Origin of the sequence: Enterobacter sp. A103 (assembly GCF_034427535.1) — a bacterium.
GTDB classification, from domain to species: Bacteria; Pseudomonadota; Gammaproteobacteria; order Enterobacterales; family Enterobacteriaceae; genus Enterobacter; species Enterobacter asburiae_B.
The window spans coordinates 966,115-1,021,254 of sequence record NZ_JAXQPQ010000001.1 but is presented as its reverse complement, the minus strand read 5'-3'; the positions used below and the strand labels follow the sequence as shown (position 1 = coordinate 1,021,254).

Annotated in this window: 59 protein-coding genes, 3 tRNA genes and 1 pseudogene (2 of these 63 cut by a window edge); 33 read left to right on the top strand and 30 right to left on the bottom strand. The window is 54.3% G+C overall.

Features of this window, described 5'->3' with window-relative positions; genetic code table 11:
* The 13 genes and pseudogenes from fliR to fliF all read right to left on the bottom strand — a co-directional run.
* A pseudogene (fliR, locus tag SPH27_RS04945) lies at positions 1 to 698 on the bottom strand (flagellar biosynthetic protein FliR) (its annotated part extends 95 nt beyond the left edge of the window); the annotation flags it as partial.
* A gap of 7 nt (positions 699 to 705) precedes the next feature.
* Entirely contained in the window at positions 706 to 975 is a 270-nt protein-coding gene (gene fliQ / locus SPH27_RS04940) for a flagellar biosynthesis protein FliQ (RefSeq protein WP_008500315.1), read from the bottom strand.
* A 9-nt stretch (positions 976 to 984) separates the two neighbouring features.
* Positions 985 to 1,722, bottom strand: coding sequence for a flagellar type III secretion system pore protein FliP (gene fliP, locus SPH27_RS04935; protein ID WP_033145903.1), 738 nt, complete (start codon positions 1,720 to 1,722; stop codon positions 985 to 987).
* Complete coding sequence (gene fliO / locus SPH27_RS04930) at positions 1,722 to 2,096, bottom strand: flagellar biosynthetic protein FliO (protein ID WP_182072146.1); 375 nt, start codon at positions 2,094 to 2,096, stop codon at positions 1,722 to 1,724. The genes fliP and fliO overlap by 1 nt, the downstream gene beginning before the upstream one ends.
* Before the next feature lie 2 nt (positions 2,097 to 2,098).
* Positions 2,099 to 2,512: a flagellar motor switch protein FliN gene (fliN, locus tag SPH27_RS04925; RefSeq protein ID WP_023312308.1), complete on the bottom strand. Its 414-nt coding sequence runs from the start codon at positions 2,510 to 2,512 to the stop codon at positions 2,099 to 2,101.
* Positions 2,509 to 3,513, bottom strand: coding sequence for a flagellar motor switch protein FliM (gene fliM, locus SPH27_RS04920; RefSeq protein WP_023336184.1), 1,005 nt, complete (start codon positions 3,511 to 3,513; stop codon positions 2,509 to 2,511). Before fliM ends, fliN begins: the two co-directional genes overlap by 4 nt.
* Before the next feature lie 4 nt (positions 3,514 to 3,517).
* Positions 3,518 to 3,988 carry a flagellar basal body-associated protein FliL gene (fliL, locus tag SPH27_RS04915; protein ID WP_023312306.1) on the bottom strand — a complete coding sequence of 157 codons (471 nt, stop codon included), beginning with the start codon at positions 3,986 to 3,988 and terminating at the stop codon, positions 3,518 to 3,520.
* A gap of 106 nt (positions 3,989 to 4,094) precedes the next feature.
* Complete coding sequence (fliK, locus tag SPH27_RS04910) at positions 4,095 to 5,327, bottom strand: flagellar hook length control protein FliK (RefSeq protein WP_048980994.1); 1,233 nt, start codon at positions 5,325 to 5,327, stop codon at positions 4,095 to 4,097.
* Entirely contained in the window at positions 5,324 to 5,767 is a 444-nt protein-coding gene (gene fliJ, locus SPH27_RS04905) for a flagellar export protein FliJ (RefSeq protein ID WP_023312304.1), read from the bottom strand. Before fliJ ends, fliK begins: the two co-directional genes overlap by 4 nt.
* Before the next feature lie 21 nt (positions 5,768 to 5,788).
* Positions 5,789 to 7,159, bottom strand: a complete 1,371-nt coding sequence (fliI, locus tag SPH27_RS04900; protein WP_023336182.1) for a flagellar protein export ATPase FliI — start codon at positions 7,157 to 7,159, stop codon at positions 5,789 to 5,791.
* Entirely contained in the window at positions 7,159 to 7,866 is a 708-nt protein-coding gene (gene fliH, locus SPH27_RS04895) for a flagellar assembly protein FliH (RefSeq protein ID WP_182072148.1), read from the bottom strand. Before fliH ends, fliI begins: the two co-directional genes overlap by 1 nt.
* Positions 7,859 to 8,857: a flagellar motor switch protein FliG gene (fliG, locus tag SPH27_RS04890; protein ID WP_023312301.1), complete on the bottom strand. Its 999-nt coding sequence runs from the start codon at positions 8,855 to 8,857 to the stop codon at positions 7,859 to 7,861. Before fliG ends, fliH begins: the two co-directional genes overlap by 8 nt.
* On the bottom strand, positions 8,850 to 10,529 hold the full coding sequence (gene fliF / locus SPH27_RS04885) for a flagellar basal-body MS-ring/collar protein FliF (RefSeq protein ID WP_047061123.1): 1,680 nt from the start codon (positions 10,527 to 10,529) through the stop codon (positions 8,850 to 8,852). Before fliF ends, fliG begins: the two co-directional genes overlap by 8 nt.
* A gap of 228 nt (positions 10,530 to 10,757) precedes the next feature.
* Between fliF and fliE the strand changes: the two genes are divergently transcribed.
* Both fliE and yedD read left to right on the top strand, forming a co-directional pair.
* On the top strand, positions 10,758 to 11,072 hold the full coding sequence (gene fliE / locus SPH27_RS04880; protein WP_008500329.1) for a flagellar hook-basal body complex protein FliE: 315 nt from the start codon (positions 10,758 to 10,760) through the stop codon (positions 11,070 to 11,072).
* Positions 11,073 to 11,146: 74 nt separating this feature from the next.
* Positions 11,147 to 11,560 carry a lipoprotein YedD gene (gene yedD / locus SPH27_RS04875; protein ID WP_023312299.1) on the top strand — a complete coding sequence of 138 codons (414 nt, stop codon included), beginning with the start codon at positions 11,147 to 11,149 and terminating at the stop codon, positions 11,558 to 11,560.
* 102 nt (positions 11,561 to 11,662) lie between these two features.
* On the opposite strand, the gene amyA is transcribed toward yedD, so the two are convergent.
* Genes amyA through fliD form a run of 4 tightly spaced genes read right to left on the bottom strand, consistent with a single transcriptional unit; the run spans position 11,663 to position 15,432 of the window.
* Positions 11,663 to 13,150 (bottom strand): alpha-amylase, encoded by a 1,488-nt coding sequence (gene amyA / locus SPH27_RS04870; RefSeq protein WP_039263834.1) that lies wholly within the window; start codon positions 13,148 to 13,150, stop codon positions 11,663 to 11,665.
* 51 nt (positions 13,151 to 13,201) lie between these two features.
* Positions 13,202 to 13,576, bottom strand: a complete 375-nt coding sequence (gene fliT / locus SPH27_RS04865) for a flagella biosynthesis regulatory protein FliT (RefSeq protein WP_023312297.1) — start codon at positions 13,574 to 13,576, stop codon at positions 13,202 to 13,204.
* Positions 13,577 to 13,581: 5 nt separating this feature from the next.
* Positions 13,582 to 13,986 carry a flagellar export chaperone FliS gene (fliS, locus tag SPH27_RS04860; protein WP_023312296.1) on the bottom strand — a complete coding sequence of 135 codons (405 nt, stop codon included), beginning with the start codon at positions 13,984 to 13,986 and terminating at the stop codon, positions 13,582 to 13,584.
* 21 nt (positions 13,987 to 14,007) lie between these two features.
* The gene (gene fliD / locus SPH27_RS04855) at positions 14,008 to 15,432 is read right to left on the bottom strand and encodes a flagellar filament capping protein FliD (protein WP_233476951.1); all 1,425 of its coding nucleotides are present in this window, start codon (positions 15,430 to 15,432) and stop codon (positions 14,008 to 14,010) included.
* 400 nt (positions 15,433 to 15,832) lie between these two features.
* Here fliD and SPH27_RS04850 point away from each other — a divergent pair, with 400 nt between their 5' ends.
* The 9 genes from SPH27_RS04850 to sdiA all read left to right on the top strand — a co-directional run bounded on the left by SPH27_RS04850 (position 15,833) and on the right by sdiA (position 23,743).
* Positions 15,833 to 16,657 carry a flagellin gene (locus SPH27_RS04850; protein ID WP_047061121.1) on the top strand — a complete coding sequence of 275 codons (825 nt, stop codon included), beginning with the start codon at positions 15,833 to 15,835 and terminating at the stop codon, positions 16,655 to 16,657.
* Positions 16,658 to 16,719: 62 nt separating this feature from the next.
* A complete protein-coding gene (fliB, locus tag SPH27_RS04845) occupies positions 16,720 to 17,925 on the top strand; it encodes a flagellin lysine-N-methylase (protein WP_182072150.1) in 1,206 nt (401 codons plus the stop codon).
* 129 nt (positions 17,926 to 18,054) lie between these two features.
* Positions 18,055 to 18,774 carry an RNA polymerase sigma factor FliA gene (locus tag SPH27_RS04840; RefSeq protein WP_039263779.1) on the top strand — a complete coding sequence of 240 codons (720 nt, stop codon included), beginning with the start codon at positions 18,055 to 18,057 and terminating at the stop codon, positions 18,772 to 18,774.
* A 54-nt stretch (positions 18,775 to 18,828) separates the two neighbouring features.
* Positions 18,829 to 19,380: a flagella biosynthesis regulatory protein FliZ gene (gene fliZ, locus SPH27_RS04835; protein WP_008500339.1), complete on the top strand. Its 552-nt coding sequence runs from the start codon at positions 18,829 to 18,831 to the stop codon at positions 19,378 to 19,380.
* 86 nt (positions 19,381 to 19,466) lie between these two features.
* Positions 19,467 to 20,267: a cystine ABC transporter substrate-binding protein gene (gene tcyJ, locus SPH27_RS04830; protein WP_023336163.1), complete on the top strand. Its 801-nt coding sequence runs from the start codon at positions 19,467 to 19,469 to the stop codon at positions 20,265 to 20,267.
* Between the two features lie 106 nt (positions 20,268 to 20,373).
* The gene (dcyD, locus tag SPH27_RS04825; protein ID WP_033145893.1) at positions 20,374 to 21,360 is read left to right on the top strand and encodes a D-cysteine desulfhydrase; all 987 of its coding nucleotides are present in this window, start codon (positions 20,374 to 20,376) and stop codon (positions 21,358 to 21,360) included.
* Positions 21,361 to 21,381: 21 nt separating this feature from the next.
* A complete protein-coding gene (gene tcyL, locus SPH27_RS04820; protein ID WP_014884380.1) occupies positions 21,382 to 22,050 on the top strand; it encodes a cystine ABC transporter permease in 669 nt (222 codons plus the stop codon).
* Complete coding sequence (gene tcyN / locus SPH27_RS04815) at positions 22,047 to 22,799, top strand: L-cystine ABC transporter ATP-binding protein TcyN (RefSeq protein ID WP_047061118.1); 753 nt, start codon at positions 22,047 to 22,049, stop codon at positions 22,797 to 22,799. The genes tcyL and tcyN overlap by 4 nt, the downstream gene beginning before the upstream one ends.
* Before the next feature lie 221 nt (positions 22,800 to 23,020).
* The gene (sdiA, locus tag SPH27_RS04810) at positions 23,021 to 23,743 is read left to right on the top strand and encodes a transcriptional regulator SdiA (RefSeq protein WP_033145891.1); all 723 of its coding nucleotides are present in this window, start codon (positions 23,021 to 23,023) and stop codon (positions 23,741 to 23,743) included.
* 66 nt (positions 23,744 to 23,809) lie between these two features.
* Here the strand turns inward: sdiA and SPH27_RS04805 are convergent, their stop codons facing one another.
* Positions 23,810 to 24,034: a DUF2594 family protein gene (locus SPH27_RS04805; protein WP_182072152.1), complete on the bottom strand. Its 225-nt coding sequence runs from the start codon at positions 24,032 to 24,034 to the stop codon at positions 23,810 to 23,812.
* 466 nt (positions 24,035 to 24,500) lie between these two features.
* Between SPH27_RS04805 and uvrY the strand changes: the two genes are divergently transcribed.
* From uvrY to SPH27_RS04770, 7 genes are all read left to right on the top strand, one after another.
* Positions 24,501 to 25,157, top strand: a complete 657-nt coding sequence (gene uvrY, locus SPH27_RS04800) for a UvrY/SirA/GacA family response regulator transcription factor (RefSeq protein WP_013096026.1) — start codon at positions 24,501 to 24,503, stop codon at positions 25,155 to 25,157.
* Positions 25,154 to 26,986 (top strand): excinuclease ABC subunit UvrC, encoded by a 1,833-nt coding sequence (gene uvrC / locus SPH27_RS04795; protein WP_032658637.1) that lies wholly within the window; start codon positions 25,154 to 25,156, stop codon positions 26,984 to 26,986. Before uvrY ends, uvrC begins: the two co-directional genes overlap by 4 nt.
* Positions 26,987 to 27,042: 56 nt before the next feature.
* Positions 27,043 to 27,591 (top strand): CDP-diacylglycerol--glycerol-3-phosphate 3-phosphatidyltransferase, encoded by a 549-nt coding sequence (gene pgsA, locus SPH27_RS04790; RefSeq protein ID WP_028019572.1) that lies wholly within the window; start codon positions 27,043 to 27,045, stop codon positions 27,589 to 27,591.
* Positions 27,592 to 27,743: 152 nt separating this feature from the next.
* A tRNA-Gly gene (locus tag SPH27_RS04785) sits at positions 27,744 to 27,819 on the top strand.
* A 46-nt stretch (positions 27,820 to 27,865) separates the two neighbouring features.
* Positions 27,866 to 27,939: transfer RNA gene (locus tag SPH27_RS04780), tRNA-Cys, on the top strand.
* A gap of 11 nt (positions 27,940 to 27,950) precedes the next feature.
* Positions 27,951 to 28,037: transfer RNA gene (locus SPH27_RS04775), tRNA-Leu, on the top strand.
* Positions 28,038 to 28,585: 548 nt separating this feature from the next.
* Positions 28,586 to 28,933 carry a hypothetical protein gene (locus SPH27_RS04770; RefSeq protein WP_139153138.1) on the top strand — a complete coding sequence of 116 codons (348 nt, stop codon included), beginning with the start codon at positions 28,586 to 28,588 and terminating at the stop codon, positions 28,931 to 28,933.
* Positions 28,934 to 29,101: 168 nt separating this feature from the next.
* On the opposite strand, the gene SPH27_RS04765 is transcribed toward SPH27_RS04770, so the two are convergent.
* From SPH27_RS04765 to SPH27_RS04745, 5 genes are all read right to left on the bottom strand, one after another.
* Positions 29,102 to 29,818: an ABC transporter ATP-binding protein gene (locus SPH27_RS04765; RefSeq protein WP_033145889.1), complete on the bottom strand. Its 717-nt coding sequence runs from the start codon at positions 29,816 to 29,818 to the stop codon at positions 29,102 to 29,104.
* Positions 29,815 to 30,690, bottom strand: a complete 876-nt coding sequence (locus SPH27_RS04760; protein ID WP_182072154.1) for an ATP-binding cassette domain-containing protein — start codon at positions 30,688 to 30,690, stop codon at positions 29,815 to 29,817. Before SPH27_RS04760 ends, SPH27_RS04765 begins: the two co-directional genes overlap by 4 nt.
* Entirely contained in the window at positions 30,687 to 31,961 is a 1,275-nt protein-coding gene (livM, locus tag SPH27_RS04755) for a high-affinity branched-chain amino acid ABC transporter permease LivM (protein WP_322435614.1), read from the bottom strand. The genes SPH27_RS04760 and livM overlap by 4 nt, the downstream gene beginning before the upstream one ends.
* A gap of 11 nt (positions 31,962 to 31,972) precedes the next feature.
* Positions 31,973 to 32,887 (bottom strand): ABC transporter permease subunit, encoded by a 915-nt coding sequence (locus SPH27_RS04750; RefSeq protein WP_039263771.1) that lies wholly within the window; start codon positions 32,885 to 32,887, stop codon positions 31,973 to 31,975.
* Positions 32,888 to 32,986: 99 nt separating this feature from the next.
* Complete coding sequence (locus tag SPH27_RS04745; protein ID WP_033145885.1) at positions 32,987 to 34,108, bottom strand: branched-chain amino acid ABC transporter substrate-binding protein; 1,122 nt, start codon at positions 34,106 to 34,108, stop codon at positions 32,987 to 32,989.
* Positions 34,109 to 34,531: 423 nt separating this feature from the next.
* Here SPH27_RS04745 and SPH27_RS04740 point away from each other — a divergent pair, with 423 nt between their 5' ends.
* Positions 34,532 to 35,200, top strand: coding sequence for a YecA family protein (locus SPH27_RS04740; RefSeq protein ID WP_029741940.1), 669 nt, complete (start codon positions 34,532 to 34,534; stop codon positions 35,198 to 35,200).
* Positions 35,201 to 35,234: 34 nt separating this feature from the next.
* Here the strand turns inward: SPH27_RS04740 and tyrP are convergent, their stop codons facing one another.
* Positions 35,235 to 36,446 carry a tyrosine transporter TyrP gene (tyrP, locus tag SPH27_RS04735; RefSeq protein WP_048979950.1) on the bottom strand — a complete coding sequence of 404 codons (1,212 nt, stop codon included), beginning with the start codon at positions 36,444 to 36,446 and terminating at the stop codon, positions 35,235 to 35,237.
* A 229-nt stretch (positions 36,447 to 36,675) separates the two neighbouring features.
* Here tyrP and SPH27_RS04730 point away from each other — a divergent pair, with 229 nt between their 5' ends.
* Positions 36,676 to 37,017, top strand: coding sequence for a hypothetical protein (locus SPH27_RS04730; RefSeq protein WP_045404419.1), 342 nt, complete (start codon positions 36,676 to 36,678; stop codon positions 37,015 to 37,017).
* A 36-nt stretch (positions 37,018 to 37,053) separates the two neighbouring features.
* Here SPH27_RS04730 and ftnA read toward each other — a convergent pair whose 3' ends face one another.
* Both ftnA and yecR read right to left on the bottom strand, forming a co-directional pair.
* Positions 37,054 to 37,551 (bottom strand): non-heme ferritin, encoded by a 498-nt coding sequence (gene ftnA, locus SPH27_RS04725; protein WP_023336146.1) that lies wholly within the window; start codon positions 37,549 to 37,551, stop codon positions 37,054 to 37,056.
* 204 nt (positions 37,552 to 37,755) lie between these two features.
* Complete coding sequence (gene yecR / locus SPH27_RS04720; RefSeq protein ID WP_023336145.1) at positions 37,756 to 38,094, bottom strand: YecR family lipoprotein; 339 nt, start codon at positions 38,092 to 38,094, stop codon at positions 37,756 to 37,758.
* Between the two features lie 234 nt (positions 38,095 to 38,328).
* On the opposite strand from yecR, the gene azuC reads away from it, so the two are divergent.
* Both azuC and SPH27_RS04710 read left to right on the top strand, forming a co-directional pair.
* Complete coding sequence (azuC, locus tag SPH27_RS04715) at positions 38,329 to 38,412, top strand: stress response protein AzuC (RefSeq protein WP_014884364.1); 84 nt, start codon at positions 38,329 to 38,331, stop codon at positions 38,410 to 38,412.
* 108 nt (positions 38,413 to 38,520) lie between these two features.
* The gene (locus SPH27_RS04710; protein ID WP_008500405.1) at positions 38,521 to 38,772 is read left to right on the top strand and encodes a DUF2766 family protein; all 252 of its coding nucleotides are present in this window, start codon (positions 38,521 to 38,523) and stop codon (positions 38,770 to 38,772) included.
* A 42-nt stretch (positions 38,773 to 38,814) separates the two neighbouring features.
* Here the strand turns inward: SPH27_RS04710 and SPH27_RS04705 are convergent, their stop codons facing one another.
* Together SPH27_RS04705 and SPH27_RS04700 are read right to left on the bottom strand one after the other, a co-directional pair.
* On the bottom strand, positions 38,815 to 40,158 hold the full coding sequence (locus SPH27_RS04705) for an anaerobic C4-dicarboxylate transporter (RefSeq protein ID WP_023312271.1): 1,344 nt from the start codon (positions 40,156 to 40,158) through the stop codon (positions 38,815 to 38,817).
* A gap of 155 nt (positions 40,159 to 40,313) precedes the next feature.
* Positions 40,314 to 40,817 (bottom strand): non-heme ferritin-like protein, encoded by a 504-nt coding sequence (locus SPH27_RS04700; RefSeq protein ID WP_023312270.1) that lies wholly within the window; start codon positions 40,815 to 40,817, stop codon positions 40,314 to 40,316.
* A 787-nt stretch (positions 40,818 to 41,604) separates the two neighbouring features.
* Between SPH27_RS04700 and araF the strand changes: the two genes are divergently transcribed.
* The 5 genes from araF (at position 41,605) to otsA (ending at position 47,560) form a co-directional block, all read left to right on the top strand.
* A complete protein-coding gene (gene araF, locus SPH27_RS04695; protein ID WP_003859687.1) occupies positions 41,605 to 42,594 on the top strand; it encodes an arabinose ABC transporter substrate-binding protein AraF in 990 nt (329 codons plus the stop codon).
* A gap of 71 nt (positions 42,595 to 42,665) precedes the next feature.
* Positions 42,666 to 44,180: an L-arabinose ABC transporter ATP-binding protein AraG gene (gene araG, locus SPH27_RS04690; protein WP_033145881.1), complete on the top strand. Its 1,515-nt coding sequence runs from the start codon at positions 42,666 to 42,668 to the stop codon at positions 44,178 to 44,180.
* Between the two features lie 14 nt (positions 44,181 to 44,194).
* Positions 44,195 to 45,181 carry an L-arabinose ABC transporter permease AraH gene (gene araH / locus SPH27_RS04685; RefSeq protein ID WP_029742191.1) on the top strand — a complete coding sequence of 329 codons (987 nt, stop codon included), beginning with the start codon at positions 44,195 to 44,197 and terminating at the stop codon, positions 45,179 to 45,181.
* A gap of 176 nt (positions 45,182 to 45,357) precedes the next feature.
* Positions 45,358 to 46,161, top strand: coding sequence for a trehalose-phosphatase (gene otsB / locus SPH27_RS04680; protein ID WP_033145880.1), 804 nt, complete (start codon positions 45,358 to 45,360; stop codon positions 46,159 to 46,161).
* Positions 46,136 to 47,560 (top strand): alpha,alpha-trehalose-phosphate synthase, encoded by a 1,425-nt coding sequence (gene otsA / locus SPH27_RS04675; protein ID WP_182072156.1) that lies wholly within the window; start codon positions 46,136 to 46,138, stop codon positions 47,558 to 47,560. Before otsB ends, otsA begins: the two co-directional genes overlap by 26 nt.
* A gap of 15 nt (positions 47,561 to 47,575) precedes the next feature.
* Here the strand turns inward: otsA and uspC are convergent, their stop codons facing one another.
* On the bottom strand, positions 47,576 to 48,004 hold the full coding sequence (uspC, locus tag SPH27_RS04670) for a universal stress protein UspC (protein ID WP_033145878.1): 429 nt from the start codon (positions 48,002 to 48,004) through the stop codon (positions 47,576 to 47,578).
* Positions 48,005 to 48,798: 794 nt separating this feature from the next.
* Here uspC and flhD point away from each other — a divergent pair.
* The 6 genes from flhD to cheW all read left to right on the top strand — a co-directional run bounded on the left by flhD (position 48,799) and on the right by cheW (position 54,231).
* The gene (gene flhD / locus SPH27_RS04665; protein WP_008500415.1) at positions 48,799 to 49,149 is read left to right on the top strand and encodes a flagellar transcriptional regulator FlhD; all 351 of its coding nucleotides are present in this window, start codon (positions 48,799 to 48,801) and stop codon (positions 49,147 to 49,149) included.
* A gap of 2 nt (positions 49,150 to 49,151) precedes the next feature.
* On the top strand, positions 49,152 to 49,730 hold the full coding sequence (gene flhC, locus SPH27_RS04660) for a flagellar transcriptional regulator FlhC (protein ID WP_013096051.1): 579 nt from the start codon (positions 49,152 to 49,154) through the stop codon (positions 49,728 to 49,730).
* Positions 49,731 to 49,853: 123 nt separating this feature from the next.
* A complete protein-coding gene (motA, locus tag SPH27_RS04655) occupies positions 49,854 to 50,741 on the top strand; it encodes a flagellar motor stator protein MotA (RefSeq protein WP_008500417.1) in 888 nt (295 codons plus the stop codon).
* Positions 50,738 to 51,667, top strand: a complete 930-nt coding sequence (gene motB, locus SPH27_RS04650; protein WP_032658606.1) for a flagellar motor protein MotB — start codon at positions 50,738 to 50,740, stop codon at positions 51,665 to 51,667. The genes motA and motB overlap by 4 nt, the downstream gene beginning before the upstream one ends.
* 4 nt (positions 51,668 to 51,671) lie before the next feature.
* The gene (cheA, locus tag SPH27_RS04645) at positions 51,672 to 53,708 is read left to right on the top strand and encodes a chemotaxis protein CheA (RefSeq protein ID WP_029741332.1); all 2,037 of its coding nucleotides are present in this window, start codon (positions 51,672 to 51,674) and stop codon (positions 53,706 to 53,708) included.
* A gap of 19 nt (positions 53,709 to 53,727) precedes the next feature.
* Positions 53,728 to 54,231, top strand: a complete 504-nt coding sequence (gene cheW / locus SPH27_RS04640) for a chemotaxis protein CheW (protein WP_023312262.1) — start codon at positions 53,728 to 53,730, stop codon at positions 54,229 to 54,231.
* Between the two features lie 104 nt (positions 54,232 to 54,335).
* On the opposite strand, the gene SPH27_RS04635 is transcribed toward cheW, so the two are convergent.
* Positions 54,336 to 55,140 carry the 3' portion of a dicarboxylate/amino acid:cation symporter gene (locus SPH27_RS04635; protein WP_033145875.1) on the bottom strand. 461 nt of this gene lie beyond the right edge of the window, so the window shows 805 of its 1,266 coding nt (coding positions 462-1,266); its start codon lies off the right edge, out of view; it ends in the stop codon at positions 54,336 to 54,338.

The following is a 55,140-nucleotide window of genomic DNA, read 5'->3' as shown; positions in this document are numbered from 1 at the left end:
ATCAGTAATGACATTAATAAAATCCCAACCGTTAGCGTCAGCGGAAAACCAATGACAAACACCGAAAGCTGCGGCGCCATTCGGTTGAGTAAACCTAACGCCAGGTTGACGGTCAGCAGCAGGGTGATGATCGGCAGCGCCAGCATCAGCCCGTTGAGGAAAATCAGCCCCGCAGCGCGGGTAAGCGCGAGGAAAGCGTTGCTGTTCACCGGATTTTCGCCAATCGGCAGCGTATGGAACGTATCCACCAGCATGGAGATAAGCCAGAGATGGCCGTTGAACGACAGGAACAGCAGCATGGCGAGCAGATCGATAATACGCGCCAGCACGGGCATGTTGAGATGACTGCCAGGGTCAACAAACGTGGCGAACGATAGCCCCATCTGCAGACCGATCAGTTCCCCTGCGGTACGCACCGCGGCAAAGGCGAGCTGCATGGTAAAGCCGACGGCGACGCCAATCATCACCTGCTGCAGGGCCACCCACACCGCGTTCGCCGAGAAGATCGGAATATCCACGGGGGGAAGAGAGGGCGCGACGATAATGGAGATGATAATGCCCAGCCCCACCTTGACGCGCTTGGGTATCGATTTCTCACTGAGAATCGGGGCGGTGGATATCAGCGCCATGATGCGCAGCATCGGCCAAAAATAGACGCCGAGCCACTGAACCCACTGGTCGCTGGTGAAGTGCAGCATCGTCAGGTCAGCCGATGATGTACGGCAGATTGGTAAACAGGTTGCGCATATAGTCCAGCAACAGGTTCAGCATCCACGGCCCGGCCACGATAATCGCCACGAACACGGCGATGATTTTCGGGATGAACGACAGCGTCATTTCGTTAATCTGCGTGGCGGCCTGCAGGATACTGATAATCAGACCGGTAACCAGCGCGACAAGCAGCAGCGGCGCGGCAACGGCAATCGCGATTTTCATCGCTTCCGTGCCCATCATCATGACCGATTCGGGTGTCATTGCCGTTCCTTAACTGTAGAAACTCTGCGCCAGCGAACTGACCAGCAGCTGCCAGCCGTCGACCAGTACAAAGAGCATGATCTTAAAGGGCAGGGCAATGGTCGCGGGCGGCACCATCATCATCCCGAGCGCCATCAGGACGCTGGCGATCACCAGGTCGATAATCAGGAACGGAATAAAGATGGTAAAGCCAATCTGGAACGCGGTTTTCAGCTCGCTGGTGACATAGGCAGGCAGAAGAATACGCATTGGCACCGCTTCCGGTCCCTGCATCTCGCCGGTGTTGGACAGGCGGGCAAAGAGGGCCAGGTCGGCTTCGCGCGTCTGGCGCAGCATAAATTCCCGCAGCGGCTGCGCGCCTTTATCCAGCGCCTCCTGCATGGAGATTTTGTCTTCGCTGAACGGCTGATAGGCGTCGGTATAAATCTTGTCGATAACCGGCGACATAATGAAAAAGGTCAAAAACAGCGCCAGCCCCAGCAGAACCTGGTTTGGCGGCGCGGAAGGGGTTCCCAGCGCGTTTCGCAGCAGACCAAAGACGATGATGATGCGGGTGAAGCTGGTCATCATCAGCAGGATGGCCGGAATAAACGTCAGCGAGGTGATGAACACCAGCGTCTGCACCGGAAGCGACCAGCTTTGTCCGCCGCCCGCGAGAGGGGTGGAGACCAGACCGGGCAGCTGTGCATAGACCGCGGGAGCAAACAGGCCAACGCCCGCAAGCGTCAGGGATAACAAACGGCGCATCAGGATCTCCCGGAACGCTTAAGCAAACTCTTCATGACGGACTGAAAATCCGCAGGGGCGTCTGCGCGCTCGTCCACCACAACAGGGGCGGGCGGCAGCTTATGTAATACGCTGATGTTTGAGGCCGTGACGCCCAGGACCAGGCGCGCATCGTCTACCTCGACGATGATCACGCGCTCGCGTGGACCCAGCGTGGTGCTGGCGCTGACCTTCAGGCCGCGGGCACCGGCGGTTTTACCCGCCAGGCCAAAGCGTTTCGCCAGCCAGGCGGCGATAAGAATAAAGGCAATAATACCGAACAATGCCCCGCTCACCTGGAGCAGAGGCGAGCCGGGAACGGCAGAAGGCTGTGATATTGTTGCCTGGGTTTTCATGCTTAACGGCTCAGACGACGCATACGTTCAGACGGGGTAATGATGTCGGTGATGCGTACGCCGTATTTATCGGCAACCACCACCACTTCACCCTGGGCAATCAGATAACCGTTGATCAGAATATCCAGCGGCTCGCCGGCCAGACCGTCAAGGGCCACCACGGAACCCTGCGTCAGGCGCAGCAGCTCTTTAATGGTCATGCGGGTGCGTCCCAGCTCAACGGTCAGCTTAACCGGGATATCCATAATCAGGTCGATGTCCTGCAGCGTGCCGCTGACGTCACCGCCGCCGAGCTGCTGGAATACGGCATCCGCTGCACTTTTGGCCGGGGGTGCTTTTTGCTCGTTTAACGCGTCAGCCCACAGATCGTCCAGTGCTCCGCTGTTCTCATCGGACGGATTGTTCATGTCACTCATTTGGGCTGTTCCTCATTCAGCGAATTCAAAATCGGGTTGATCAAGTGCTCAACGCGTAACGCATACTGACCGTTAATCGTGCCGTACTGGCTTGTCAGCACGGGGACACCATCCACATGGGCAATAATGCGGTCGGGTTTTTCTATCGGCAAAACATCACCGGGTTGTAATTTCAGGATCTGAGATAACCGCAGCGGGATATCGGCGAAGCTCGCCACCAGCTCAAGCTGCGAATGCTGGACCTGGCGGACCAGGTTTTCACGCCAGTTCTGGTCTTCGTTGCGGGAGTTCTCCAGCGGCGGGTTCACCAGCAGCTCGCGCAGCGGTTCGATCATGCTGAACGGCAGGCAGATGTTGAACTCGCCGGTCAGGTTACCGATCTCCACGTGGAACGGCGTGTTAACGACGATATCGTTCGGGGAGGTGGTGATATTGGTAAATTTCACCTGCATCTCAGAACGGACGTACTCCACTTCCAGCGGGTTAATCGCTTTCCACGCGTCGCTGTAAGATTCCAGCGCCAGCTTCAGCATGCGGTTAATGACGCGCTGTTCGGTATGGGTGAATTCACGACCTTCTACTTTGGTCGGGAAACGCCCGTCGCCGCCGAACAGGTTATCCACCGCGATGAACACCAGGCTTGGCGAAAACACCACCAGACCGGTGCCGCGCAGCGGCTTCAGATGAATCAGGTTAAGGTTGGTTGGCACCGGCAGGTTGCGGGCAAACTCATGATAAGGCTGAATGCGGATCGCACCCACCGTAATATCCGGGCTACGACGCAGCAGGTTAAACAGCCCCATACGGAACTGACGTGCAAAACGTTCGTTAATGATCTCCAGCGCCTGCAGACGTTCACGTACCACGCGACGCTGGGTATTCGGGTCATAGGGACGAATATCGCTATCGCCGCCAATACCCGGTTTAGGATCATCATTGTTATCGCTGTCGCCGTTGAGCAGCGCATCGATTTCTGCCTGAGAAAGAATACTGTCGCCCATGTCGTTACCGCAGAATGAATGCTGTATACAGAACGTCAGTGACTTCCTGCTTAGGTTGGCCGTTTACCAGCGGGGTCGCCAGCGTTTGTTTAATGGCGTCGACCAGCTTTTGCTTACCCACATCGGTAGCCAGCGCCGAAGCGTCCTGACGAGAGAACAGCAGCAGAAGGCGGCTACGCACTTCAGGAAGGTAATCGTTCAGACGTGAACGGGTGGCTTCATCTTTCAGGCGCAGCGTAATGCCAACATAAAGCACGCGATCCGCATCACCCAGGTTGACGGTGAAGGTATCCAGCGGGAAGAACACTGGAGCCGGCGGAGGCGGTGCTTCAGCTTTGGCTGCAGCGGTGGTCGGTTCCTGCTGCATACGCCAGTAACTATAGCCCGCGGTAGCGCAGGCGGCGAGCGTGATCAACACCAGCAGCGGGATCCAGATGGAACGCTTACTTTTTTTGGTGATAGCGGAGTCAGTCATCTGATACGAGCTTCCTGTTTCGGTACAGCTTAATAAGGTGATTATCCCGTGTCCTGCTGTCGTCAAAGCGTGGAAAAGACGGGGATAATCACGCTACCTCTGGCGTTTAGGCGAAGATGTCTACGGCACTATTACCGCGCGCTGCGGACTGCAGGGCGGCAGGAACAGGCAGTAACTCATCGCTCTCTTCATTAAAACCGCCGGTGTTGCCGGAACGCGAAGCCTGGTGCTGCTGCTGGGACGAGGACTGCTGCTGCCCGGCGAAGCTCTCGCTGCTGACGCTGCTCTGCGCAAGCTGAATGCCGTTTTCCGCCAGTGAGGTCCGCAGTACCGGCAGCGCGGCTTCCAGTGCCGCACGAACATGGCTGTGCGCAGAGACCATCTGCAGCTGGGCCTGGTTATCATCCAGCTTAAGCGAAATTTGCACCTGACCCAGATCTTCCGGGTGCAGGCGCAGCTCTGCCGTCTGCTGGCCCTGCTTAGTGAACAGGGTGATGTGCTGGCTCAGGGACTGCTGCCATTCGTGGGTCCCCAGAGGCTGGCTTAATACCGGCGCGCTGGCGACGGTGGCGGCCGTCTGACTGGTCGCATGGCTGGACATAATCGGTGCCAGAGTAGCTGTTGGTGATGATGATGAGGACGAACTGGCGAGCTCCTGCTTCTCTGCCGCTGCGGCCACGGCCGGTGTAGCAGGCGCGTTGCTCTGCAGGGCCGGCTCGTGATTTTTCACCTGGTTCTGATAAGGCGTAGCACTCTGCGCTTTATCGTGGCTTCCCGCAGACGCGTTCAGGGACGGTTGGCCCGCGCCGTTTGAAAGCGTCGCGGAATTCAGCGTTGAGGTGGCGGAAACGCCCTCGCTGCCTGCCGCGCGAGAGGCGGTAGTTTGCTGCTGGTGCGGCAGCATCGCCATCAGGGCGCTTAATCCGGCCAGCTCTTCTTCGCTCAGCTCGCTCTTACCGTCATCTTTGCTGTTTGCCACATTGAGCGTCTTCAGCGCGTCGCCTTTAGACAGCGGCACCAGCCCGGAAACCAGCGTATCAAGCGACGTGACGGGCGACGTTTCATCGCCGTTCAGCGCGGTCTGGCGCGAGAGCAGGTCGGCAATTTTGGCCTGCAGGGTGGTATCCCCTTTGGCGTCCTCAGCCACTTTTGACAGTTTACTGCCGGCGGCTTTCAGATCAGCCAGGGTTAGCGGCGCATCTTTGCCCTTGCCCGTTGCGTCCGACAGGGCGCCCGCCAGCAGAGAGAGAAAGTCCTGTGCACCGTCGGTGCCTTTCCCCGTTTGCGTGCCGCCTGACAGGTCGCTGTCGCTCATCAGCAGTTGTTGCAGTGTGATCATTCCGGTTTCCTCATTGATGCGCGCTGGGCAAACTCATCCATTTTCTTCTGATCCAGACGGTTTTCCGCCAGGGTCGTTGCCGCGATCTGTCTGTCCTGTAAAGTCTGCCAGGCCTGCAGTCGCTGCTTCTTCTCGCGCCAGAAATTCAGCGCGGTATCGACTTTCTGGGTCCACTGGTTAAGCTGCTGGCGATGCTGATCTATCGCCTTCTCCAGCGTCTGGATAAACTGCTGATAGTTAATCCAGCGCTGGCTGCCAATGCCCTGTGTCATGTCGGTATTGAGGTTGGTGCGATATTCATGCTGATAGTCGATCAACATCTTCAACTGTTCTTCAGCCTGCTGGCACCCGCGTCGCATTGCGCCTAGCTGCAATGCGGCATCATCAACTTCTTTTTCAGCCAGATCTTTCAGCGTTGATAACGCGCTGTTTTGCGCCATGACCTTCGCCCTCCACCTGTGTTACACCTGCGGGAAAATCAGCTCCAGTGCCTGAATTGAATCTTCCCAGTCGGCGCGTTCAAAAATGCCTTGTTGCAAAAATGCCTCCAGCTGCGGCCACAGGCTAATCGCCTTGTCGAGCATCGGGTCGCTGCCTTTGGCATACGCCCCAACGCTGACCAGATCGCGGTTGCGCTGGAAGCTGGAAAGCAGTTGTTTGAAGTTACGCACGCGGGCGTAGTGCTTCTCGGTTATCAGCGCCGTCATTGCGCGGCTGATAGAGGCTTCAATATCGATGGCCGGGTAGTGCCCGGCTTCGGCCAGACGGCGCGACAGCACAATATGACCGTCAAGGATCGCGCGCGCGGAGTCGGCAATCGGGTCCTGTTGGTCATCGCCTTCCGTCAGTACCGTATAGAACGCGGTAATGGAACCGCCGCCGCTGATGCCGTTCCCCGCGCGTTCCACCAGCGCAGGGAGTTTGGCGAATACCGAAGGCGGGTAGCCTTTGGTCGCCGGTGGCTCACCGATGGCCAACGCGATTTCACGCTGCGCCATCGCGTAACGGGTCAGGGAATCCATGATCAGCAGCACATGCTTGCCGCGGTCACGAAAATCTTCGGCGATACGGGTGGCATATGCGGCACCCTGCATGCGCAGCAGCGGCGACACGTCTGCCGGTGCGGCGATCACCACCGAGCGGGCGCGGCCTTCCGCACCCAGAATGTTTTCAATAAAGTCTTTTACTTCACGACCACGTTCGCCGATCAGCCCCACGACGATCACGTCGGCCTGGGTATAGCGCGCCATCATGCCGAGCAGGACGGATTTGCCTACGCCTGAGCCGGCGAACAGGCCCATACGCTGTCCACGTCCCACGGTCAGCAGGGCGTTAATCGGGCGCACGCCGGTGTCCAGCACATGCTCAATAGGGGTACGCTGCAGGGGGTTAAACGGTTGGGTGATCAGCGCGCCGGTTTCGGTGGTGTCCGGGGAGGGCAGTCCGTCGAGCGGTTTCCCGCTGCCGTCCAGCACGCGGCCCAGCAGGGCAGGGCCAAGCGGCAGCTGTTTCCCGCTTTGCAGCCCGTCGCCAGAAATGTTTTTGGCATACACGCGCGCGCCGGGCAGAATGCCTTCCACCTCTTCAAGCGGCATCAGGAACAGGCGCTGGCCGTTAAATCCGACCACTTCGCTTTCAACTTCACGCGTTTCCAGACCATCCTGACGCTCAATGACGCAGGTCGCGCCCAGCGGAAGCTGCAGGCCGGTGGCTTCGAGAACCAGGCCGGTGGCGCGCGTCAGTCGCCCATAACGACGAACGGATGGCAGTTGCGCCATCTTCGTCTCAAAGTTGTCGAGCGTGGTGAGCCAGCGGGTGAGGCGCGCGGTCATCAGACGACTCCCGGTGCCGCCAGGCGGCACAGTTCCTGCCAGCGGGTGGCGACGCTGGCATCCAGATCGCCTTCATCAGCAGAGACTTTGCAGCCGCCGTGATGTAGCGACGGGTCGCCGCGCAGGCGCCAGCCGTGCAGGTTAAGCGTCGCGCCCAGGCTCTCTTCAACGCGCTGCAGGTCGTCCGGATGGACGCGCAGCTGAGGTTTCCCGCTGAACAGCGGCTCCTGCTGAAGCAGACCCTGAATTTGTTTGATAAGCGCGGTGTTATCCACCACGGGCGTTTGGCCGATGACCTGACGCGCGGCTTCCAGCGCCATCTGCATCAGTCGCGAGGCAATCACGCTGTCCAGCGCGTCCAGGGTGTGTTGGAACTCGCTGACCAGCTGCTGCATGCGGGCATGGATCGGCGCCTGCTGCTGGCGCGCCTGATCGATACCGTGCTCTAACCCTTTCGCCAGACCTTCCTGATACCCATGCTCGTGGCCTTTCTGTCGGCCTTCGTTCAGACCGGCGTTATAGCCCTGCTCGTGCGCCTGCATTTGCAGCTGCGCCAGCATCTGGGCCTGCTGCTCCTCTTCGGTCAGCTCGGGCTGCTCGACGTCAGGGTCAAGCTCTTCGGTTGCGATGACGGCCGGCGTGAACTCGGAGAGGGGAGGCGCCAGATCGTCCGGCGTCCAGCGCTTCCAGGGCAGCTCATTAGACATAGGTGTCGTCTCCGCTGCCAATCACCATCTCGCCGGTTTCCGCCAGACGACGAACAATAAGCAGAATGGCTTTCTGTTCGTTTTCCACCTGAGACAGACGAACCGGGCCGCGGTTGGCAAGGTCGTCGCGCAGGATATCGGCCGCACGCTGAGACATGTTGCGCAGGAACTTCTCGCGCAGCGGCTGCTCGGCACCTTTGAGGGCGATAAGCAGCGACTCGGAATCCACTTCCTGAAGCAGGCGCTGGATGCTGCGGTCGTCCACTTCGACGAGGTTTTCGAACAGGAACATCTCGTCGATGATTTTCTGTGCCAGCTCGCCGTCGAATTCGCGAACCGCCGTAATGACGGCCTCTTCCTGCTGCGTTTTCATCAGGTTGATGATTTCCGCCGCCGTTCTCACGCCGCCCATTTTGCTGCGCTTGAGGTTCTGACCGTCGAGCAGGTTGTTCAGCACTTCGGTCAGCTCCGCCAGCGCGGCCGGCTGGACGCCGCCGAAGGTCGCGATACGCAGCATCACATCGTGACGCAGACGCTCTTCGAACAGGGCCAGAATATCGGCCGCCTGACCACGTTTGAGGTGGACAAGGATGGTGGCGATAATCTGCGGGTGCTCGTCGCGGATAAGGTCGGCGGCGCTCTGCGGCTCCATAAAGTTGAGCGTTTCGATACCGCTGGCGGTATCGCGCGTTTCCAGAATGTCTTCCAGCAGGCTGGAGGCACGCTCTTCGCCCAGCGCCTTGACCAGCACGGAGCGCAGGTAATCGTTGGCGTTGATGTTGAGCGCGGCAAACTGTTCGGCTTCCTGTTCAAACTCTGCCAGCACTTCGGTCAGCTGCTTGTTGGAGATCTGACGCACGTTGGCCATGGCCGCACTGAGAATTTGCACTTCTCGCTGGGAGAGGTGTTTAAACACCTCTGCCGCACGATCTTCGCCAATGGTCATCAGCAGGATGACGCTTTTATCGGTGCCCGTAAGCGTATTACTCATGTTCGTTACCCATCCACTGGCGGATGACCAGCGCCACGACGCGCGGATCGTTATCTGACATTTCGCGAATGCGCTGGCTCATGACCTCAGCGCCCATGCGCTGGTTAGCACGACGCTGCTGTATCTGTTCATCTTTGCTGAGGCGCACTTCAACCGCTTCTTCCGTTTCCTGACGCGTGTTCATCTGTTCGCGAGCCGCTTTCTCGGCTTCAGCACGGCGCTGGAGCTGCGGACGAACGCCCTTACGCCACAGCAGCCACGCGACAATCAGCACCAGCAGCCAGCGTCCTGCGGACATCAGCTGGTCGATAAACGCCTGCTGTTGCCAGAACGGCAGTTCACCGCCGGTCTCATCAACCGAGTTGAACGGTGAGTTCACCACGTTGAGGGTATCGCCGCGCTTCTCGGAGTAACCCATCGCTTCACGGGTCAGGTTTTCAATCTGCTTCATCTGCTCGGCAGTCAACGGCAGCGGTTTGCCGTCCGCCAGCGTTTTGTAGTTCACCACTACCGCAACGGAAAGACGCTGAATATCGCCCACGTTCAGTTTAGTGTGGCGAATCGTCCGATCCACTTCGTAGTTCGTGGTTTCGTTACGGCTGCTGGTGCGCGGACCGGTGTTACTGGTCGTTGAGGTGGTCTGCTGATTATTTTGCTGACCGTTCTGCTGATTGGCCGGCGGCGTAGAAATCGGTGCCGCGTTAGCCGGGGCAGGCTGGTTAGACAGCGCGCCCGGCACGCCGCCCGGGTAGGCACCGCCGACCTGCTCGTTCGAATTGATCTGGCGTGAACGCATCACCGCCTGAGCCGCATCGCCGTTCGGGCTGTACTGCTCTTCAGTTTGTTCTTTGTTCGCGAAGTCGATCTGTGCGGTTACCTGCGCGTGCACGTTGCTGTTACCCACCACCGGGCCGAGGATCGCTTCAATACGGCGCTGGAGACGGTTTTCGACATCGGCGGCATACTTCAGCTGCGCATCATTCAGATCGCGACCGGCGGTATTGGACTGCGTCAGCAGGTGACCGCTTTGGTCAACCAGCGTCACGTTACCCGGCGGCAGACCGGCGACGGCGCTGGAAACGAGGTGCGTCACCGCGCTGATTTGCCCTTCGTCCAGCGCGCGGCCGGGTTCAAGGTTCACGGTAACGGAAGCTGAAGGTGATTTCTGTTCGCGGACAAATAAAGAAGGTTTAGGCATCGCCAGGTGCACGCGGGCACTCTTCACCGGGCCTAATGTTTCAATGGTGCGGGCCAGTTCACCTTCCAGCGCACGCTGGTAGTTCACCTGCTCGCTGAACTGGCTGATACCGAATTTTTCCTGATCCAGCAGCTCAAAGCCAACCGCACCGCCCTTCGGCAGCCCCTGCTGAGCCAGACGCAGACGCAGTTCGTGCACCTTATCAGCCGGGACCTCAAGCGCACCGCCATTATCGGCAAAGCGATAAGGGATGTTCATCTGGGTCAGCTGGGTGACGATGGCACCGCCATCCTGATCGGAAAGATTGCTGTAGAGCGTCCGGTAATCAGGGCTTTTCGCCCACAGGACCATCGCTACAAGGATCGCAATTGCGGCAGCGCCTGCCACGATCAACGGGATTTTAGGATTCGCGCGAAGGCGGTTCATCCACTCGAGTGATTTATTCTGCGGCGCTGTCGATGCTGTTGCACTCATTGCGCACCTCTTAAATCCTGGTGGTTTACGTTATTCGTGTAGAGAAACAAAACTGACTCCCGGGTCGGCAAACACGACAAAAGTTCCATATTGATGGCCCTGCCATTATTTGATGATTCGTGATTTTCTATGCGTCAAATAACCTGGTTTTTTCATGCTATTTACCGCCATTATCTTATTGACAAGCTGTTAGTCTTGACCGCGTAAAAAACCATCCAGGGGAGAGTCATGGCTATACAGGGCATTGAAGGGGTAATCAGTCAGTTGCAGGCAACGGCGATGACGGCCCGTAATCAGAATGTGGCAGATCAGCAGCCGAGCATCAGCTTCGCGGGGCAACTGCATGCCGCTCTTGACCGTATCAGTGATACCCAGACCGCAGCACGCACTCAGGCAGAAAAGTTCACCCTCGGTGAGCCGGGCGTGGCGCTGAATGATGTGATGACCGATTTGCAAAAAGCCTCGGTTTCCCTGCAGATGGGGATCCAGGTGCGTAACAAGCTGGTGTCTGCGTATCAGGAAGTCATGGGGATGCAGGTTTAAGACCTCTCGATCTTCGCTGGCAGCCGCAGCGCTTTAATGCCACAATATTTTTTTCTTCGAATGCAGGAAAGATGATGAAAAAAATAGCAATTGCTGGCGCGCTGCTGGCACTGACCGGGTGCGTTCAGGTCGATAACTATAACGACGTGATCAAGCATCCTGTCCCGGCGCATCTGGCGGGATACTGGCAGTCGAAAGGGCCGCAAAGCAACATGGTCAGCCCGAAGGCGATTGCCACGCTGGTGGTGACGGAAGAGGGCGATACGCTGGACTGCCGTCAGTGGCAGCGCGTGATTGCCGTGCCGGGTAAAATCATGCTGCGTTCAGACAGTTATTACAACGTGACGCGTAAGCTGGATATCTATCCGCTGGAGCGCGATGGCTCTACGCTGGAGTATGACGGGCTGGAGCTGCAGAAGGTCGACCGTCCAACGGTTGAGTGTGCCGATTACCTGAGTAAAAATCCGCTAGAGAGTAAACTACCCTAAGGGTAAACGCAAAACGGCAACCTCGTTGCCGTTTTTGGTGTTTGCGCCCTCTCCCTGTGGGAGAGGGACGGGGTGAGGGCATCAGGCCGCACGTTTCCCGTTCTACAGCGCATCCTCTATCACCCAAACGCTGACGCTTCCCCCATTACAGGTAAACGTCCCTTCGCCATCCGCCGCCGTGGTGATGGTTTCTTCGCGATTGCCGAGAAAATCCCGCCACGTTTTGTTGCCGTAGTTTTCCCCAAGACAAATCACCTTCTCGCCGTCGTCCCCGTTCGACATCACCACCACGCAGCCGGGATCGTCTTCCGTACCGCTGCGGCTGAAGGCGATGCAGTTTGGATGGTCGAAAAACAGCGTTTGCACGCCGTGGGCAAAACGCTGGCGCGCGAGGATCAGCTCGTGAAGCTGCTCAATGACCGGCATATCAATATGGTACGTTTCACCGTCGCCTCCCGCGTCGTCATAGCTGGCGCCGAAGAGATCCGGATAAAAGACGCTCGGCACGCCATTTTCCCGCAGCAGGATCAGCGCGTAGGCTAGCGGTTTAAACCAGGCTTCGACCGGTGCTTCAAGCGCCTGCAAAGGCTGGGTGTCGTGGTTCGCGACGAGGGTGACCGCATGAAACGGATCGGCTTCTACCAGGGTGCCGGTGAAGATTTGGCTCATGTCGTAATCCCGGCCCTGACGTGACGCCTCGTGGAATTTCATCTGCAGAGGGGCATCAAACAGCATGGTTTTGCCTTCGACCTGGTCAATATAGGCCTGAAGTTTATCCACCTCATGGGACCAGTATTCCGCCACGATAAACAGCGGCTGGTCGGCGACTTCCTGGACGTGCTCAATCCACTCCTTGTAAAACCAGGCGGGAATATGCTTGACGGCGTCCAGACGAAAACCGTCGCAGCGCGTCTGTTCCATGACCCAGCGGGCCCAGTATTTGATCTCCTCGGTCACGGCGTGATTGCGAAAGTCGATATTTTCGCCCATCAGGTAGTCGAAGTTGCCCATCTCATCATCAACCTGATCGTTCCAGCCTTCGCCGGTGTAGTCGTTGACGATTTTAAAGATGCCATCTTCATCGGGGTTTTCAATATGGTCGACGCCGCTGAAGCATTTGTAGTCCCAGATAAACTGTGAGTACTGCCCGGCCCGGGCTGGGAAGGTGTAGCGAGTCCAGGCTTCGCATTCAATGACCTCGTCATCGATTTGCGTGCGGTCCTGTTCGTTCACGCGCTGAACGCGCACGGGCTCTTTTTCATCGGCGCCCATTTTGTGGTTGACCACCACGTCCAGCAGCACGGCAATGTCGTTGCTTTTAAGGGCATCAATAGCCTCCAGCAGCTGCGCCTTGTCGCCGTATTTCGTGGCGATACTGCCTTTCTGGTCAAACTCGCCAAGATCGAACAGGTCATAGGTGTCATAGCCGACAGAATACCCGCCGGATGCCCCTTTACAGGCGGGCGGCAGCCAGATCATGTTGATGCCGATTTCGTTAAGATTGGGAGCTAACGCCGTGACCTCTCGCCACAATTCACCGCCAGCAGGGTAGTACCAGTGAAAACATTGTAACAGGGTGGGGTTTTTCATCATCCTTGCTCCAGAAGCCATTGGCAGACTTCTGGAGTATGGATGAAGAAATCATAGTTGTGTGTCGCGGGTAAAACTTTCTGGATAAAGAATATTCCCTGACAGCTTTCCATAGGTAGACGTGATGGATTGCTGTTTACCGGTTTGATCAATCAGATTGCGCAGTTCGTCCATGCGGACCTTCAGCAGTGCCTTTAGCGCATTCTCATTTTCAAGGATCATTTCCAGCAGCGCACGCGCTTGCTCAACCTGAGCCGGAGGGCATGACATGATGGGCGTTTGAGATATCTTTTCCACCAGTTGAACGTAATGCATTTCCTGCTCGATAAGCGCATCCCATTGACCAGAATGTGCGAGATTTAGCATAGCAATGCTCTGAGCATGTAACGCCTGCCAGTGGCTAAGCGCTGCGCTGGGATTATTCATCAAAATTATCCTGAAATAGAGGACGCATTGGGGCCGATTTGCTTCCACGCATCCGCAATGTTGTTTAATAAACCCTCGACTTCAACAATTGCGTCTACGTCGTTACTGACATTCGCCAGCAACAAACGTCGAACCATATATTCGTACAAGGAGGCAAGATTACCGGACAATTCGCTCTCAACCTCCATGTTCAGTCCTGCTTTCAAACCGTTGTCGATGATGTTGATGGCCTTGGATAAGGCTTCGCCTTTCTCACGAATTTGTCCGGCTTCCATGAACAAACGCGCGCGAACAAGGGCGCTATGCGCCCCGTCGAACAACATGACAATCAGCTGGTGTGGACTGGCATTCATGACTGCGCTTTCGACTCCTATCTGCTGATAGGATTGAACACCAGAGGTCTTATACATATCCACTCCTGAAGGCTACGACTACTTTTGTGAGAACTGTTGGGTCAGGTAGTTGGCTGTACTGGTCATTTTGGTGACTAATACGTCCAGACTGGTGAACTGGGTTTTGTAACGCGCCATGGTGGCTTCAATTTGAGCATCCATGGCATCGTAACGTTCGCCCAGCGTTTTCAGCGTTTTGTTGATCCCGTCTTTCGCGTTCTGGATCACCCCGGCGCTGCCGGTACTGGTGCTGAGCATGGTGGTCAGCGTGTTGTTCATCTGGGTCGCCATACCGGTTTTCTTGCCGTCACCGACAAAATACTGCTGTACGGCGTTCGGGTTGTCGGTCAGCGCTTTTTTCAGCTTATCGGTGTCGACTTTCAGGTTACCGACGGTACCGTCCGAGCCTTTCACCGGATCCTGGGTGATCCCCAGCTGGGCCATGATCTGAATGGAGCCGGCCTGCACTTCGGTCAGCAGGCCGCGCAGCTGGGACTGAACCCCGCGCACGTTCGCATCACCGACCAGCGCACCGTTGCTGGTAGACTGGCTGCCGGCGCCTGCATCAACCGGAACATACTTCGTCAGGCTGTTAATGGTGGACTGCAGCGAGTTGTACGCCGTGACCCAGTCGGTGATCGCCTTCTGGTTAGCATCCGTTGCGCGTGAAACCTCAAGGGTTTCATCGGCTTTGCTTTCGGCTTTCACCGAGAATGTCACCCCAGGCAGCGCATCGGTAATGGTATTCGACTGGCGCTCGATGGAGATGTTGTTCACCACCACAATCGCGTTCTGCGCGTCGGTGTTGACCGACAGCGCGCCCGTTTTGGTGGTTGAATCATAACCAATGGCGCTTTGCAGCTTGGCGTCGCCGGTAACGTTGATGGTCATCGCACCATCCGTACCGGTGGTTTTAGATGACAGCATCAGGCGGTAATCACCGTCTTTCGCTTTAATGACGCTGGCGGTGACGTTGCCGTTCGCTTTATTAATGGCGCTCGCAATCCCGGCCAGCGACGTATCGCCATCCGCCAGGGTGACCTCTAAAGGCGTTTTCGTGCCCGGCTGGGTGATGGTGATTTTACGCGTTGTACCTGTCGTATCGCCCAGCAGATCCGTGTTGTTTGCATAAGAGCCGGTAGTGAGTGCCTGTGCCTTTGCAACCTGGTTAACGTTGACAACGAAGGAACCCACGGACGCGTCAGCCGTTGTCGTGGCGGTAAAGGCCGTGTTGGTGCTGCTAACGGACGTTGAGTTCCAGGTGGTTGCTTTACCCAGTGCAGCGGTGGCAGTCTGCAGCGATGTCATGGCGCTCTGCAGTTTGCCGTAAGCGCTTAACTGTGCGTTATACGTTGATTGCTGGGAAGTAATCGTCGTCAGCTTGGTTTTCTCTGCCGCTTCCAACTGATTATATAAATCCCCGAGTCCTGCAGAACCTATCCCGAGGTTACTGATAGTAGCCATGCATATTTTCCTTAAATACGAAAGTAGTTCAGGACTCTTATCGGCCTCTTAAAGTAAAAGTTTACGATCGTGAGAAAAAAATAATCCAAAGAATAGACGCGTCCTGGCGGGGTAAATGAAAGGATTGCACTTTAGTGTCATTATCAGCGCATTGAAAACATGAAAAAGTGTGTGCCTTTTTTGCCATCTCTTTGCGCGTTAAAAAAGCGCAAATAATAAACCTTTGACGGACCGCAATTGATTTTTTAAAAATAAAATCATTAATAATCAGTAATTTGTATTTTTTTAAAAATTGATTCTAAAGTCTTTTGGGGACCCGTCGATAACCTTGTTGACGGTGAGAGACGCTGTGAGTGTTAGGCACCGGACCTAAAACCCAATTTTTGAAGGAAACAAAATTATGGCAGTTATCAATACTAACCTGATGTCCCTGACCACTCAGAACAACCTGAACAAATCTCAGTCTTCTCTGGGTACTGCTATCGAGCGTCTGTCTTCAGGTCTGCGTATTAACAGCGCGAAAGACGATGCTGCTGGCCAGGCGATTGCAAACCGCATGACCTCCCAGATCAAAGGCATGACTCAGGCAGCACGTAACGCCAACGACGGTATCTCCATGGCGCAGACTGCTGAAGGTTCTCTGAACGAAATCAACAACAACCTGCAGCGCGTTCGTGAACTTGCTGTTCAGGCAAGCAACGGCACCAACAGCACCTCTGACCTGGCCTCTCTGCAGGATGAAGTTACCGCTCGTCTGGCTGAAATCAACCGTGTTGCGGGCAAAACTGACTTCAACGGCATCAAACTGCTGGACGGCACTGCTGGTACTGCTGGTAAAGTTAAAATTCAGGTTGGCGTAAACGACGGCGACACTATCGATCTGGACCTGAGCGGTGCTAAAGCAGACACCACCACTCTGGGCGTGAACGCAATCGATCTGAAAGCAATGACCGCTACCGACCTAGACACCATCGACAAAGCTATCGCTAAAGTTGATACCGCTCGTTCCGGTCTGGGTGCTGTGCAGAACCGTTTCACTTCTGCAATCAACAACCTGAACAACACCTCTAACAACCTGTCTGCTGCTCAGTCCCGTATCCAGGACGCTGACTACGCAACTGAAGTTTCCAACATGTCCCGCGCGCAGATCCTGCAGCAGGCTGGTACTTCTGTTCTGTCTCAGGCAAACCAGGTTCCACAGACCGTTCTGTCTCTGCTGCGTTAATTTTACGCGTGAAACCCCGCTTCGGCGGGGTTTTTTTATCTCTGCTATTTGAGAATCCGCCTGTGAAACAAATCAGTGTCACTCAACCAAAGCTGGTCGCAGATTTTTCATGTGTCGGTGGGGAATGCCGTGAACATTGTTGTCAGGGCTGGACCATCGCGTTTGATAAATCTTCCGTTAATCGCTATCTGAACAGTAAAAATGCCGCCATTCGTCATACGGCGAAAACGGCAATAAAAGTCACCAAAAAACAGTATGGCCACTGGGGCGAAGTGATTTTCCATACGGAAAGTAAAAACTGCCCGTTTATGGATACGGAAAAACTCTGTTCTATTCATAGCGCCATGGGTGCCCAGGCCTTAAGCCCAACCTGTTCGTCGTTCCCGCGGACAAACCGGGTCTATAAAAATGAAATCGAAAAATCGCTGAACCTCTCGTGTCCGGAAGTGACCCGACTTCTGTTGAACGATCGGGAGTCTATGTCGATAATGGAATCCATCAGCGTCCAGCAGGACGTCAATAATGCGCCGATGATTGATTTGAAGGTAAAGGTCATCAATCTCTTCTGCCAGAATATTTTCAGCGTTGAGGCGGTCAGCGTTGAAGAACAGGTTTACGCCGTGGTGAAATTCCTCATGGTGGCTGAAAAGCTCGATAATCTCGAAGAGAATATCAGCACGCTCGAAACGGTCTATTTCTCGCTGGTTAACGAACTGGTGAGTGGTAAAATCAAAACGGAATTAGGCGGATTTAATCAGAACTACAGACTGAAATTCGCATTAATTTCGCTCATCCAGAGTTTCTTTACGAAGAAAACAGCCAGCCGCGGCGGCGCCGTGTTGAACCGTTATTTTTCTCAGCTTTATCAACAGTTTGAGTCTGCGGGTGACACCGTGCCGGCAGAGAAGGTCATGGAGAACATCGAGTCCGTCTGGCGCGATGTGGCGGGCAGTTACCTGGCGACCCATGACCATTTATTCAAGAACTTTTTTAAATACAAACTCTGGGAGCAGGGCTTCCCGCAGAACAATGGCCGCAGCATGTTGAATAACCTTTATTTAATCGTCGCGGAGTTCTATTTCCTTAAAACGTTACTTGCCGGTCAGGCGATCGTGGCGGGGAAAATTGAACAAGATAATATTATTGATGTTATTTACAGCTTCCACTCCCTTAGCCAGCATAATCAGGAAGCGGGAAAGCTCTTTCATCAACATATAGATAGCGTCAAACTGGGCGACGATCTTTCATTGTTACAACTGTTAATTTAGGCAGAAAAGTTGCCCCTGTTGTGGGCAACCTCAGAATAACCTCACTTTATCCCCCTTTTTCATCCAATTGAACGCCCTGCAGAATCGGATAATCATGCCGATAACTCAACTAACGCAGGGCTGTTTATCGTGAATTCACTCTATACCGCTGAAGGTGTAATGGATAAACACTCGCTGTGGCAGCGTTATGTCCCGCTGGTGCGTCACGAAGCATTGCGCCTCCAGGTGCGCTTGCCGGCGAGCGTGGAACTCGACGATCTGCTACAGGCGGGCGGTATCGGGTTATTGAATGCAGTTGACCGATACGACGCTCTGCAAGGAACGGCATTTACGACTTACGCAGTTCAGCGTATTCGTGGTGCGATGCTGGACGAGCTGCGCAGCCGCGACTGGGTGCCGCGCAGTGTTCGCCGCAACGCGCGCGAAGTGGCGCATGCGATGGGGCAGCTGGAACAGGAACTGGGACGTAACGCAACGGAAACCGAAGTGGCGGAACGTCTTGGCATTGCTGTTGAAGAGTATCGTCAGATGTTGCTCGATACCAATAATAGCCAACTCTTCTCTTATGACGAGTGGCGCGAAGAGCATGGCGATAGCATCGAGCTGGTGACGGACGAGCACCAGCATGAAAACCCGTTACACCATTTAATGGAAGGGAATTTACGCCAGCGCGTCATGGAGGCTATTGAAGCTCTGCCTGAACGCGAACAGCTGGTATTGACCCTTTATTACCAGGAAGAGCTTAACCTCAAAGAGATTGGCGCTGTTCTGGAGGTGGGAGAGTCGCGGGTGAGCCAGCTGCACAGCCAGGCCATTAAACGCTTACGAACCAAGCTGGGTAAGTTATAGGTGATTGATTCACCTTAAAAATGCCGCACAACGTATTGACAACCAGGAGTTATCATGACGGTGCAGCAATCTAAAAGACGGCCTTTAAGCCGCTACCTGAAAGACTTTAAACACAGCCAGACGCATTGCGCCCACTGTAACAAGTTACTCGATCGTATCACGCTGGTTCGCCGGGGCGAAATCGTCAATAAGATTGCGATTTCGCGTCTCGACACGTTGATGGACGAAGCAGCATGGCTCGAAGAGCAAAAAGAGTGGGTGGCGCTTTGCCGTTTCTGTGGGGATCTCCACTGCAAAGAGCAAAGCGACTTCTTCGATATTATCGGCTTCAAGCAGTTCCTGTTTGAACAAACGGAGATGAGCCACGGTACCGTTCGCGAATATGTCGTTCGCCTGCGCCGCCTTGGGCAACATCTGACCGTAAACAATATTTCTCGCGATCTGCTGAAAACCGGTTATCTGGATGAAAATCTGGAGCCGTGGCTGCCTGCGACCAGCACCAACAACTACCGAATTGCGCTGCGGAAGTATGCTCAATACAAGGTACAAATGCCGGGTGCCATAAAGCAGAAAGCCCACGCCGGAACAACTTCTGATATATATTAAAAAAGAATAAGATGTAGCGCAGTCGCCTTTGACGTTGCAGGCGATTTCTCTACACTACGTAAAAATTCCACTATATCGGGGTATTTATGAAATTTGCACTTCTGGGTCGTCAGGCGCTGATGGGTGTTATGGCCGTTGCGCTGGTTGCGGGCATGAGCGTGAAAACGTTCGCCGCAGAAAACCTGCTGAATAAAGTAAAAGAGCGCGGTACGCTGCTGGTCGGGCTGGAAGGAACCTATCCTCCGTTCAGCTTCCAGGGCGATGACGGTAAGCTGACCGGTTTTGAAGTGGAGTTTGCTGAAGAGCTGGCGAAGCACCTCGGCGTTAAAGCGTCACTGAAACCGACCAAATGGGACGGTATGCTGGCGTCGCTGGATTCCAAACGTATTGATGTGGTGATTAATCAGGTGACCATTTCTGACGAGCGTAAGAAGAAATATGACTTCTCTACGCCGTACACCGTGTCCGGTATTCAGGCGCTGGTGAAAAAAGGCAACGAAGGTGGAATTAAAACTGCCGCGGACCTGAAAGGGAAGAAAGTCGGTGTCGGTCTGGGTACCAACTACGAAGAGTGGCTGCGCCAGAACGTGCAGGGCGTGGATATCCGCACCTATGATGATGACCCGACGAAATACCAGGATCTGCGCGTGGGCCGTATCGACGCCATTCTGGTTGACCGCCTGGCAGCGCTGGATCTGGTGAAGAAAACCAACAATACCTTGGCCGTAGCGGGTGATGCGTTCTCTCGTCAGGAATCAGGCGTGGCCGTTCGTAAAGGTAACGAAGACCTGGTCAAAGCGATTGATTCCGCGATTGCTGACATGCAAAAAGACGGCAGCCTGAAGGCGCTCTCCGAGAAGTGGTTCGGTGCAGACGTTACGAAATAAGCTTCTGCCGTAAAAAAAGGCGCTTTTAAAAGCGCCTTTTTTATTTCTTTCGCGTCTGCGTGCATAATGAAAAATATCACATTTTGTCAGAGTTACCGGAGAACCCATGTCACTACAGAATTTAACGCGCTTTCCCCGCCTGGAGTTCATCGGCGCGCCGACGCCGCTGGAGTACCTGCCGCGATTTTCTGATTATTTAGGGCGCGATATTTTTATTAAGCGTGATGACGTGACGCCGATGGCGATGGGGGGCAATAAGCTGCGCAAGCTGGAGTTTCTGGCGGCTGATGCACTGCGCGAAGGCGCGGATACGCTCATTACCGCCGGGGCTATCCAGTCCAACCACGTCCGTCAGACGGCGGCAGTGGCGGCAAAGCTCGGGCTCCACTGCGTGGCATTGCTGGAAAACCCGATTGGCACGCGGGCAGAAAACTATCTGACCAACGGTAACCGCCTGCTGCTGGATCTGTTTAACGTGCAGGTCGAAATGGTGGATGCGTTGACCGACCCGACCGCCCAGCTCGACGAGCTGGCGACGCGTCTGGAAGCGCAGGGGTTCCGCCCCTACGTTGTCCCCGTCGGCGGTTCGAACGCGCTGGGCGCGCTGGGGTATGTGGAAAGTGCGCTGGAAATCGCGCAGCAGTGCGAGGGCGCGGTAAGCCTTTCCTCCGTGGTTGTCGCGTCCGGCAGCGCGGGCACGCACGCCGGGCTGGCGGTGGGGCTCGAACAACTGCTGCCGGACGTCGAGCTGATTGGCGTGACGGTATCCCGCAGCGTCGCGGAGCAGAAGCCGAAAGTGGTCACTTTACAGCAGGCGGTAGCCGCGCAGCTGGAGCTGAAGGCCAGGGCCGATATTCTGCTCTGGGACGACTATTTTGCGCCAGGTTACGGCACGCCTAACGAAGAGGGCATGGAGGCGGTGAAGCTGCTGGCGCGCCTCGAGGGGATACTGCTCGATCCGGTCTATACCGGCAAAGCGATGGCCGGACTGATTGACGGCATTGCGCAGAAACGCTTTAAGGATGAAGGGCCGATTTTATTTGTCCATACCGGCGGGGCGCCTGCGCTGTTTGCCTATCATCCTCATGTCTAAAAATCAGGTCGAAAAATAATAATGCAAGAAAGTATTCAACTGGTTATTGATTCTCTGCCGTATCTGCTGAAAGGTGCGGTATTTACGTTACAGCTCAGTATCGGCGGGATGTTCTTCGGGCTGGTGCTGGGATTTGTGCTGGCATTAATGCGCATGTCACCCATCCTGCCGGTACGCTGGCTGGCGCGCTTTTATATCTCCGTATTTCGCGGCACGCCGCTTATCGCCCAGCTCTTTATGATCTACTACGGCTTGCCGCAGTTTGGTATCGAGCTGGATCCGATCCCCGCAGCGATGATTGGTCTGTCGCTCAATACCGCGGCGTACACGTCAGAAACCCTGCGAGCGGCGATCTCCTCCATTGACAAAGGGCAGTGGGAGGCGGCGGCCAGTATCGGGATGACGCCATGGCAGACGCTGCGTCGGGCCATTCTGCCGCAGGCTGCGCGCGTGGCGCTTCCACCGCTCAGCAACAGCTTCATTAGCCTGGTGAAAGATACGTCCCTGGCGGCAACGATTCAGGTACCGGAACTGTTCCGTCAGGCGCAGCTCATTACTTCGCGCACGCTTGAAGTCTTTACCATGTATCTGGCCGCCTCGCTGATTTACTGGGTGATGGCGACGGTGCTGTCTGCTCTGCAAAACTACTTCGAAAACCAGCTTAACCGCCAGGAGCGTGATCCAAAATGAGTGCTATCGACGTCAAAAACCTGGTGAAAAAATTCCACGGTCAAACGGTGCTCCACGGAATCGATCTTGAAGTAGAGCAGGGTGAAGTGGTGGCGATTATCGGACCAAGCGGTTCGGGAAAAACGACGCTGCTGCGCAGTATTAACCTGCTTGAACAGCCGGAAGGCGGCACTATTCGGGTAGGGGAGATAACAATTGATACCGGGAAATCCATTAGCCAGCAGAAAGGGTTAATTCGCCGCCTGCGCCAGCATGTCGGCTTCGTTTTCCAGAGCTTTAATCTCTTCCCGCACCGTACGGTGCTGGAGAACATTATTGAAGGACCGGTCATTGTAAAAGGTGAATCGAAAGAGGACGCGACGGCGCGCGCGCGCGAACTGCTCGCTAAAGTCGGGCTGGCGGGGAAAGAGACCAGCTATCCGCGCCGTCTGTCGGGCGGGCAACAGCAGCGCGTGGCGATAGCGCGCGCGCTGGCTATGCGCCCTGACGTGATCCTTTTTGATGAACCGACCTCTGCGCTCGATCCGGAACTGGTGGGTGAGGTGCTGAACACCATTCGCCAGCTGGCGCAGGAAAAACGGACGATGGTGATCGTGACGCATGAAATGAGCTTTGCACGCGATGTGGCTGACAGAGCCATCTTCATGGATCAGGGGCGGATTGTGGAGCAGGGGCCGGCGAAAAGCCTGTTCGCTAATCCTCAGCAGCCGCGAACCCGTCAGTTCCTTGAAAAATTCCTGATGCAGTAGCATTTTTGCACTAATTTGCTCCAGAAATTTAGGCTGGAGCAAATTATTCTCCCTTCGGGGGCAGTCGTTTGTTTTTTTATTCCATCCGGCCCTGATAAACCTTATCAATAGTAAAGTTAATTGTGCTAATGCCGATATTTTGTAGTTAGAAAAAAGTTTTATGTGTTAGGTTATATTCACCATAATAATGATTATCTTTTCAGAGGCTTCATTTAGTAAGTATGAAGGATTCAGACTTTTTCACCTGGCGACGGGATTGCTCCCTCCGGTTTCAGGAATTGACCTGTGTCGACGAGGTATATCAGGAATTACAGCGACAAACTCAGACGCTTGAATTCGATTGTTACTCGCTCTGCGTGCGCCATCCCGTGCCGTTTACCCGGCCTAAGATCTCTGTGCATACCACTTACCCAAAGCAGTGGATGGCGCAATATCAATCCGCGAACTATTTCGCTATTGATCCCGTCTTAAAACCGGAGAATTTCATTCAGGGTCATTTACCCTGGACAGACGCATTATTCGCTGACGCGCAGGAATTATGGCACAGCGCGCAGGACCACGGTTTACGCGAGGGAATAACGCAGTGTCTGATGTTGCCTAATCATGCGCTCGGCTTCCTGTCTGTTTCCCGTACTAGTGTACTGGAAGGGCCGTTTGCCCGTGAGGAAATAGAACTGCGGCTGCAAATGCTGGTGCAAATGGCCTTAACTTCTCTGGTGCGTTTTGAAGATGAGATGGTCATGCCACCTGAAATGAAATTCAGCAAACGCGAGCGCGAAATTCTGAAATGGACTGCGGAAGGGAAGACGTCAGCGGAAATAGCGATCATTCTCTCTATCTCAGAGAATACCGTTAACTTCCATCAGAAAAATATGCAGAAGAAATTCAACGCGCCTAACAAAACCCAGATTGCGTGCTACGCGGCGGCAACGGGACTGATCTGACGGGATAATACGTTCTGCGTGACAGACGAGCAAACGGCTGAATGCACTGCATCCAGCCGTTTTTTGTTACTGGCGGTAGGCTTGTTTGATTTGCTTAACGGTGTTAGCAAATACCGCAGATGCAGCCTGGTCTTCCATCTCCGCGATTTGTTTTTCCATTTTAATGATCACACGACCGGCATCCGCCTGGCCCATCGCCTGCAGCATCAGCGTCAGCAGTGCTTTCAGGCAGTTTACTTCCTGTGCCAGTTCCTGGTTATTCTCCGCAGTGGCAAATTCAGGTGTGCTCATTTATTTTCCTCATTATTTAACGGCGCTAAAGCGCGACGACGAAAGTCAAGGCGGCGGAGTATACCACAAGCTGCAGCAAAAAATGCAGCGGTTGTTTTTCGTACTTTTACGTGGATGTTTAATTGCGTAAACAGAACGCACCGGTAAACTAAACCGCCGTGAAAGGCTATTAATTGTTTATGCCCGGTTCGCTTGCCGTTAATTATTGTTACAAAAATTTGAGATCTGTTTTTTTGCAGGAAAAGCCTGAAAGTTTTTTGTAACTTTTTGAATACAGATGCTTAAAAAAAGCTGCAAAAGCCCTGAATGCATGGTCTCTCTTTCCACGGACTGTACAGCCTAATTTCCAAAAACGAGAGCAAAATCGAATAGCCGGTTTTTTAACGTTTTAATCTTGCGAGGAAAACCGTTAATATAAACCAAATTATCACTCAGTAGCGTTATCCCTATTCTGGAGACATTTCCTTTGATCAACGTCCTTCTTGTTGATGACCACGAACTGGTGCGCGCAGGGATACGACGCATTCTTGAAGATATTAAAGGTATTAAAGTTGCCGGTGAGGCGTGCTGCGGCGAAGATGCGGTAAAATGGTGCCGCACAAACTCGGCCGATGTGGTACTGATGGATATGAACATGCCCGGTATCGGTGGCCTTGAAGCAACACGCAAAATCGCGCGTACCTTTGTTGATACCAAAGTCATCATGCTGACCGTGCATACCGAAAACCCACTGCCCGCGAAAGTGATGCAGGCGGGCGCAGCGGGCTACCTGAGTAAAGGTGCTGCGCCGCAGGAAGTCGTCAATGCAATCCGTTCCGTGTTTGCCGGACAGCGCTACATTGCTTCCGACATTGCTCAGCAGATGGCGCTGAGTCAGATCGAGCCCGAGAAAACCGAATCACCGTTTGCCAGTTTGTCCGAGCGTGAATTGCAGATTATGCTGATGATCACCAAAGGTCAGAAGGTGAATGAGATCTCGGAGCAGCTGAATCTCAGCCCGAAAACGGTGAACAGCTATCGTTACCGGATGTTCAGTAAACTGAACATTCATGGCGACGTTGAACTGACGCACCTGGCCATCCGGCATGGTTTGTGTAATGCGGAGACGTTGTTAAGTCAGTGAGTGATGTGTTCGATTCAAAAGCATTTCTGAAAACCGTAACCAGCCAGCCTGGCGTCTATCGCATGTATGACGCTGGCGGTACGGTTATCTACGTGGGGAAGGCAAAAGATCTTAAAAAACGCCTCTCCAGCTATTTTCGCAGTAACCTGGCCTCCCGTAAGACCGAAGCGCTGGTCTCACTCATTCAGAATATTGATGTCACCGTCACGCACACCGAGACAGAAGCGCTGCTGCTTGAGCACAACTATATAAAGCTCTACCAGCCGCGCTATAACGTTCTGTTGCGTGATGATAAGTCCTACCCGTTTATTTTTCTGAGCGGCGATACCCATCCGCGCCTCGCGATGCACCGCGGTGCAAAACACGCTAAGGGCGAATACTTCGGGCCGTTCCCTAATGGCTATGCCGTGCGAGAAACGCTGGCGCTGCTGCAAAAAATCTTCCCTATCCGCCAGTGTGAAAACAGCGTTTACCGTAACCGCTCGCGCCCGTGCCTGCAGTACCAGATTGGACGCTGCCTGGGGCCCTGCGTGGAAGGGCTGGTAAGTGAAGAAGAGTATGCCCAGCAGGTGGATTACGTGCGCCTGTTCTTAGCCGGAAAAGACGATCAGGTCTTAACGCAGCTGATCGCGCGGATGGAAAAAGCCAGCGCGGCACTCGAGTTTGAAGAGGCCGCGCGTATCCGCGACCAAATCCAGGCGGTGCGCAGAGTCACTGAGAAACAGTTTGTCTCGAATACCGGTGACGATCTCGACGTCATCGGCGTAGCCTTTGACGCCGGGATGGCCTGCGTGCACGTGCTGTTTATTCGCCAGGGCAAAGTGCTCGGCAGCCGCAGCTATTTCCCGAAAGTACCCGGCGGTACTGAACTGGGTGAAGTGGTGGAAACCTTTGTCGGCCAGTTCTATCTGCAGGGAAGCCAGATGCGCACGCTGCCTTCTGAGATCCTGCTCGATTTTAATCTTGACGATAAAACCCTGCTGGCCGATTCGCTCTCTGAACTGGCGGGCCGCCGGGTGAATGTACAAACCAAACCGCGCGGCGATCGCGCGCGTTATCTTAAGCTGGCGCGAACCAATGCGGCGACGGCACTCACCACTAAGCTGTCGCAGCAGTCGACGGTCAACCAGCGTTTAACGGCCCTGGCGACGCTGCTGAAGCTTCCGGAAGTGAAACGGATGGAGTGTTTCGACATCAGTCACACGATGGGAGAACAGACGGTGGCCTCCTGCGTGGTGTTTGATGCGAATGGCCCACTGCGCGCCGAGTATCGCCGCTACAACATCACCGGGATCACGCCGGGCGATGACTATGCGGCCATGAATCAGGTGCTGCGTCGTCGCTATGGTAAAGCCATAGAAGAGAGCAAAATCCCGGATGTGATCCTGATTGACGGCGGGAAAGGGCAGCTCGGCCAGGCGAAAGCGGTATTTGAATCGCTTGATGTCAGCTGGGATAAAAACCATCCGCTGCTGCTGGGGGTCGCAAAAGGGGCCGATCGTAAGGCCGGTCTGGAGACATTGTTCTTCGAGCCGGAAGGCGAGGGCTTCAGCCTGCCGCCGGACTCCCCGGCGCTGCACGTCATCCAGCATATTCGCGATGAATCACACGATCATGCCATCAGCGGTCATCGCAAAAAACGGGCGAAGGTGAAAAATACCAGTAGCCTGGAAACGATCGAAGGCGTGGGGCCAAAACGTCGCCAGATGCTGCTGAAATATATGGGCGGATTGCAAGGATTACTCAACGCCAGCATGGAGGAAATTGCAAAAGTGCCGGGTATTTCGCAAGGGCTGGCAGAAAAGATCTACTACTCGTTGAAACATTGAGGGCTCTGTAGCAACATAGAGCTAAATTTTACTGACAACAAACAGTTACCGTCATTATGCAATTTAATATCCCTACGTTGCTCACTCTCTTCCGTGTCGTACTCATCCCGTTCTTTGTACTGGCGTTTTACCTGCCGGTCGTCTGGGCACCTTTCGCCTGCGCATTGATCTTCCTGATCGCAGCGGTCACCGACTGGTTTGATGGCTATCTGGCCCGTCGCTGGAATCAAAGCACCCGCTTCGGTGCCTTCCTCGATCCGGTGGCAGACAAAGTGATGGTCGCTATCGCCATGGTGCTGGTAGCCGAGCACTATCATACCTGGTGGGTAACGCTGCCTGCGGCCACTATGATCGGTCGCGAAATCATTATCTCTGCACTGCGCGAATGGATGGCGGAACTGGGCAAACGCAGCAGCGTGGCGGTCTCGTGGATTGGTAAAGTCAAAACGACGGCGCAGATGGCGGCGCTGGTCTGGATGCTCTGGCGTCCGAACGCCTGGGTTGAATGGGCGGGAATTGGTCTGCTGTGGGTGGCGGCAGTGCTGACGCTGTGGTCCATGCTGCAATATTTGAACGCTGCGCGCGGGGATTTGCTTGATCAGTGATCGTTTCGCCGTAATTTTCAGCAAACGATCCAGGGATGCAAAAAATAACGTTGACTCATAACGTCATATCAGTAGAATGCAACGCATCGAACGGCGGCACAGCAAGCCGGACGATAATGAAATCAAGTGGTTAGATGTTTACTTGATGACATGCGGGAATAGCTCAGTTGGTAGAGCACGACCTTGCCAAGGTCGGGGTCGCGAGTTCGAGTCTCGTTTCCCGCTCCAGATTAAAGACATGCGCAGTAGCGGGTGTCAGTTTGAAAAGTTTTACGGCGCGTTAGCAAAGCGGTTATGTAGCGGATTGCAAATCCGTCTAGTCCGGTTCGACTCCGGAACGCGCCTCCACTTTCTTCCCTGGCCGGATGGTGGAATCGGTAGACACAAGGGATTTAAAATCCCTCGGCGTTCGCGCTGTGTGGGTTCAAGTCCCACTCCGGCTACCATGGGAAACAAAGAATAATCAAAGCAATAAGCAGTGTCGTGAAACCACCGAAAGGTGGTTTTTTTGTGTCTGTAATTCTTGTTCACTTTTTTCGTCAGCTTGACTCGCCACAGGAAAAGGACAATATCGTCCCGTACACCCTACATCAACCATATTTCCTTTTTTATTATATAGATAGTCATGTTTAAAGACGGTTGTGTTTTAGTCAAGCACCTTCCAGTTTCGAATGAAATACGGTTCGCATAAATTGACGCAAATCAAACTGATTTAAGTTAATGCATTTTTAATATTAATTAATTCGCGCTAAAAAATAATAGTGATGTATCTTAGCCATATCGAGAAGACGTTTAATTTGATAATTGCTGGTGGTCATTCGCTATATTGTCGGACAAAACCGTCAGTCTTATGTTCACGGGGTTAAGTCCTGCAAGGAATGTCTTTACCAGAAACACACCTATCTCAGTTAACAAAATGTATATTTTACAATAACAAGAAGCCGTATCCCTGTCGGGAGAGACACTAGATTTTATAAGAATTGGATAATTAAAAATGAAAAAAATAATGATAGCTGCTTTTTTATCAGTAGTGATGACGGGATGTGCTAATAATCCTAACGCCTCTGACTATGAATTATGTCAGGCTATGAGCGGTGACACGTTCACCAGTGGGTCGGAAGCGGCTCAAATGATGCAAGCCAGAATACAGGCGGGCACTTCTACGGTCAGTGCGGCAGATTGTGCGGCTATTGCACAAAATACGGCAGCAGGATGGCAACAAAAGGCGGCTAACCTGAATGCAGCTAGCGCTGCATATAATCAAAGTATTCAACCTAAACCTACCCTGGAAACTAATTGTAATCCGACTATAAACGGCGGTTTTACCTGTACGCAGCAATAATGAGTCCTTATAGCTTAACTTTGTGATAAAACGCATTATTCACTATCCCCATCGTTCGCGCTGTGTTGGGCCAACTCCGACTACCATGGGAAACAAAGAATAATCAAAGCAATAAGCAGTGTCGTGAAACCACCGAAAGGTGGTTTTTTTGTGCCTGAAATCCGCCAGTCACACCCCACCCAAATACGCCTTCCTCACCTCCTGATTCCCCAGCAGCTCTTCGCCGCTGCCGCTCAACCGGATCTGTCCGTTAACCATCACATACCCGCGGTCAGAAAGCTTCAACGCGTGATGCGCATTCTGCTCTACCAGAAAAATGGTCATGCCGTTACGGGCCAGCTCGCGCAGCGTCTGGAAGATCTGTTTCACCACAATCGGCGCCAGCCCGAGGCTCGGTTCATCCAGCAGAAGCAGCTTCGGACGGCTCATCAGCGCCCGGGCGATCGCCAGCATCTGCTGCTCCCCGCCGGACATGGTCATCGCGCGCTGCTTGCGTCGTTCCTTGAGGCGAGGGAAGAGGTCGAACATGGTTTGCATATCCTCAGCGGCAAACTGGCTGCCGATGGGGATGGTCCCCATCAGCAGGTTCTCTTCAACGGTCATATCCGGGAAGATTCGTCTGCCTTCCGGCGCCTGCGCAATGCCGCCGGACGCGACGTAGTGGGTGGATTTATGGCTGATATCCTCGCCGCCGAAAAGTATCTGTCCGCTGCGAATACGGGGCTGGCCAAAGATGGACATCAGCAATGTCGATTTACCCGCGCCGTTTGCGCCAATCAGCGCCACGGTTTCACCTTTATTGACTTCGAGGGAAACCTGTTTAAGCGCCTGAATGACGCCGTAAAACACATCCACCTCGCGAAATGCCAGCAGCGGTTCGCTCATAGGTTGACCTCGCTTTCATCCGTACCCAGGTAGGCGGCAATGACCTTTTCATCATGCTGGATCTGCGCGGGTTTTCCCCTGGCAATAACATCCCCGTGGTCGAGTACGATAATGTCGTCCGAAATCTCCATCACCATCCCCATATCATGCTCAATCAGTAATACCGTGATGTCATGATGATCCCGCAGAAAACGAATAATGCTGCTGAGCTTATGTGTTTCAACCGGGTTAAGCCCGGCGGCGGGTTCATCCAGACAGATCATTTCCGGGCCGGTGCACATTGCTCGCGCAATTTCCAGACGCCGCTGCTGGCCGTACGACATCTCTCCCGCCAGGCGATTGGCGCACTCCACCAGATCCACCACTTCCAGCCAGTAGAAGGCCCTGTCCAGGGCGTCGCTTTCCGCCCGCCGGTATGCCGGCGTATTTAAGATCCCGGCGAGCAGATTGCGGTTAACGCGCATATGCTGCGCAACCAGCAGGTTTTCCACGACAGACATCTCGCGAAAAAGACGGATATTTTGAAACGTGCGCGCCAGCCCTGCGCGGTTGACCAGATGCGTTCCGCCGAACATTTTGTAGAAAAGACGCTGCCCGAACTGCGCGGGGTTAATCCAGTCTCCCGGCTGGAATTTTTGTCCGAGCACCTGAATAACGTTGGTCGTTTTATGGCGGGTATTAAATAAAATGTTTCCGCCGGAGGCCCTGTAGAAGCCCGTCAGGCAGTTAAACACGGTTGTTTTTCCCGCCCCGTTTGGCCCAATAAGGGCGGTAATTGAGCCACGCTGTACGTCCAGGTTGACGTCGTTTAGCGCCTTAATCCCGCCGAAGTGCATCATCAGATGTTCAACGCGTAATATCGTTCCGTTCATGGCGCGACGCCCTTACGCACGGCAAACCCGCTGCGGTTAATGCGGATCAAACCGCGCGGACGCCAGATCATCATCACCACCATGAGCATGCCAAACAGCAGGACGCGGTACTCGGCAAAACTGCGCAGCAGTTCCGGCGTTACCGTGAGCACAAAGGCGGCCAGCACCACGCCAAGCGTTGAGCCCATCCCGCCCAGCACCACGATGGCGAGGATCAGTGCAGATTCAAAGAAGGTAAAGGAGGTCGGGTTCACGAACCCCTGATAGGTGGCGAAGAACACCCCGGCAATCCCTGCGGTCGATGCGCCCAGCGTAAAGGCCGACAGCTTAACCAGAACATGATTTAACCCCATCGAGCGGCAGGCAATTTCGTCTTCACGCAGGGCTTCCCACGCCCGACCAATCGGCATCTGCGTCAGGCGGTGCTTGATGTAGAGCACCAGCATCACCACCAGGAACAGAACCGCGTAGATAAAAATAAACTTCATGTTCGGGTTGTAGGTCAGGTGGAAAAACTCGTGGAAGGGCACGCCGCCTTCTTTCGCGCGTCGCCCAAATTCCAGACCGAAAAAGGTGGGGGGAGGGGCCGAGACGCCGTTTGGTCCGCCGGTGAAGGTCAGCCAGTTGTTCAGTATCAGGCGAATGATCTCCCCGAACCCGAGGGTGACGATGGCCAGATAGTCACCGTGCATGCGCAGCACCGGGAAACCGAGCAGGGCGCCTGCGGCGGCGGCCATGATTGCCGCCAGCGGCAGCATGCTCCAGAAGCCTAAACCGAGATACTGGTATCCCAGCGCCAGACCGTACGCGCCAATTGCGTAGAACGCGACATATCCCAGATCCAGCAGGCCGGCCAGACCCACGACGATGTTCAGCCCCAGACCGAGAAGCACGTAGATCAGTCCGAGAATGGCGACGGTCAGCACATATTTCGTGGCGACAAACGGAAAGCAAATCGCAAGAGCAATTACCAGAGGAATAATCCAGCGCATGCGGCTTTTATATTCCGGTGGCCGGACATATACGCCCGCGCTATCGGCTTCGAAGCGCGCCTGGAAACGGGCGCCCGCGGCGGTACCTAAAAAGGCGCTCAGCAGAAAACGCCCGAGCATGACGATACCGACCATCCAGGCCAGCCGCTGCCCGGCGAAGTTAAAGCTGTAACCGTCCAGCACCACGCCCGCGATGGGGCCGAAAATAATCAGCGCAATCAGTCCGGAAAAAATCGCGTCCAGAATGCAGCGTTTAAGTGAAAAACCGTGTGATGTCATCATTCTCTCCCTCACACTTTGGCCACAAACGGGCGCCCAAGAAGGCCCTGGGGGCGGAAAATCAGGATCATGACCAGCAGGCCGAACGAAAAGACATCTTTATAGTCCGAGTTCACCATGCCCGAGAACTGGGCTTCCGCCACGCCCAGGATAAGGCCACCGAGCATCGCGCCAGGGAGGGAGCCGATGCCGCCGAGTACCGCCGCGGTAAAGGCTTTAATGCCGATCACGAACCCGACGTAGAAATCAAAGGTGCCGTAATTCATGGTGATCAGCACGCCCGCCAGACCGGCCATCGCCGCGCCGATGACGAAGACCAGTGAAATAATCCGGTCGGTGTTAATGCCCAGAATGGAGGCCATCTTACGATCCTGCTGTACCGCGCGGCACATCCGCCCCAGCCGGGTATGGTTGATAATCCAGGTGAGCACCAGCATGCCGGCAAACGAGGCAATCAGAATAAACACTTTGGTGTAGGTTATCTGTACGAACCCGTCGCCCAGATGCAGGCGAATCACGCCGTCCAGCATGGTCGGCACCCCTTGCTGGCGCGGACCCTGGCTCAGCTGCGCGTAGTTTTGCAGGATAAGCGACATCCCGATGGCGGAGATCAGCGGCGCCAGGCGCGTGGAGTTGCGCAGCGGCTTGTAGGCGATACGCTCGATGGTCCAGCCGTACACCCCGGTTACCACGATGGTGAACACCAGCGTCCCGAGGATCAGCAGCGGGAACGACTGCAGACCGAAGAACGAGAGCAGCGCCAGGCCGATGGCGCAGAGATAGGCGGAAATCATATACACTTCGCCGTGGGCGAAATTGATCATCCCGATAATGCCGTACACCATGGTGTAGCCGATGGCGATTAAACCGTAGACGGAGCCCAGCGTTAAGCCATTGATTAACTGTTGCAGGAAGAATGTACTCATCTTAGCGCGCTCGTTTTATAGGCTGCGCGATGCGCGCAGCCTGATGTTTATTACGCGCCGACGGGCAGGCCCGCCGACGTTGAGCGTGACTCCGTCCCGTTACTGCACTTCCTTATATTTGCCTTTGTCGTCCCACTGGTAAACCACGTAGTCAGACACTTTCAGATCGCCTTTGCTGTCCCAGGCTTTTTTGCCCATCACCGTGTCGACGGAATTGGCTTTAAGCCACTCGCTGGCTTTGGCGGAGTCCTTGCCGCCGGTGGCCTTGAAGGCTGCGGCAATGGCCTGTACGGAGGCATAGGAGTAAAGGGTGTAACCTTCCGGCTCGAATTTACCGGCGCGGAATTTCTCGATAACCGCTTTACCGTCCGGGATAAGGCGCGGATCTTTACCGAAGGTCATGTAAATGCCGTTGGTGTATTGCGGGCCCCCCGCGGCGGTCACCATCTCTTCGTTGACAATGCAGTCGCCGGAGAAGAATTTCGCCTGCACGCCCTGTTCACGCATCTGGCGAACCAGCGGACCGGCTTCCGGGTGACAGCCACCGAAGAACACGACGTCCGGTTTTTGCGCGCCGATCTTGGTCACCAGCGCGTTAAAGTCTTTCTCACCGCGAGATAACCCCTCATACATCACATCCTGAACCCCGCGTTTCGCCAGCGCCGCTTTGGTGGCGTCAGCCAGACCCTGACCATAGGTGTCTTTATCGTGAATAATCACCACGCGCTTGGCTTTCAGCTTGTCGATGATGAAGTCGCTGGCAACCTGACCCTGCTGGTCATCGCGTCCGCACATGCGGAACATATCGCTCATGCCGCGTTCGGTGATCAGCGGGTTAGTTGAGCCGGGGGTAATCGCAATAATGCCCGCGTCGCTATACACCTCGGAGGCGGGCATTGTGGAAGAGGAGCAGAAATGGCCGACCACGGCGTTGACTTTATCCTGGTCAACTAAACGGTTGGCGACGGCCACGGCCTGCTTGGGCTCGCAGGCATCATCCCCCTGAACCAGTTTGATCTTCTCGCCGTTAATGCCGCCTGCGGCATTAATGTCTTCAGCGGCCTGCGTTGCGCCGTGCCAGTACTGATCGCCATAGGTGGCATTCGGACCCGTGAACGGCCCGGCCACGCCAATCACAATATCTGCCCGGGCGGAAAACGCCGTCACCAGGCAACCGGCCAACACAAGAGAAAGAGGAGTTCTGATTAATTTCAGCGACATTATTATGTTCCTTAGCAAAGAGGTTTTTGCACCACGGCGTAAACCCGAACGCCCGACGGCGCAGCCAATCCGAAACACGAGCAAGAACAAAATGCACTAAACGAACAAGATACAGACGGCATCCTGCATATTACGGCGAGATTTCCCTGCGCAGAGGCGCGCGAAGAACGTTAAGCAAAAACGTTGCCAGAATGGTTAACCCATTGACGGGCATGCGACATGTTTGAGTATAGAGCGCCGCGTTATGCCGCCTTGCGGGAGGAGAAGAAATTACAGCGGAGATCACATATCGTTAACAATAAAGCCCATAAGTTGTGCAAAGGTCACGGTTTGCACGTTTTTGCAGCAATAAAGACCTAAACTTCAGCCCGGAGAGGCGTGAGATATGTGTTAGGATCGTTTCCTTTTGCAGGAGTATCAGCGATGACTGAAGGCCCATTGAATGAAAGCGAAATGGCGTGGCTTGAAGAGACGTTAATGTCTTACGGTCATGATGACGCGTCCGTGATTGACGTGTCCGAACTGGACGGCATGCTTACCGCAGTGCTTTCCGGTCCTGTTGTCGTTGAGCCAGATGCCTGGCTGGTGGCGGTGTGGGGTGGCGAGAAGTACATTCCGCGCTGGAAAAACGATCGTGAGATGAACCGTTTTATCGATCTCTGCTTTAAGCATATGAACGACATTGCCGAGCGCCTGAGCGAGTACCCGGATCAGTTTGAACCGATGTTTGGTTATAACGACGTGGATGGTGAGAGCTATACCGTGGTGGAAGAGTGGTGCTATGGCTATATGCGCGGCGTGGCGCTGACGGACTGGTCAGCCCTGCCGGAAGCCCTGAAGGCCGATCTTGACGTGATTGCCCTGCACGGGACGGAAGAGAACAGCGAAAAGCTGGATGAACTGTCCGAAGAGGAGTATATCGCCAGCATCGAAAGCATCCAGCCTGCGGCACTGCGTCTATATCAATACTGGGTAAACAACCCGCAGCAGCCGGAAGTGAAGAAGCCGACGGTGAACGGCACGAAGGTCGGGCGTAACGATCCGTGTCCTTGCGGCAGCGGGAAGAAGTTTAAGAGCTGCTGTTTGCACTGATAAAAAAAGGGGCTGATGATAGCCCCTTTTTTATTTAACCCACTTCCGGCAGCATTCCGGCTGCAATCAACACCTGCACCAGAATAATCACCACCCCACAGCCAAACACAACGCACAGCAGCGGTTTTCCTCCCGCCACGCGATATCCCTGCTGAGGATGCTGCTGGCGGCTCTTCCACGCCAGCAGGGAAGGGAGCAGCAGGGCCAGGATAGAGAGCGCCACCCCTGCGTAGCCCAGCGCCATCACAAACCCGCGTGGGTAAAACAGCGCAAAAGCGAGCGGCGGCAGGAAGGTGATGGCACCCGTCTGCAACCGTCCGGCCGCGGTATTGCGACGCTGGAACAGGTCGGCCAGATAATCAAACAGGCCGAGCGCCACGCCCAGGAACGAGGTTGCCAGCGCCAGGTCGGCAAACAGGTGTACCGCCAGCTCCACGTGCGGGGAGGTGACGACCTCGCGCAGCGCCAGCAAAAAACCGTTCAGGCCAGCGTGTTGCGCCATCAGCCCAATAAAGGTTGAAGAGTCAATGCTGCCCAGCGTCACCAGCTGCCAGAAAATATAGGCGATCAGCGGGATCGCGCTGCCGATAACAAAGACGCGGCGCAGCTTGCGGATATCGCCGTTCATATAGCTGACGATGCTCGGCACGCTGCCGTGGAAGCCAAACGAGGTGAAAATGACCGGGATCGCGGAGAGCGCCAGCCCTTTTTCCAGCGGTAGCGTCAGCAGGTTGACCTTGTGCACGTGCGGCGCCAGCAGCACCAGCATGACGATCAGGAAGAGAATTTTGGCGCTGAACAGAAAGCGGTTAAACAGATCGACCAGCGATGTCCCCACGCAGACCACGCCGCCGCCGATGAGCGCAAAGAAGATAGCCCCCGTCGCTGGGGTGATGTCAGAGCCAAACCAGTCGTTGACGCTGGAGGCGATGAGTTCCCCGGCGCCGCTGATATAGGCGGCGGTCAGGGCGTACATCAGGAACATCATGCTAAAGCCGGTTATCCACTGGCCGTAGCGTCCCAGATAGCGCGCCGCAAGCGAACCCAGACCGGTGTCGGCGGGCACGTGCTGGTAAACCTCAAGCAGCAGCAGGGCGGTGTAGCACATCAGCGCCCAGAGCGTACCCAGCAGCAGCAGGGTCATGCCAAATCCTACGCCCGCGGCTGCCAGGGGCATTGCCAGCATTCCTGCGCCAATCGTCGTTCCGGCGACGATAAAAATACTTCCCAGGGTTCTGTTTCTCACGCTTTCCTCTACAACGATGCTTAACCGCGACAAAATCTGCGGCGCAGAGTAAGGGAAAAGCCGTAACTCGTCAAATCACCGTTACAAGTGGTGTAATGAATAGTTTACGGATAGTTGGCGATCTGATCCTTTTTAGGTGGATGCCTACTTCATAAGGGCAATATTGCTGGGCGATATTCCGGCGTAACGTAAACAATAAATATAAATTATCAAATTAAGTGAGGGTTTTATGGCTGGGGAGAATCCCTTCACCGCGGCATGGAGCCGGGGAGGTAACCTGTTGTGCCATGGGCACTGGATAATCAGCTGGCAGAACCAGCCCCTGATACTTCCCGAGTCCCGCCGTGAAAAGGATATGGGCACCTGGGCAATCTATTCGGTTATCGATCCTGAAGACGAAACCTTTGCGCAAGGCTTACAGGAAGATGAGTGGATCGTTGAGAATGTCGACTGGTTAACGGATATGTTCTTCGAGGTGGGGATTCCGCTGGAGACGTCCAGCTACCGCTATTTTTACCAGGCGGTGAATCCTCATGACTGGCGCTGCACCAGCTGCGCCGGGTGTATGTAAATTAACGCGGTGCCGGAAACCGGCACCGCGCTGAAATTAATTCTGCGTATCGAGAGTGGAAAGTTCTTTATCAATAAAGTAAAGACCTTCGCCGGATTTACCCACCAGAGATAATTTATCCAGTACGGATTTAAACAGCTTCTCTTCTTCGTGTTGCTCAGCGACGTACCACTGCAGGAAATTAAAGGTTGGGTAATCCTGGCTGGTCATTGCGGCATGAACCAGTTCGTTAATTTTCTGCGTGATCAGCTGCTCGTGCTCGTAGGTGGCGCGGAACAGTTCATCGAGAGAATTATACTCGGCAAAGGGGGACGTCACGGTTTCAATGCGCGGCAGGCTGCCCGTATCCGTAAGATAATCAAACAGACGCTGCATGTGGGTCATCTCTTCCTGAGCGTGACGACGCAGAAACGCGGCCGCACCTTCGAAGCTGTGGTAGCTGCACCAGGCGCTCATCTGCTGGTAGAGCAGGGATGAAAAAAGCTCAAGGTTCATTTGCGCGTTGAGCTTGTCGATCATTTCAGTTTTCAGCATGGTGACGCTCCGGATTATTATTTCTGGTTCACAATGAGCGACACTATAAGTTGTTATTTAATTATTTGCAAAACGTAAAATTTTTATTTTATTTATTTAAAATACGAATGGGAATAAAACGCATTGGCGATTTTTATAATTTATTAATGAGAATTGTTTTTGTTCGTAATGAAATATACTGCCAGCAAACGCTGGCAGCGTTGATTAATACCAGGGATTATTTGACTTAGGGTTAACGGCGTAACCCATACATTTATACTGGATAGTCACGCTCTCGTTCAGGCACAAAGAGCCGCTCGTCAGGGTGCAGGTTTTGATGGGCTGACCATAGGCTGAAGCGGTGGCATACCCCATGCTCTGACACGCTTTTGCCGCCGTGCCGTTATTCACATACTCGTCGGAATACGCATTTTGCAGCGCTGCCTGGCCGTAATCGAGGCGGACGATGCCGTTCGGCGCGTCGAGGCTGCTGACTTCAGCCTGGCGGTTGATACTACACCCCGCGAGCAGCAGGATTGTGCCGGCTACAATGACTCTTTTCATGGTTCGCTCTGAGTGGATGGAAATACCTTATCGTACCCGCAGATGCCCGCTGCAATGCCTGGAATAGCCGGACAATCTGCCCTCACTCTTCGCAACGGGTCAGAGGGGAGTGCTATCAGGCCAATCCCTCATAAAAATGTGATGAGTATCACAAAATGATTGATTTTTGTGATAATGGTCATATTATAAGCACGTTGACAATAAAGTTGTATAACAAGTTAATGGAGCATCATCGTGAAACTGCGCAAAATCCTGAAAAGCATGTGGGCCAATTACTGCCGCACGTTCAAAGACGTGCCGCCAGGCGCCATGTTCTGATTAAAAAAACCTGCTTCGGCGGGTTTTTTTGTACCTGCAGGTGATGAAGGGAAGATGTCAGGGGGCGTGTTTTGCTACTATGGCGGCCTTTAAATAAGGAGAAAGCCCATGTCACAAAACCTGAGCGCCGATCAGGAACTGGTCTCTGACGTTGTCGCCTGTCAGCTGGTTATCAAACAAATCCTTGATGTTCTGGACGTGATTGCGCCGGTTGAAGTGCGCGAGAAGATGTCTACGCAGCTGAAAAACATCGATTTTGCCAGCCATCCTGCTGCCGCTGACCCGGTTACGCTTCGTGCGATCCAGAAAGCTATCGCGCTGATTGAACTGCGATTCACGCCGCAGGGTGAGTCCCACTAAAACAGGGAAAGGGGCGACGGTACGTGTCGCCCTTTGAAGCGGTTAAAAGAACGTCTGGACCAGCAGGTAGCTCGCCGCGCACGCGCAGCTTACCCCAATCAGCCCTGGCAGAATAAAGCTGTGGTTGATGATGAATTTGCCGATGCGGGTGGTGCCTGAGCGGTCAAAGCCGATGCAGGCCAAATCACTGGGATAGGTCGGCAGGACAAAATAGCCGTAGGACGCCGGGAAAAAGGCGATCAGCATTTTCGGGTCGATGCCGAGCATGAGGCCCATAGGCGCAACGGCCGTCAGCGCAGCCGCCTGGCTGTTCACCAGTTTTGATACCAGAAACAGCACAATGGCATACGTCCACGGGTGGCTTTTCACAACGCCTTCCAGCGCCAGCTTTAATTCGTCGAGATGCGCCTGGAAAAAGGTATCGCTCATCCACGCCACGCCGAACACCGAGAAGATCGCGACCATACCGGCCTTGAACACCGCGCCGTTGGAAATGGCCGACGCATTAACCTTACAGGCCATCAGCATCACGGCGCCCGCAATTAACATCATCATCTGAATGACAAGGTTCATCGACAGCGCCGTCATTTTGCCTTTCACCTCAAAGGCGGGGCGCAGTTCCGGGAATGCCCCCAGCAAAACGACCACGGCAATACCGGCAAAGAAAATCCACGTGGACCAGTAGGCCTGTTTAGGGAAACGCTGATTCATTAACGTCTCCGTACCGCCGTAGATAAACTCGCGCTGCTTAGGGTCTTTCAGCTTTTCCTGAAACTCTATGTCATCAGCCAAATCTTTCCCACGGCGTAAACTCCACAGGGCCGCAATGGCTACGCCGAAGAGCGAAGCGGGAACCGACACGGCGAGAATTTCCAGGATCCCCCACGCGTGGCCGATCCCATGCTGGGCCGCCAGGATAGACACCAGCGACACAACGGCAACGGATACGGGGGATGCCGTGATCGCCATCTGTGACGCGACCGATGCCACGGCCATGGGGCGCTCGGGGCGGATCCCTTTTTTCAGGGCGATATCCGCGATGATGGGGAACATGGTGTAGACCACATGGCCGGTGCCGCACAGAAAGGTCAGCATCCAGGTGGTGAAAGGGGCGAGCAGGGTGATGTGCTGCGGGTGTTTGCGCAGCAGACGTTCGGCAAACTGCATCATGACGTTGAGGCCGCCCGCAGTCTGCAGCGTAGCCGCACAGCCAATCACCGCAAGGATGGTCAGCATAACGTCAACCGGCGGTTTACCCGGTTGCAGACCAAAGACAAAACATAAAATAAAAAGACCAATACCGCTGATTAACCCAAGCCCCATACCGCCGAAACGCGTACCCGTCAGCAGGCAGAGGAGAATGACAACAAACTCAATGGTGATCATGATGCTCCCTCGTCAATGATTATGTAACTAAATAAATCATCACACGTTGTGTGGTTAATCATTGGGAGCCAGATCTGATTTGTTAAATTTCAGCAAAAGCAGAAGGTTGGAGATGGGAGGGGGGCCTGCTCCCCGGGACGGAAGCAGGCCAAAACTCAGTGGTGCTGGACCGCCACAATGTCGAGCAGATGACGGTCGGTTTGCTCAGGACATAAACCCGCCTGCTGCGCATTATGGATCTCATCCGCCAGCGTCTTCAGCAGCATTCCATCCTGCTGCTGCTCTTTGTCCATATCGCGTAAGAATTTGAGCGTTGTAATATCCTGCTGCGCTTTGGCTTCATCGGCAAGTTTGCTGAGCGTGCTGCAGCGTTGCTCGTACTCTTCAAGCGTTTTCTGAAACAGTTCTTCCAGGCAAGAGTAGTTTTCGTTGATCCCATCAAGGGCTTTAACGACAGGATTTGCCCCTGCGGCTTTCAGGAAGTTAAAGACACGCATCATGTGGGTGACGTTACTTTGCGCCTGAGAGCGAAAGAATGTGGCAGACCCCGTGAGGCTATTCTCGGCACACCACGCGCTTAAGTGAAGGTGCAGATTCGAGGCGTAGAACTCAAGGTTCATCTGCGCATTAAGTTTTTGCATCATCGTTTGGGTAGCCATACTCATATCCTTATTGACTGTGGGACGTGATGTCCGTTGCGTAACCTGAGCGCCAGGCAAATACGAAGAGAAGAGCAGAAATAGACATTCTGCCGTGACCGAAGTCGACCGAAATTCACTTCCTGTGTTCGATATAAATAAGCATACCCTTGTATTGGGTCTAAGAAAACTCTTAATTAGAGTATATTTACCATACATTACAAAGTTTAATATAGTACAGAAATGCAATTAGCTCGCCATGAATTTAATGTGACTTAATGGCCTAATAATTAACAGTTTTTATCTTAAGGGTACACTGTTACTCTTTCGAAAATATTAAGTTGGAATATTACTCCGGGAAAAGGAAAAATACGGATTAATCATTTCGAATATATGATGTGTCAATAAAATTGCGCTAAATCAAATTCTGCGGAATAACGTTTTTTCAGGTGCGTTGTACATTCGTGATGAAAAACATGTTGAACCCCTTAACGCCAGGTGCCGTTTTGTCCGCTGAGAGGCATCAGGGATATCTTGGCTAATCTTATGGATAATTCTGCTTAACCCTCTTCTATTTGTCTGACAAATTCTGCCTTTTTTATGTCATTTTTCGCTGAATTTATGTACGCAATTACTGTAATTCTGCGGTGTGATGGGGCTCTCTTATGGATGATTAATTTCCCGCTAAAACTATCACCAGCAATAACGCTTATGACGAGGTAAGCGCTAATGCCTTGTTTTAAGTCCGATTAAATAAGAAGCACGCACTTATTCCCTACAGAAAAGCTTGCTAAAGCTGGAGTTTACCATGCACAAATTTACTAAAGCGCTGGCGGCCATCGGTCTGGCTGCCGTTATGTCACAATCCGCTATCGCTGAGAATTTAAAACTCGGTTTTTTGGTAAAACAGCCCGAAGAGCCCTGGTTCCAGACTGAGTGGAAATTCGCAGATAAAGCCGGGAAAGATTTAGGTTTTGAAGTCATTAAAATCGCCGTGCCTGACGGCGAAAAAACCCTGAACGCCATCGACAGCCTGGCGGCCAGCGGTGCAAAAGGTTTCGTTATCTGTACTCCGGATCCAAAGCTGGGGTCGGCAATCGCGGCGAAAGCGCGCGGTTACGATATGAAGGTCATCGCGGTTGACGATCAGTTCGTTAACGCCAAAGGCAAGCCGATGGACACCGTCCCGCTGGTCATGATGGCGGCGACCAAAATCGGCGAACGCCAGGGCCAGGAACTCTATAAAGAGATGCAAAAGCGCGGCTGGGATGTCAAAGAGACCGCGGTGATGGCTATCACGGCTGACGAGCTGGACACCGCCCGTCGTCGTACTACCGGTTCAATGGATGCGCTGAAAGCGGCTGGCTTCCCGGAAAAACAGATCTATAAAGTCCCAACCAAATCCAACGATATCCCGGGCGCTTTCGACGCCGCGAACTCTATGCTGGTCCAGCATCCGGAGGTCAAACACTGGCTGGTGGTCGGCATGAACGACAACACCGTGCTGGGCGGGGTGCGCGCGACGGAAGGCCAGGGCTTCAAAGCGCCTGACGTGATCGGGATTGGCATCAACGGCGTTGACGCCGTCAGCGAGCTGTCCAAAGCGCAGGCTACCGGCTTCTACGGTTCTCTTCTGCCGAGCCCGGACGTTCACGGCTACAAATCCAGTGAGATGCTCTACAACTGGGTAACCAAAGGGGCCGAACCGCCGAAATTTACCGAAGTGACCGACGTGGTGCTGATTACCCGCGACAACTTCAAAGAGGAGCTGGCGAAAAAAGGGCTGGGCGGTAAGTAATACGCTGTGATTGTGCCCCTCATGCATCGTGAGGGGCCAGACGTACACACTACAGGAATCACGGAGACGTTATGCGACAGTCTGATCCGTATCTCTCTTTTCGCGGCATCGGGAAAACTTTCCCCGGTGTTAACGCGCTGACCGATATCAGCTTCGACTGCTATGCCGGCCAGGTTCACGCCCTGATGGGGGAAAACGGCGCGGGGAAATCCACGCTGTTGAAGATCCTCAGCGGCAACTACGCGCCTACGACCGGCACGCTGGCCATTCGCGGCGAAGAGGTGGCGTTTGCCGATACCACGGCGGCGCTCAATGCCGGGGTGGCGATCATCTATCAGGAGCTGCACCTCATTCCCGAGATGACCGTGGCGGAAAACATCTATTTAGGACAGCTCCCGCACAAAGGTGGTGTGGTAAATCGTTCGCTACTTAATTATGAAGCGGGGCTGCAGCTTAAACACCTGGGTCTGGATGTCGATCCCCAGACGCCGCTGAAATATCTCTCCATCGGCCAGTGGCAGATGGTTGAAATTGCCAAGGCGCTGGCGCGTAACGCCAGAATTATCGCCTTCGATGAGCCCACCAGTTCGCTCTCTGCGCGTGAAATTGAAAATCTGTTCCGCGTGATCCGCGAATTGCGTCAGGAAGGCCGTACGATTTTGTATGTCTCGCACCGCATGGAAGAGATATTTGCCCTGAGCGACGCCATCACCGTCTTTAAAGACGGGCGCTATGTGCGCACCTTTACCGACATGCAGCAGGTTAACCATGACCAGCTTGTTCAGGCGATGGTTGGACGCGAGCTGGGTGATATTTATCACTGGCAGCCGCGTCAGTACGGCCCTGAACGCCTGCGTCTGGACAGCGTCAAAGCGCCGGGCGTGCGCACGCCGATTTCGTTATCCGTTCGCAGCGGCGAAATTGTCGGCCTGTTTGGTCTGGTGGGTGCGGGGCGCAGTGAATTGATGAAAGGCCTGTTCGGCGGTACCCGCATTACCGATGGGCTGGTTTCTATTGATGGTGAACGGGTCGATATCCAGAAACCGGCCCACGCAATCAGGGCGGGCATGATGCTCTGCCCTGAAGACCGTAAAGCCGAGGGGATTATTCCGGTACATTCGGTACGCGACAACATCAATATTTCCGCTCGCCGCAAGTTTATTCGCGCAGGCTGCCTGATAAACGATGGCTGGGAGTCGAGCAACGCCGACCACCATATTCGCTCGCTGAATATTAAAACGCCGGGTCCGGAACAGCTGATCATGAATCTGTCAGGCGGAAACCAGCAGAAGGCGATTTTAGGCCGCTGGCTGTCGGAAGATATGAAGGTCATTTTGCTGGATGAGCCGACGCGCGGTATCGATGTGGGGGCAAAACACGAGATTTATAACGTGATCTATGAGCTGGCAAAACGTGGCGTGGCGGTGCTCTTCGCCTCCAGCGATCTGCCGGAGGTGCTTGGCGTGGCCGACCGCATTGTGGTGATGCGTGAAGGCGAAATTGCCGGTGAATTGCTTCATGAACAGGCGAATGAACAACAGGCGTTGAACCTCGCCATGCCTAAAGTCAGCCAGGCTGTCGCCTGAGTAAGGAGTTAATGATGTCCTCTGTTACTACATCCGGAGCGCCGAAGTCGAAGTCGGCGCTGAGTTTTGGACGTATCTGGGATCAGTACGGCATGCTGGTGGTCTTTGCCGCACTGTTCCTCGCCTGCGCGATCTTTGTTCCTAACTTTGCCACCTTCATTAATATGAAGGGGCTGGGGCTGGCCATTTCCATGTCCGGGATGGTGGCCTGCGGGATGCTGTTCTGCCTGGCCTCCGGCGATTTTGACCTGTCGGTGGCGTCGGTGATTGCCTGTGCGGGCGTCACGACGGCAGTGGTGATCAACATGACGGAGAGCCTGTGGATTGGCGTTCTCGCCGGTCTGCTACTCGGCGTCATCAGCGGTCTGGTGAACGGTTTTGTTATCGCACGCCTGAAGATTAACGCCCTGATCACCACGCTTGCGACGATGCAAATTGTCCGCGGGCTGGCCTATATCATCTCCGACGGTAAAGCGGTGGGGATTGAAGACGAGCGCTTCTTTACCCTGGGTTACGCCAACTGGCTGGGGCTGCCTGCGCCAATCTGGCTGACCGTGGCCTGCCTGATCCTGTTCGGCTTCCTGCTCAACCGGACCACCTTTGGCCGCAATACTCTGGCGATTGGCGGTAACGAAGAGGCCGCCCGTCTGGCCGGGGTACCGGTGGTGCGAACCAAGATTATTATCTTCGTGCTCTCAGGGCTGGTTTCTGCCGCCGCGGGGATTATCCTGGCTTCGCGTATGACCAGCGGCCAGCCGATGACCTCTATTGGCTACGAGCTGATCGTCATTTCGGCCTGCGTTTTAGGGGGCGTTTCCCTCAAGGGCGGCATCGGAAAAATCTCATATGTGGTGGCCGGTATCCTGATTTTAGGCACGGTGGAGAACGCCATGAACCTGCTGAATATTTCGCCGTTCTCGCAGTACGTGGTTCGTGGTCTGATCCTGCTGGCAGCGGTGATTTTCGACCGTTACAAGCAAAAAGCGAAGCGTACCCTGTAACCCTTTTTCCTGTCTTTTATTGCTCAACTTATAACCATAGTTGACCCCTTAACCGCCCCGCCAGTAAAACTGGCGGGGCGGTTGTCAAATGGCGAGCGACGTCACACTGTCTATACTTACATGGCTATGAAAGAGGTAAAGGCGTTTACCTCTCGTAAACCGTAAGGAGGAAAAGGGTGGCTGACATGTTAACCGCACCGCCTGTACTGCCCGGACACTATGCTTTCTTTTTCGATCTCGACGGCACGCTCGCCGGGATAAAACCGCACCCTGACCAGGTGTCTATTCCGGATGCGGTGTTACAGGATTTGCATCAGCTCTCGCTCATGAACGAGGGAGCACTGGCATTGATATCAGGGCGCTCAATGGCCGAGCTGGATACGCTCGCCAGTCCTTACCACTTTCCGCTGGCCGGTGTACACGGAGCGGAGCGCCGCGACATCCATGATCACACGCATATCGTTTCACTCCCTGACGCACTCACGCAAACGCTCCAGAAGCAGCTTTCTGCTGCGCTGGAAGCGCTGCCTGGCACCGAGCTGGAAGCCAAAGGCATGGCCTTTGCCCTGCATTATCGTCAGGCGCCGCAGCATGAGGAGGCCGTACTGGCGCTGGCTCAAACGGTTGCGGATGCCCATCCACAGCTGGCGTTGCAGCCCGGCAAATGCGTCGTGGAGTTAAAACCGAAAGGGATTAATAAAGGCGCGGCCATCGCCGCGTTTATGGCGTCGCCGCCTTTCAAAGGGCGAACGCCCGTTTTCATTGGGGATGACCTGACCGACGAGGCCGGGTTTCGCGTGGTGAATCAGGCCGGAGGGATCGCCGTCAAGGTGGGGCCTGGTGACACGGTTGCCGAATGGCGGCTGGCGGATGTCGCCAGCGTCTGGCAGTGGATATCTGACATCGCTAACCAGCAACAACAACAAATAGCGCAAAGCAAAGGGGGAAACCATTATGGGTCGCTTAGTCGTCGTCTCTAACCGAATCGCACCGCCGGATGATAAAAAAGCCAGCGCGGGTGGCCTGGCGGTAGGGGTGTTAGGTGCCTTAAAAGCCGCTGGCGGGCTGTGGTTTGGCTGGAGTGGAGAAATTAGTGAAGAGGAGAAACCGCTCAACAAGGTGACGCGCGGAAACATTACGTGGGCTTCATTTGCATTGAAAGAGAAAGATTATGACGAGTATTACTCGCAGTTCTCAAATGCCGTCCTGTGGCCTGCGTTCCACTATCGTCTTGACCTGGTCAAATTCCAGCGTGAATCCTTCGAAGGCTACTCGCGCGTAAATGCGCTGCTGGCGGATAAACTGCTGCCATTAATAGAGGAAGACGATATTTTATGGATCCACGATTATCACCTGTTGCCCTTCGCGAGAGAGCTGCGAAAGAGGGGGGTGAATAACCGGATTGGCTTCTTCCTGCACATTCCTTTCCCGACGCCGGAAATTTTTACCGCGCTGCCGCCGCATGAAGAGCTGCTGGAGGCGCTGTGCGATTACGATTTGCTGGGCTTCCAGACCGAAAATGACCGCCTCGCGTTCCTTGACTCCGTGTCTGGCAAAGCGCGTCTGGTGACCAAAGGCGTGAAAACCCATACGGCGTGGGGGAAAACCTTCCACACCGAGGTCTATCCAATAGGGATTGAACCTGACGAAATCGCGGAGCAGGCTTCTGGCCCGCTGCCGCCGAAGCTGGCGCAGCTTAAGAATGAACTCAAGCACGTGAAAAATATCTTCTCGGTTGAGCGCCTTGATTATTCCAAAGGGCTACCGGAACGCTTCCTGGCGTATGAAACGCTGCTGGATAAATACCCGCAGCATCACGGGAAAATTCGCTATACCCAGATTGCGCCGACGTCGCGCGGTGAGGTTCAGGCCTATCAGGATATTCGCCACCAGCTGGAGACAGAAGCAGGGCGCATTAATGGCCGCTACGGCCAGCTGGGCTGGACGCCGCTGTTTTACCTGAATCAGCATTTTGACCGTAAGATCCTGATGAAGGTCTTCCGCTATGCGGACGTTGGGTTGGTCACGCCGCTGCGTGACGGGATGAACCTGGTGGCGAAAGAGTATGTGGCGGCCCAGGATCCTGCCGACCCGGGTGTTCTGGTGCTTTCCCAGTTTGCCGGAGCCGCAAATGAGCTCACGTCGGCGCTCATCGTTAACCCTTATGACAGGGATGACGTGGCGAACGCGCTGAATCGTGCCCTGACAATGCCGCTCACGGAACGTATTTCCCGCCATGCTGAGATGATGGAGACAATCCGAAAGAACGATATTAACCACTGGCAGGCGCGTTTTATTCAGGATCTCCGGGATATCGCTCCGCAAAGTCATGAAGGCGATCTGCAAAAAAAGATCGCGACCTTCCCTAAACTCGCCTGATTTACTGCTGGGGGGCTAATGCCCCCCAAGCGGCACTAACAGCACATCGACCTGGCTCGACGCGACAATAGATTTCGCCGCGCAGGCTGCCCGCGATAAAAAGCTGTGGTTATGGTTCCCGCAAATCACTAAATCTATATTTTGTCTGCGACACATATCGAGAATATGGGCGTTAAGTTCCCCGGTCGCAATAACAGTTTCATAAACAGGATATTGTGCCTTTTCCACTAATTCGCGCAGAAATTGCTGCGTTTCTTCCTGCAGAACCTCGCGAATATCCTCCAGCATGGGTGCGGCCAGCTGATTATACATCTCCGGCTCAGCGGCGAGCGTGATGAGGCTGATGCGGGCATTGTGGGGTCTGGCAATGGAAACTGCCCGGGCGACAAGCTGATGGCTTTCGGGGGAAACTGCTACGGAAACAAGAAGATGGGAGTAACTCATGGCGCACTCCTTTGATGTCTGAAAGACAGCGTTTAACCACCTTTACCGCGAAATCTCCGGTTCTGCAAGAGCAGATTACGACATTAGTGTGAAGCTTATCATAATTATTCATTAATTATTCTTATAAGAAGAATAACTGAAAAACGCGCCTAAATGAAAAAAATTAACAACTTAACGTAAATCACACAAATTCACGCCTTGACTGTTAAATCGTTCTGACCCGTTACAAACTCATTTCGAATGATCACGTCCTGAAACATCTTTTTTGTGTTACCTGCATAACTATATGTTTTTTCACGGTAAGAAAAATGTTTCCAGGAGAGGGGCCTGATGTAAATGTTTCCGCGCGGCGCTTACGGTATGAAAAGCACGTTGCATGCCAGTTCGGATCACCCTTCTGCATGAGTATTCGTCAATTAAGAATACAAAACAGTACCGATTGGCTAAATTTTGACCAAATTACAAGTCATACTGATGGATTTATGGGTCATATTCACTTAAATTGTGTGACGTGGATCACATTTTTTTTAAATTTGAGGGTGGCTGGATTGTATGTGTCAAAACTGACGAGTAGAGTTTGCGTCGAATTAGGAAAAATCTTAGTTATTTGTAAGAAATGATAAATCATGTAAGAGACGCATTCGCGGTTTCTCTCTTACGGTTTCAGTGAATACAAACCTAAATTCAACTATGCATTTAGCCTTTTCTTTTTTATACCGGGTGATTTCCCGGCGACATCACGGGGTGCGGTCTTTCCGCATAAAAATAATAGTTGGTTATTCGGGATGGGAACAATGCATACATCCGAGTTGCTAAAACATATCTATGACATCAATTTGTCGTATTTACTGCTCGCGCAGCGTTTGATAAGTCAGGACAAGGCGTCCGCGATGTTTCGTCTGGGTATTAACGAAGAAATGGCAACCATGCTGGGCGGCTTAACCCTCCCGCAGATGGTTAAACTGGCTGAAACGAATCAACTGGTTTGCCAGTTCCGTTTCGATGATTCACAGACAATAACGCGTCTGACGCAGGAATCCCGTGTGGACGATCTTCAACAGATCCATACCGGTATTCTTCTTTCAACTCGCTTGCTTAACGAAATCAGCCAGCCTGATGACGTAGCCCGTAAGAAAAGGGCCTAGCAATGAGCGAGAAAAGCATTGTTCAGGAAGCGCGTGACATACAGTTGGCCATGGAGCTGATTACACTGGGTGCTCGTTTACAAATGCTGGAAAGCGAGACTCAGCTGAGCCGTGGTCGTCTCATCAAACTGTACAAAGAGTTACGTGGTAGTCCCCCGCCGAAAGGCATGCTGCCGTTTTCTACCGACTGGTTTATGACGTGGGAGCAGAATATTCATGCTTCCATGTTCTGTAATGCCTGGCAGTATCTTCTCAAAACCGGTTTGTGTAGCGGCGTTGACGCCGTGATCAAAGCGTACAAACTTTACCTTGAACAATGCCCACAGCAGGAAGAAGGCCCTCTGCTGGCGCTGACCCGCGCATGGACGCTGGTGCGTTTTGTTGAGAGCGGAATGCTTGAACTGTCGCGCTGCAACTGCTGCGACGGCAATTTTATTACCCATGCTCATCAACCTGCAGGCAGCTTCGCCTGTAGTTTATGTCAGCCTCCATCCCGCGCAGTAAAAAGACGTAAACTTTCCCGGGATGCTGCCGATATTATTCCACAACTGCTGGATGAACAGATCGAACAAGCTGTTTAACCCGAACGTGTGGGAAAGATTCCAGCAGCGGTAAGCAATTACCGCTGCTTTTTTTTACCCCGCAAACGGTAAACGCTGCGAGCTGGACGTCCTTGCCATAGTCACTAGCGGAAGGATGATGTCGTGCTTATCTTATTAGGTTACCTGGTAGTTCTCGGTACAGTTTTCGGCGGTTACATGATGACCGGCGGGCACCTTGGAGCACTCTATCAACCGGCTGAACTTATTATCATCGGCGGTGCAGGGGTAGGGGCTTTTATCGTTGGTAACAACGGTAAATCGATCAAGGGCACGCTGAAAGCGATTCCGTTGCTGTTCCGTCGCTCGAAATACACCAAAAGCATGTATATGGATCTGCTGGCACTGCTCTATCGCCTGATGGCGAAGTCGCGTCAGCAGGGCATGTTCTCGCTTGAACGGGATATTGAAAACCCGAAAGAGAGCGAAATTTTTGCCAGCTATCCGCGAATTCTTGCTGACGCCATGATGCTGGATTTCATCGTCGACTATCTGCGACTCATCATCAGCGGCAACATGAATACCTTCGAAATCGAAGCGCTGATGGACGAAGAGATTGAAACCCACGAAAGCGAATCTGAAGTGCCGGCCAACAGCCTGGCGCTGGTCGGCGACTCGCTTCCGGCATTCGGTATCGTTGCTGCGGTAATGGGCGTGGTTCACGCCCTGGCCTCGGCAGACCGTCCGGCAGCCGAGCTGGGCGCGCTGATTGCCCACGCGATGGTGGGGACTTTCCTCGGTATTTTGCTGGCGTACGGCTTCATTTCGCCGCTGGCGAGCGTGCTGCGCCAGAAGAGCGCGGAAACCACCAAAATGATGCAGTGCGTAAAGATCACGCTGCTCTCTAACCTCAACGGTTACGCGCCACCGATCGCGGTTGAGTTTGGCCGTAAAACGCTTTACTCCAGCGAGCGTCCGTCGTTTATCGAGCTTGAAGAACACGTGCGTGCGGTGAAAAACCCAAACCAACAGACGACAACTGAGGACGCATGAAAAACCAGTCCCATCCGATCGTCATCGTAAAAAAACGCAAGCACAAGGGCGGCGGGCATGGCGCACACGGCTCGTGGAAAATTGCGTACGCCGACTTTATGACCGCAATGATGGCGTTCTTTCTGGTGATGTGGCTGATCTCCATCTCCAGCCCAAAAGAACTGATCCAGATTGCCGAATATTTCCGAACGCCGCTGGCAACAGCGGTGGCCGGCGGGCCGCGTATCTCTAACAGCGAAAGCCCGATCCCGGGCGGCGGCGATGATTACACCCAGCAGAAGGGTGAGGTGAAAAAAGAGCCGAACATCGACGAGCTGAAAAGAAAGATGGAGCAGGCGCGTCTGAAGAAACTGCGGGGCGATCTCGATCAGCTTATTGAAGCGGATCCGAAGCTGCGCGCGCTGCGCCCGCATCTGAAGATCGACCTGGTGCAGGAAGGGCTGCGTATTCAGATTATCGACAGCCAGAACCGCCCAATGTTTAAAACCGGGAGTGCGGAAGTCGAACCGTACATGCGCGATATTCTGCGTGCCATTGCACCGGTGCTGAACGGCATTCCTAACCGAATCAGCCTGTCAGGACACACGGATGATTTCCCGTACGCCAGTGGGGAGAAGGGATACAGCAACTGGGAGCTTTCTGCCGATCGTGCCAACGCCTCGCGTCGCGAGCTGGTGGTAGGTGGGCTTGATGATGGCAAGGTACTGCGCGTAGTCGGCATGGCCGCAACCATGCGCGTTTCCGACCGCGGGCCGGATGATGCCATCAACCGTCGTATCAGTCTTCTAGTGCTGAACCAGCAGGCGGAGCAGGCCATCCTGCATGAAAACGCCGAAAGTCAGAATGAGTCACTGGACGATTTAAAACAGCCTGGGGCCGTTCCTTCGGCTGCCGTTCCAACATCGCCACCAGCCAATCCGAGGTGATAGCGTGAGCATGGATATTAGCGATTTTTACCAGACATTCTTTGATGAAGCCGACGAATTGTTGGCCGATATGGAGCAACACTTGCTCGATTTGGTGCCCGAAGCACCGGACTCCGAGCAGCTCAATGCCATCTTCCGTGCGGCGCACTCTATTAAAGGCGGAGCCGGAACGTTTGGATTTACCATCCTGCAGGAAACGACCCATTTAATGGAAAACCTGCTTGATGAAGCACGACGCGGTGAGATGCAGCTCAATACCGACATTATCAACCTGTTTTTGGAAACCAAAGATATTATGCAGGAACAGCTCGACGCCTATAAAAGTTCGGCAGAGCCTGATGCCGCCAGCTTTGAATACATCTGCAATGCGCTGCGCCAGCTCGCTCTGGAAGCAAAAGGTGAGGTCGCTGCAGCCGTTGTCCCTGCGGCGAAACTGAGCGTTGTCGATGCGGTTGCTGCCGACGAGGCCGCGCCAGCCGCTGCACAAGCGGGCAAGCTGCGCGTTGTGCTGTCACGCCTCAAAGAGAGTGAAGTTAACCTGCTGGAAGAAGAGCTGGGTAACCTGGCGAAATTAAGCAACGTGGTAAAAGGCAAAGACAGCCTTGCCGCGACGCTTGATGACGGTATTGGCCAGGACGATATCGTGGCGGTACTGTGCTTTGTGATTGAAGCTGACCAGATCGCCTTCGAAACCGAAACGGCCGCGGTTGACGCCCCTGCCGCTGCGGAAGAAGTGGCCGTTGTCGCTCAGGCCGCCGCACCGGCTGTGGCTCCTGCGGCTCCGGCGCTGAAGGCAGTGCCAAAAGAGGCCGCGGCACCTGGCCGTGGTGAAAAACCTGCCGCGCGCTCCAGCGAGTCAACCAGCATCCGCGTTGCCGTTGAGAAGGTCGACCAGCTGATTAACCTGGTGGGCGAACTGGTGATCACCCAGTCGATGCTGGCCCAGCGTTCTAACGAACTGGACCCGGTTACGCACGGCGATCTGATCACCAGCATGGGTCAGCTGCAGCGTAACGCCCGCGACCTGCAGGAATCGGTCATGTCCATCCGTATGATGCCGATGGAATATGTCTTCAGCCGCTTCCCGCGTCTGGTTCGCGACCTTGCCAGCAAGCTGAATAAACAGATTGAACTGACCCTGATGGGCAGCTCAACCGAACTGGATAAGAGCCTGATCGAGCGCATTATCGACCCGTTAACGCACCTGGTGCGTAACAGCCTCGACCACGGTATCGAACTGCCTGAAAACCGCATTGCCGCCGGAAAATCGCCGGTCGGCAACCTGATCCTCTCTGCGGAACACCAGGGCGGGAACATCTGCATCGAAGTGACCGATGACGGCGCGGGTCTTAACCGCGAGCGCATCCTGGCAAAAGCGATTTCGCAGGGGATGGCGGTCAATGAAAACATGACCGATGAAGAAGTGGGCATGCTGATCTTCGCGCCGGGCTTCTCTACCGCGGAGCAGGTGACCGACGTGTCCGGACGCGGTGTGGGCATGGACGTGGTGAAACGTAACATCCAGGAGATGGGCGGCCACGTTGAGATCCAGTCTAAACAGGGTTCCGGCACCACCATTCGCATCCTGCTGCCGCTGACGCTGGCGATCCTCGACGGCATGTCAGTCAAAGTGGCGGACGAAGTCTTTATCCTGCCGCTGAACGCCGTAATGGAATCCCTGCAGCCGCGTGAAGAAGATCTGCATCCGCTGGCGGGCGGCGAGCGCGTCCTAGAAGTGCGCGGTGAGTACCTGCCGCTGGTTGAGCTGTGGAAAGTGTTCGAAGTGGACGGGGCGAAGACAGAGGCCACGCAGGGCATCGTTGTGATCCTGCAAAGCGCGGGCCGTCGCTACGCGCTGCTGGTCGATCAGCTGATTGGTCAGCACCAGGTGGTAGTGAAGAACCTCGAAAGCAACTACCGCAAAGTGCCGGGTATTTCTGCCGCCACCATTCTGGGTGATGGTAGCGTGGCGCTGATCGTCGATGTGTCGGCGCTTCAGGGATTAAATCGTGAACAACGTGTGGCGTACACAGCCGCCTGATTAAGTAGAAGGTAATAACATGACCGGTATGAGTAATGTAACGAAACTGGCGGGCGAGCCATCAGGGCAGGAATTCCTGGTATTCACTTTAGGCGATGAGGAGTACGGCATCGATATCCTGAAAGTGCAGGAAATCCGTGGTTACGACCAGGTTACCCGCATCGCTAACACGCCTGCTTTTATTAAAGGTGTCACCAACCTGCGTGGCGTCATTGTGCCAATCGTGGACCTGCGCGTGAAGTTCAGCCAGGGCGACGTTGACTACGACGACAACACCGTGGTGATCGTTCTGAATCTGGGGCAGCGCGTGGTAGGTATCGTGGTGGACGGCGTATCTGATGTGCTTTCCCTGACCTCTGACCAAATTCGTCCTGCGCCGGAGTTTGCGGTCACGCTGTCGACCGAATACCTGACCGGCCTGGGCGCGCTCGGCGAGCGTATGCTGATTCTGGTGAACATCGAGAAACTGCTGAACAGCGATGAGATGGCGCTGCTGGATATCGCCGCGAGTCACGTAGCGTAGGTAAATGCAAAACGGCAACCCAGGTTGCCGTTTTTTGTGTTTGCTTCCTCTCCCTGTGGGAGAGGGCAGGGGTGAGGGCATCAGGCCTCACCCTTTTTTTCACCTTACGCTTCCTGCTTTACCAGCTCAGCTTCAGCTTCCGCTTCCCGCGCGCCTTCATTCTGTGACAGCATCGCGGTCGCAATACCATTGCCCAGCACGTTAATTGCGGAACGGCCCATGTCCAGGAAGTGGTCGATCCCCATCAGCAGCAGAATACCCGCCACCGGAATATTAAAGCTCGGAATGGTTGCTGCCAGCACCACCAGTGAAGAACGCGGTACGCCGGCAATCCCTTTCGACGCCAGCATCAGGGTCAGCATCAGCACCGTCACTTCAGAGAAGCTCAGGTGAATGTTGTACGCCTGAGCGATAAACATCGAGGCGAAAGAGCAGTACACCATCGAACCCACCAGGTTGAAGGAGTAGCCAATCGGCAGAACGAAAGAGGCGATGTTGCGCGAACAGCCAAAGCGCTCCAGCTGCTCCAGCGTTTTCGGGTAGGCGGCTTCAGAGCTGCTGGTGGTAAAGGCCACCAGGACCGGATCCTTCAGCATGCTGACCAGGCGAAACACCTCTTTTTTCAGCACCATGTAGCCCACGGCCAGCAGCACCATGCAGGTAAGAAGAATGGCAACATAGTAGCCGCCAATAAAGGAGGCGTAGTTCAGCAGAATGCCCAGACCCTGCGTGGCAATGACGGATGAAATCGCCGCGAAAATGGCCAGCGGAGCAACGTACATCACGTAACCCGTTACCTTCAGCATGATATGGGAAACCACATCCAGCGCGGCCACCAGCGGCGCGTTGAATTTCTGCCCCAGCGACGCGCCGCCGATGCCGAAGAACATTGAGAACACCACAATCTGC

Bases quoted from the DNA above. Each gene is read 5' to 3' on its own strand.
- cheW (WP_023312262.1), top strand. From the start codon at position 53,728: ATGACCGGTATGAGTAATGTAACGAAACTGGCGGGCGAGCCATCAGGG.
- fliT (WP_023312297.1), bottom strand. From the start codon at position 13,576: ATGAATAATCCCAGCGCAGCGCTTAGCCACTGGCAGGCGTTACATGCT.
- ftnA (WP_023336146.1), bottom strand. From the start codon at position 37,551: ATGCTGAAAACTGAAATGATCGACAAGCTCAACGCGCAAATGAACCTT.
- SPH27_RS04710 (WP_008500405.1), top strand. From the start codon at position 38,521: ATGTCACAAAACCTGAGCGCCGATCAGGAACTGGTCTCTGACGTTGTC.
- tcyL (WP_014884380.1), top strand. From the start codon at position 21,382: ATGCAAGAAAGTATTCAACTGGTTATTGATTCTCTGCCGTATCTGCTG.
- SPH27_RS04765 (WP_033145889.1), bottom strand. From the start codon at position 29,818: ATGAGCGAACCGCTGCTGGCATTTCGCGAGGTGGATGTGTTTTACGGC.
- otsA (WP_182072156.1), top strand. From the start codon at position 46,136: ATGGGTCGCTTAGTCGTCGTCTCTAACCGAATCGCACCGCCGGATGAT.
- fliL (WP_023312306.1), bottom strand. From the start codon at position 3,988: ATGACTGACTCCGCTATCACCAAAAAAAGTAAGCGTTCCATCTGGATC.
- pgsA (WP_028019572.1), top strand. From the start codon at position 27,043: ATGCAATTTAATATCCCTACGTTGCTCACTCTCTTCCGTGTCGTACTC.
- fliQ (WP_008500315.1), bottom strand. From the start codon at position 975: ATGACACCCGAATCGGTCATGATGATGGGCACGGAAGCGATGAAAATC.
- araH (WP_029742191.1), top strand. From the start codon at position 44,195: ATGTCCTCTGTTACTACATCCGGAGCGCCGAAGTCGAAGTCGGCGCTG.
- SPH27_RS04740 (WP_029741940.1), top strand. From the start codon at position 34,532: ATGACTGAAGGCCCATTGAATGAAAGCGAAATGGCGTGGCTTGAAGAG.
- SPH27_RS04700 (WP_023312270.1), bottom strand. From the start codon at position 40,817: ATGGCTACCCAAACGATGATGCAAAAACTTAATGCGCAGATGAACCTT.
- SPH27_RS04850 (WP_047061121.1), top strand. From the start codon at position 15,833: ATGGCAGTTATCAATACTAACCTGATGTCCCTGACCACTCAGAACAAC.
- araF (WP_003859687.1), top strand. From the start codon at position 41,605: ATGCACAAATTTACTAAAGCGCTGGCGGCCATCGGTCTGGCTGCCGTT.
- fliG (WP_023312301.1), bottom strand. From the start codon at position 8,857: ATGAGTAATACGCTTACGGGCACCGATAAAAGCGTCATCCTGCTGATG.
- SPH27_RS04805 (WP_182072152.1), bottom strand. From the start codon at position 24,034: ATGAGCACACCTGAATTTGCCACTGCGGAGAATAACCAGGAACTGGCA.
- yecR (WP_023336145.1), bottom strand. From the start codon at position 38,094: ATGAAAAGAGTCATTGTAGCCGGCACAATCCTGCTGCTCGCGGGGTGT.
- SPH27_RS04770 (WP_139153138.1), top strand. From the start codon at position 28,586: ATGAAAAAAATAATGATAGCTGCTTTTTTATCAGTAGTGATGACGGGA.
- SPH27_RS04750 (WP_039263771.1), bottom strand. From the start codon at position 32,887: ATGAGTACATTCTTCCTGCAACAGTTAATCAATGGCTTAACGCTGGGC.
- fliE (WP_008500329.1), top strand. From the start codon at position 10,758: ATGGCTATACAGGGCATTGAAGGGGTAATCAGTCAGTTGCAGGCAACG.
- fliF (WP_047061123.1), bottom strand. From the start codon at position 10,529: ATGAGTGCAACAGCATCGACAGCGCCGCAGAATAAATCACTCGAGTGG.
- tcyN (WP_047061118.1), top strand. From the start codon at position 22,047: ATGAGTGCTATCGACGTCAAAAACCTGGTGAAAAAATTCCACGGTCAA.
- fliM (WP_023336184.1), bottom strand. From the start codon at position 3,513: ATGGGCGACAGTATTCTTTCTCAGGCAGAAATCGATGCGCTGCTCAAC.
- uspC (WP_033145878.1), bottom strand. From the start codon at position 48,004: ATGAGTTACTCCCATCTTCTTGTTTCCGTAGCAGTTTCCCCCGAAAGC.
- flhD (WP_008500415.1), top strand. From the start codon at position 48,799: ATGCATACATCCGAGTTGCTAAAACATATCTATGACATCAATTTGTCG.
- flhC (WP_013096051.1), top strand. From the start codon at position 49,152: ATGAGCGAGAAAAGCATTGTTCAGGAAGCGCGTGACATACAGTTGGCC.
- dcyD (WP_033145893.1), top strand. From the start codon at position 20,374: ATGTCACTACAGAATTTAACGCGCTTTCCCCGCCTGGAGTTCATCGGC.
- araG (WP_033145881.1), top strand. From the start codon at position 42,666: ATGCGACAGTCTGATCCGTATCTCTCTTTTCGCGGCATCGGGAAAACT.
- fliD (WP_233476951.1), bottom strand. From the start codon at position 15,432: ATGGCTACTATCAGTAACCTCGGGATAGGTTCTGCAGGACTCGGGGAT.
- fliS (WP_023312296.1), bottom strand. From the start codon at position 13,986: ATGTATAAGACCTCTGGTGTTCAATCCTATCAGCAGATAGGAGTCGAA.
- tcyJ (WP_023336163.1), top strand. From the start codon at position 19,467: ATGAAATTTGCACTTCTGGGTCGTCAGGCGCTGATGGGTGTTATGGCC.
- SPH27_RS04745 (WP_033145885.1), bottom strand. From the start codon at position 34,108: ATGTCGCTGAAATTAATCAGAACTCCTCTTTCTCTTGTGTTGGCCGGT.
- fliO (WP_182072146.1), bottom strand. From the start codon at position 2,096: ATGAAAACCCAGGCAACAATATCACAGCCTTCTGCCGTTCCCGGCTCG.
- motB (WP_032658606.1), top strand. From the start codon at position 50,738: ATGAAAAACCAGTCCCATCCGATCGTCATCGTAAAAAAACGCAAGCAC.
- fliI (WP_023336182.1), bottom strand. From the start codon at position 7,159: ATGACCGCGCGCCTCACCCGCTGGCTCACCACGCTCGACAACTTTGAG.
- fliK (WP_048980994.1), bottom strand. From the start codon at position 5,327: ATGATCACACTGCAACAACTGCTGATGAGCGACAGCGACCTGTCAGGC.
- SPH27_RS04730 (WP_045404419.1), top strand. From the start codon at position 36,676: ATGGCTGGGGAGAATCCCTTCACCGCGGCATGGAGCCGGGGAGGTAAC.
- fliN (WP_023312308.1), bottom strand. From the start codon at position 2,512: ATGAGTGACATGAACAATCCGTCCGATGAGAACAGCGGAGCACTGGAC.
- SPH27_RS04760 (WP_182072154.1), bottom strand. From the start codon at position 30,690: ATGAACGGAACGATATTACGCGTTGAACATCTGATGATGCACTTCGGC.
- sdiA (WP_033145891.1), top strand. From the start codon at position 23,021: ATGAAGGATTCAGACTTTTTCACCTGGCGACGGGATTGCTCCCTCCGG.
- fliZ (WP_008500339.1), top strand. From the start codon at position 18,829: ATGACGGTGCAGCAATCTAAAAGACGGCCTTTAAGCCGCTACCTGAAA.
- fliH (WP_182072148.1), bottom strand. From the start codon at position 7,866: ATGTCTAATGAGCTGCCCTGGAAGCGCTGGACGCCGGACGATCTGGCG.
- amyA (WP_039263834.1), bottom strand. From the start codon at position 13,150: ATGAAAAACCCCACCCTGTTACAATGTTTTCACTGGTACTACCCTGCT.
- fliP (WP_033145903.1), bottom strand. From the start codon at position 1,722: ATGCGCCGTTTGTTATCCCTGACGCTTGCGGGCGTTGGCCTGTTTGCT.
- livM (WP_322435614.1), bottom strand. From the start codon at position 31,961: ATGACATCACACGGTTTTTCACTTAAACGCTGCATTCTGGACGCGATT.
- SPH27_RS04705 (WP_023312271.1), bottom strand. From the start codon at position 40,158: ATGATCACCATTGAGTTTGTTGTCATTCTCCTCTGCCTGCTGACGGGT.
- yedD (WP_023312299.1), top strand. From the start codon at position 11,147: ATGAAAAAAATAGCAATTGCTGGCGCGCTGCTGGCACTGACCGGGTGC.
- fliJ (WP_023312304.1), bottom strand. From the start codon at position 5,767: ATGGCGCAAAACAGCGCGTTATCAACGCTGAAAGATCTGGCTGAAAAA.